Raw genomic sequence first — 57,671 nt, forward strand, 5'->3', positions numbered from 1 at the left:
GAATTACGCAACAAAGCCTAAAATCGGCTTTATTATTAGGGTTACCTAACAGTCAATCAAAGTTAACAATTAAGTAACAACAATCCTATTTAGAAAATATATATATTGACACTTATTTATAAAGAAATTAGGCGCAGTGAGAATAAGATCACGCAAATTGATATAAATAACACTAACAATAATAATGGTATTGAATCATTTTCACCAATTATATATAAAACTGGTTTTACACTTAATTCCTTTATTTTTGTACGTAATTATTTTTATAAAAAGACCTTAATTAGAGTAACCCTAAAATAAATAACAAGAATAAAGGACAAGAATAAACCCTTATTATATTCAGGTTAATTACTATATAGATCACCGTGTTGCAATACAGTCTCAGAAGTGAAACACACTGACAATTAAAATAAATTGTAATAAAAATGAAATATTAGAGTTTTCTTTATATCCAATTCAAACAAGGATTATAAAAAGCATTAAAAATGAGACAGACATAACGCTCCAGTTAAATTAACCCCGACAATCAAAAACACCAAAAAAACAATTAAATCTAAGGGGATTGTATTACGAAAAACACCTTGATTGGACAGAGTCTAGACAGGCAAGTGAAGCAGTTTAAACATCTGTGCTACGGATTAAACATCTGCGCTGCGGTTTAGACACAAGCACAGCAGATTAGCTACAGGTACAGCCGATTAGCCACCAGTCAAAAAACAACGAGATGTTTCTAATCACACAGCTTTAGAGTACAAGACAAACAAACTCATTCGCGGTAAACCTGAAACCCGACTCATCGCCTTACAACAGCTAAGGTGAAAAGATAGGTAAAAAAGAGGTACACAGGCAGAATTGTGACCATAGAAAAGCCACAATTGGATTCAAAACCTTCCCCACCGACTCGATTGAATAGTAAAGCACCGTTTTCCGGCAATTTATTTGTGATCTGGGTTGCACGCGTACCGCATACTATCAGATACTGAACAAAACTAACCTTCAGCCACAGTAAACGTTCCGCGCTTGCTGTTCAGGAAATTCAATGAGTTCAGATAATCAGCCGACCTACTTCTTTTTTGATTACGAAACGTGGGGCGTTAGCCCAGCAAAAGACCGTCCGAGTCAGTTTGCGGGTGTTCGTACCGACCAAGATTTCAATGTTATTGGAGAGCCTCTGGTTATCTATTGCCAACCTCCTGCTGATTACCTCCCTGCGCCTGAAGCTGCGTTGATCACCCGTATCACACCACAGAAAGCGGCTTCACAAGGTCTTCCTGAACCAGAGTTTATCGCTAAGATCCATGCTGAGTTAGCGAAACCAAACACCACAAGCCTTGGCTACAACAGTATTCGATTCGATGATGAGGTAACACGTTACACTTGTTACCGAAACTTCATCGACCCGTATGCGTGGAGCTGGCAGAACGGTAACTCACGTTGGGATCTACTCGATGTAATGCGCGCTGTTCACGCACTGCGCCCTGATGGTATCAACTGGCCACCAAATGAAGAAGGTTACCCAAGTTTCAAACTGGAACATCTATCGGTGGCAAACGGTATTGAACATGAGAACGCGCACGATGCGATGGCAGATGTTATTGCGACCATCGAACTGGCTAAGAAGTTAAAGGCCGCACAACCTAAGATGTTTGATTACCTCTACAACATGCGTCATAAGCGTAAGCTGAATGACCTGGTTGATATTGTAAACATGACACCATTGATGCACGTTTCGGGCATGTTTGGCCGTGACTGCAACTACACAAGTTGGATTGTGCCTATGGCTTGGCACCCAACCAATCAAAATGCCGTTATCGTGGTTGATTTAGCCAAAGATCCAAGCCCACTGTTAGAACTGGACGCTGATGAACTCAGAGACAGACTCTACACCAAACGCAGTGAACTGGGTGAAGACGAGCTACCCGTACCCATCAAATTGGTTCAACTGAACAAGTGCCCTATTCTTGCTCCAGCCAAAACGCTGACGGCTGAAAATGCCGAAACCATCGGTATTGATCGCCAACAATGCTTGAAGAACTTGGCACTGCTGCGCGAACACCCAGAGATCCGCGAAAAACTGATCGGCCTGTACTCACAAGAGCGAGAGTACGAAAAGAGTGATGATGTTGATACACACCTTTATGACGGTTTCTTCTCACCTGCTGATAAAACAGCGATGAACATCATTCGCGAAACTGACCCAAATAACTTGGCAGCTTTAGATATCACCTTCGGTGATGAACGTATTAAACCGTTACTGTTCCGTTACCGTGCTCGTCATTTCCCATGGACGCTCGACGAAGCTGAGCAATTGAAATGGGCGAACCATTGTCGTGAGTTTTATGAAAGCCGTTTAGAAGAGTACATGCTAAACCTTGAAAACCTCGCGCATGAACATGAAAGCGACGAGAAGAAAATGGCTATCTTGAAGGCGGTTTATCAATACGTAGAAAAGTTAGCTAGCTAATTCCATTATCAAGAGACGTAACACTTTGAAAGAAAGATTGATCCAACTGGTTTACTGCTTAATCTCCTTCACCTTAATCATAGGTGCACTTACAGCAGGTAACGCGTTACAGCACTTTTTGGATACCTCAATCCCTGGTAGTATTTTTGGCATGTTGATTCTGTTTGCCGCCATGGTGATTGGTATTGTTCCTTCGCACTGGGTACAACCCGGCGCAAGCTTGATTATCCGCCTAATGATCTTACTGTTTGTTCCGATCAGTGTTGGGTTGATGGATCACTTCGACATGCTCATCGCGAACGCATTGCCAATTATGGCGAGCGCTGTTGGTGGCACGTTGCTGGTGTTGGTGTCCTTATCATGGTTCTTAGACCGCTTGCTATCGAGAGGTAACTGATCATGTGGATTCTACTCACCATCGTGGTATTCCTGTTTGCTCGCTGGGTAAGTCAAAAAGTAAACTCACCGCTGTGTAATCCCCTGCTTATCAGCATTGGTATCATCATTCCGATACTCACGTTCTTCAAAGTACCGTTTGAGACTTACTATGCAGACAACACCTGGATTACCTACATGCTGCAGCCTGCGGTTGTTGCCCTTGCTTACCCGCTTTATGAACAGCTACCTCAAATCAGAGCCAACTGGCGCATCATCACCTTTGCTTGCACGCTAGGCAGTGTGATGTCGATGACAACGACAGCATTAATCGCAGTGGCTTTTAAAGCGGACTTAACTTTGATTGCGAGTTTATTAGGTAAGTCAGTCACCACACCAATTGCGATGGAAGTATCGAGCCATTTAGGTGGTGAAGCAGCAATTGCGGCAATACTGGTATTGATTGTTGGTCTATTTGGGGCAATTTTTGCTTATCCAATCTATAATCTCATTGGTATTAAGAGCCCTATCGCGCGTGGTTTAACCATGGGTACCGTGTCTCACGCTTTAGGTACTGCGACCTGTGCTGAAAAGAATCAGGAAGATGCTGCATTCAGTTCGTTGGCATTGGTTCTTTGTGGGGTTATCACCTCAATCATTGCACCGAGTATATTTTCGCTCGTGGTTTGGTTCTATTCTTAACCACTTTGATTACAGTTTATACGCGCTCTAATAGATGAGTTGGTAAATAGCTAAACTCACTGGTTCACGAATTTTAAGCGTTACAGATATCAATAAGCCCAAGCATAACCTGATTATTTCAGTGATAGCTTGGGCTTTTTTCTCGCAATTACTCGGCAATAGCAGTCAAATCGCGCCCTGTTTAGGCCAATAAGTGGGATATCAATGGTAGTTTTTACTCTTGCAATCGATTTCATCTGTGACCTCACTCTAATTATGCAAACCAATGTAACAACAACAACGCAGTAGTGATCAAAGTCACAGAAAATTCCTGAGCATTGCATAGAATTAAAGCCTAAGGTCAATTAAGGATTCAACATGAACAGTCGTATTACCCTGGCGCTGGAAAGTGCTCCAACAGCAATCAAAGCACTTTTGAGTGACATCGTATTAGCAGACAACTTTGACGCGACATTGTCTCCAGAACAATTTGCTAGCCTACTGCAAGCAAGTGGTTTAGCGGATGACGAGCTACGTATTGCGCTACTTCCTTTTGCCGCAGCCTATTCTTACGCTCCGTTATCTGACTTTTATGTTGGTGCAATCGTGCGTGGTTTATCTGGCACTCTGTATTTTGGTGCAAACCTTGAAATCGCTGGTGCTCAACTTGGCCAAACAGTACACGCTGAGCAATCTGCAATCAGCCACGCTTGGATGAAAGGCGAACAAGGTATCTCTGATATCACAATCAATTTCAGCCCTTGTGGTCACTGTCGTCAATTCATGAACGAACTGACCACAGCAAAAGAACTTAAAGTTCAGCTTCCACAACGTGATGAAATGTCTCTGCAAGAGTACCTACCAGACTCATTCGGCCCTGCTGATTTAGGTGTGACGACTGGCCTAATGACTAAGCTTGATCATAAACACACGACTGAAGAAACAACGCCTATTGTTGTAGAAGCGCTAGCAGCACTAAACCGCAGCCATGCTCCTTACACCAAAAACCTAAGTGGTGTTTCACTGCAATTGACGTCGGGTGAGATTTTCACCGGTGCTTACGCTGAAAACGCAGCGTTCAACCCGAGCTTACCTCCTCTACAAGTGGCGTTGATTCAACTTAAACTCGCTGGCTTCGATTTTGAACAGATTGAAAGTGCAGCGTTGGTTGAAATTGCCGAAGGTAGCATCAGTCACCTAGCGGATACGCAATCTACATTAGAAGCGATTAATCCCGACATTCCAGTGACTTACTTAGCAATCTAAGTACATCTAATTAACAAAATTTTAAATAAGCAGCCCTATTTAACGGGGCTGCTTTTTTTATGCCTGTAATTAACGCAATAACTTGCGCAAACGTTTGCTTTTATCATTGAAATAAGTATGATCACCCCGTTTTCAATCAATCGCTCAAAAGATCGGAAGGAATTTCTATGTTTGGTACTGCTACTCGTGAAAATGCTACTCGTGTACTTCTATTAGGTTCAGGTGAACTCGGCAAAGAAGTTGCTATCGAGTGCCAACGTTTAGGTTTGGAAGTTATTGCTTGTGATCGTTATGCAGATGCACCAGCAATGCAAGTTGCGCATCGTAGCCATGTATTAGACATGTTAGACGGCGATGCACTTCAAGCAGTCATTGAACTAGAAAAGCCAGATTATGTGGTTCCTGAAATTGAAGCTATTGCCACCAGCAAGTTGGTAGAGCTAGAAGCACAAGGCTTGAATGTCGTTCCCACTGCAAATGCGACCAAGCTAACGATGAACCGCGAAGGTATCCGTCGTCTAGCCGCAGAAGAACTAAAACTGAGCACTTCTCCTTACCGCTTCGCAGACACCTTTGAAGACTTCGCTGCCGCTGTTGAATTTGTCGGTATGCCTTGCGTTGTTAAGCCGGTAATGAGCTCTTCAGGTAAAGGTCAAAGCGTTATCAAAACAGAAGAAGACATTCAGAAGTCTTGGGACTACGCACAAGAAGGCGGTCGTACTGGCGCAGGTCGTGTGATCGTTGAAGGCTTCATCGACTTTGATTACGAGATCACCCTTCTAACCGTTCGCGCAGTCGACGGTGTTCACTTCTGTGCGCCTATCGGTCACCGCCAAGAAGACGGAGATTACCGTGAATCATGGCAGCCACAAGTGATGTCAGACAATGCACTTAAAGCCGCGCAATACACGGCTGAACAAGTGGTTAACGCACTAGGTGGTCACGGTATCTTTGGTGTCGAGCTGTTTGTTAAAGGCGATCACGTTATCTTCAATGAAGTATCCCCTCGCCCACACGATACTGGCTTAGTGACATTGATGTCTCAAGACTCATCTGAATTCGCACTGCACGTACGCGCCTTTACCGGTATGCCTATCAAATCCATCACGCAATACGGCCCATGTGCATCAGCGGTTATTCTTGGTCAAGGCACTTCAACCAACATTCGTTTTGAAGGTCTTACAGAGGCGCTAGACGCACCACAGACGCAAGTTCGCTTGTTTGGTAAACCTGATATCGATGGTCGCCGTCGTCTAGGTGTGGCGCTTACTCGTCGCAACAGCACTGAGACTGCGGTTGAAGATGCAATTGAGAGTGCTTCTAAAGTAAAAGTAATTTACTAACCTGCTATTCAATTCTGAACAATCACGATTTCAAACCTGAACAACAAAAAGACGGGCTATCGAGCCCGTCTTTTTGTTGGCGTTATCTTTTTTATTGAACCGGTCTTTTCGCTAGAGAGCTCACTGCGCTTAAGCGTCTGACTCAATCAAGTACACTTCTTCACTAAATCGAGACAAACCTTTTTTGGCAATCTTAGGATGTTCATCGTCTGCAATATCTTGATTCAACAATGTGATTTTGTATCCCGCGAACAACTGAGCAATCTCTAGTTTAGGTACGCTAAACGGAGGCCCTGCCATCTCGTTTTGGTCGTAATCTAGAGTCACCAGAAGGATCTTACCACCCGGTTTCAGCAGTTGTTTCAAACGCTCTACATACTGCACTCGCATCTCTTCAGGCAATGCGACTAAAGACGCGCGATCATAAATGGTATCGACAGGCTGGATTGGCGCTGAGAAGTAGTCGCCCGTGTAGATGTTCAGTTCATCGAATTGATACAGCTCGTGCTGACCACTGATTTGAGTCACAGTCGGGGTGTAAAGGTGCTCTGCAAAAAATGCGCGAACCGCAATCTGGCTGAGTTCGACACCTTGCACATCACTATGCTTTGTCGCCAACCAAATCAAATCTTCACTCTTACCACAAAGTGGAACAAACACGCTCTTCTCGTAGCTAGGCTCTGTCTTTTCCCAAAATTTAATCAGAAGTGGGTTTACATCTTCAAGGTGGAAACCAATTTGGTTGGCTGCCCATTTATTGTGCCAAAATTCAGGATTATTCATCTTTCGTTCATGTTAAACAGTCATAATGCAAGGGTACAGTATAGAGAGGTAAGAGCAACCTTAGCTTGGTTTAAAGTACCACATTGGTTTCGATAAAATCAGAAACTGGCTAAGTTCAAAGTTCTAATAATTGCGGAACTAACGGTTGGATTATTTGTCTATATCTTCACATTTTAAAGCAATATTAAACGTTAGAGTTGGTTTCTGTCTTAGCTAGCCCCATTTAATATGTAGTGAGTTTAGTTAAGCTGTTTTTACTCTTATGCGTTACTGGTTACCCCTTTTGACTACCCGTTTTTGTAACCTTGTATTTTGGAGTTTGAATGAGTGTATTTCTCCGTACGACGGCCCTAATGCTATTGGTATTGAGCCGAGCGCCTGCATTCGCAGCAGCACCTGTTTCAACAAGTTCGACTGATCAAACGCGCACTCCTGCGCAAAACCAAGTTTCATCAAACGTATTCCGTCATAGTTTGAGCGGCCTTTACGGCATCAAAGCCTTCGACTCACGCCCGACTCAGCCTTACACCGACTTCGATATTCTGTACAGCAAAGCGCATCAAGGCCAAGCTGAACTAGAAACTATCTGTAAAAGTACTGCCCTACTCACCAATTCTGAAGCGCTATTTGCTGGCGTTAAATCTCAAGCTCGTGCAGAAGAAAAAATCGCCCTTGAGCTTGATGGTGATGTGACAAAAATTACCGACTTAGCCCGTGCAACTATCATCGCGAATGATGTCGAGAGCTTGGTTGAAGTTTACGAAGCGCTAAGCCGTGAAGCAGACGTTGTTAAGCTGAAAAACAAGTTTAAATCACCAGCTGACTCTGGCTACCGTGACCTTAACTTGTTGGTTCGTTTGCCAAAGACCAACATCATTGCAGAAGTTCAACTTCACTTAAAAGCGATTGCTGATGTGAAAAGTGGCCCTGAGCACGAGCTTTACGAAATCATCCAAGGCATTGAGCGTCACGCAATTGCAGAACAACGCCCTATCAATGACATTGAAGCGGCACAAATTAATAGCCTAAGACGCCAATCTTTAGAGCTTTACCAACAAGCATGGCAACCTTACATTACCACGCACATCAAAGCGGCTTAACCACTGGCATAAACGCTTATCACAAACAAGAACGACAAAGGGCTGCATAATCTCAGCCCTTTGTTTTATTTACTGTTTTACCTATCTTTATCAACTATTTCACCTATCGAGCCTCGTAAAGATCAACTTAACCAACGTCCCAGAAAGCCTCACCTATTGGTGATAATACTCTTTAGTGCGATTGTATAAATCCAATGGCTTCAACGTGCTATAAAACGCCGCCGCGTCTTGTAAGTCTTCATCCGAAAGGTGTTTCACCACCGACTGCATGTACAAATCTTGGCGTTCATCACTTTTAAAATCACGAAGCTGCTTAAGAATATACCCAGCTTTCTGACCTTTGATGTTTGGATAAGATTGTACGAAGGGAATGATCTTGTCACCATGGCACTGACTACATAAGTTCTGTACCAACTTTTCACCTGACACTAAGCTAGGTATGTAATCTTTGGTGATTACCTTGCTATCGACAAGCTTTTCAACCTCGATTTTAGCTTCCGCTTTAAGCTTCGGTGCTGGTTCCGACTCTATCCCTAATGATTCGACTCGCGAGGCAACTTTATCTTCAGTGCTCGGCTGTTCATCAGTACACGCCGATAACGACAAAACTACTGCTGCAGCGGCTATCGCAATAGCTCTATTAGCAACAACTCTATTGGCAACAGCTCTATTAAAAACAGCTCTATTAACAACAGCTCCATTCGCAACAATTCCATTTACAAGAGAGGTTCGCTTTAATCGATTGATAATCATTGGCTCTCTCCCGGCATAGGTGGCATCAAGGCGCTATCAATAGGCTTACGACGATACTTGTTCATATCGATGCCTTTGTCTTGATAGTAGGTACTGAGGTAATCCAATACTGGATCCCAAGTATCCGACAGATCCCACAGCCCTTGAGTGTCGACCATCCATTGAATGGTTTCACGCCATTGCTCTCGGTTACCGCTATTCTGAGCAACGATTAAGCTGGTATGGCAGGCGTTACATTGCCCTTTCACTGTCTCCCAACCGGGTGCCATAATCAGACCCGACGTTTTGTCTACGCCGTAATACTCTTTCGGATTCTCCGGAACTTCATTAGCATGAACAAGCATCGACGTCAACAAGCTGCACGCCAATGCCGCTCTCATTATGCCTTTACGGTAACCGAGCTTGCTGACAGGAGTTGAGTCTGCATGAAATGAGAGGCCATCAATCAAATTGACTTGTTTCGAACGGCCATAATTAGGCTTATTGGAAATAGACAGCATCACGACACTCTTACAGCAATACGGTGACAACCATTGAACAGATAACCTTTAGGGTTCCATTGCGGTTGTACGACTGGCTGGCTATCGCCTTCACTGTCGGTTGCCTTTGCCCAGATCTCGTAATAACCAATCGTAGGAAGGTCTAAATCAGCTTCCCACTGTTGCCACGCGCCCTTATTTACTGGCTTGTTCAGCTTCGCATCATGCCAAGTAGTACCGTAATCGTAACTCACTTGCAGCTTCTCAACTGTTCTCAAGCCAGCCCAAGTATGACCACTGACTTTGACCTTCTTACCTAACGTAAACTCAGTGCCACTCTTTGGCGAAGTAATTAACGATTTAACGATCATCTCTTCAATGATTCGGAAATCTTTGTTATCCACTTTCTCACCCGGTGCGATTGGGTTCTTAGGAACTTGATAGGCAGGAGCTGCCATCTTGTGTCCATCATGGATCTTATTTCGAATACTGATACCGGTCGTGCATTTCTGAGAAACTGAAGCCGGTCGGCCGCCAAATACCGTTCGTAGCGGATAACCATGGAGATAAGGAATTGGCTCGCCATTCATTTCCCATGCAATCAGGGCGTTATCGTTCATCGCCGCTGCAATAGGAACACCACGTGAAATCGCCTCACCTTTACCACTCAAGTGCTTATCAAAGCCATGGTTACCAACGTAAACCGCATCATCTTTAATGCCACAGTCTTTAAGCACATCACTCAACAACACACCTGTCCACTGTGAACAATAGACGCCAGCATTGCTCCATTGATTGCCTTTAGTACTCGGATAAAAATTGTTACGGCTGTTACCACCACACTCCAACACAAGGCTTTGCGTGTGATGCTTAAACTTAGATTTGAGCTCAGCTATCGTGTAGGTTTTGCTCTGTTTTACCGATTCACCTTTCACTTCGAAGGTCCAAGCATCTGGGTCCATCTCCGAAAAATCTGGCATCAAGCCATTCCAACGAACAAAGGGAACATCTGCAGGAGTCACAGCAGGCGCAAGCATACTTTCTGGCGGATACGCATTCAAAGGGTTGGTATTTAAAACGGTGTAGTAATCCGGTAGATCTTCTGCGTTTGCCCACGTTAATGCATTGATGTCCAGTGCAGCTAAACCTTCAGGTCGATTCGCGGCAAATACCCACGACACCGGCAATGCAGATACTGCGGTTGCTGAAAGCGCGGCTTTAAGGAACTGTCTTCTATCTAAACTCATTGCGGTGACCCTGTGTTATTCAGTTGGTAAAAGTAATTGGCTAACTTCTTGATGTCTTCTTCTGACAATAGTTGCGCGACTTTAGACATCGTTTTGTCCTCACGCTTACCACTTTTAAAGTCAGTCAGTTGCTCAGTAAGGTAGACTTGGTTTTGCCATTTAAGGTTGGGGATAGAGGGAAATGAGGTGTCGTTGTTACTGCCATGACAAGCAATGCACATATTGGCGAGTTGCTGGTACTCCGCTGCCGAAGCGACAGTCGATAGAAAGAGTAACATCAAAGCTAAAGCGGACTTACGCAAAGCTTCTCCTTAGATTTAGATCAACGAAATAGATTAACTTGCTGTTTATTGAGCGCATTACAGCAAATTACTCGAGTAATTTAAATTCAATTAGATTTAACCTCTGTTCAGTTTCACTGAACGGATTTCAAAAACAAATAAGGCGCGTTGAATACATACTGCCTAGCTGTCCATTTTAAATGTACGGGTAATAAATGAAGACGGGCGTCGATGTATGGAGACAAGATAAGGTGCTGGGAACAAAGTTGTATGACTGAGCTGAAGTGGTAGGTATTGATCGACTGTGGAGAGTCACTAGAACAAAAGAGCTCTGCTTGACGGGCGTAAACAGAGCTCATGCGATGGTAATTGGTAAACTATAGATATAGATATAGATATACAGACTTACTGGAACCGCTTAGCAAACAAATAGCGCTTCTAGTAAAAGCAACCCCTACTTCGATACTGCTCCGCCAAGGGTTTTGCTTAATCGAAAGTTAATGATCTTTTGAGATATTGCGTTATCGCCGTAATGCAGTTCCGACATATCGACAATGTCGTTATAGAGCACAATCGCCTTGCCCTCTTGCTCGATAACAAGAACCTTTTGACCAAAAGCATCTAAACCAATACTAGGAAAATCAGTCATTGCGGTCGCGCCAGGCGCTGGCCCTCCAAACACCAACAAAGTTGCTTTAGGAAGCGATTCTCCAATCGATTCGGCCCGAGCTTTGTAGTCCCAATTCATAAACCAAACCGTGTCATCTTGTTCAAGAACATCTCGCTTAATGTTCTTTAACGTCGTCTCAAAGTCATAATCAGATTCAAGCGCTTCAATGCCATACCCTTGCTCTAAGGTGTCACTATTAACCGCAGAAGCGTTATCTAGCCCACGAACAAGCTGTTCAATCTGCAATTGGTATTGTGTAAGCGTGGCATCATCTGTGATCCCATGTCTTTTTCGAATAAACTCTGCGTCTGTGTAGACCGTTTTTTGAATCCCGCCTTCCATGTAGTTTAAAACTCGAAAAGGCAGATCGAGTCCTACTTCCGGGTTGAGTTTTAATAATGCGGTATTAAGAGCGTCATTGGTGTAGAAATCCACACGACTTGGAGCCAAATACTCTCCTGCTTGTTCCGCTAAACGAGAATGGTCGATAGTCAGCACATGATCCAAACTTTGCCCTTGCGCATTAGCTTCGACGGTCAAAGCATTCTGATCGACGGCTTGTAGGTCAGAGACATAAGCAATGGGATCGACTGTTGACTCACACCCCATCAAAGGTAACGCCAGCAACATCATTAAAGAACGATTTTTCATTGATAACCTCTTAATTTTTAACCACATGCCCAACAAAGCTATGCCTATACCTATACCTATACCTATACCTATACAGTATCAGTATCAGTATCAGTATCAGTATCAGTATCAGTATCAGTAGAGTGAACGCAGATTCACGCTAAGAAATGAGCTGATTCATCGCAACCGAGTTCAATCTTTCAACCTGATTGGAATGAGGCATCATCGATATCGTCAAAATGCTTTGAGCAATAACAGACGACTCAATCGGGACATATTTACTTAGATTGCCGATCATTAGCGGCTTAACAATTTTCAATAAACCTTGCAGAAATTTTTCATCCGTTCTTTTCTCATCACGGTCGCCCGCTAAAGGCCCGGGATGTAAAAAAGTCGTTTGTTCGAAACCCAGAGATTCGACCTTTGCTTCCATTTCACCTTTGCAACGAAGGTAATGGGAACGAGCGTTAATATCCGCTCCAAGGCATGACACAACAATGATGTGACCTACGCCAAGCTGCTGCATTTTCTCAGCGGTCGCTGTGACTAAATTGACATCAATTTCGCGCAGTTTTTCTTTCGTGCCAGCTTTCTTAATCGTGCTACCCAAAGCAATGATGCCAATCTCAGGCGGTTGATCCATTGTGATGTCTGGAGAGACTGATAGCGCTTCGTCAATCACTTGAGTCAACTTAGAACCTTCAACAGCCAATCGATGTCGAGACAATGCATAAACGCGATTTACCTCATCACTTTTAAGCAGTGCAGCAAGCGTTTCTTTACCGACTAGGCCACTAGCACCAGCAATAATTATTGATTTGTTCATATTGGTCTCACCATTTAGTCGATTAACACTTACTGTGTACTATTTAATTTCTTCAAGCTTTGCGTTAGGTATGATGCTTTCGATGGAAATGTACTGCTCAACATCGAGTAACAAGAAACAGCCATAAGCCAAACCACTCCAACCTAAGATCGACAACGTCAGCATGGCGAACGTCTTTCTCCAATCTTGATTCAGCCGCTTCGAAACAAAGGTGTAGCTTGGAATTCCCACCAGAACAGGGGCTAAAACAGCCATCGTGAGTTGACCGTATTTATTCCATCGCTTCATAAAGCGTCTCAGCTTGGGCTTAAAAGCAACGGTTTTGTGCCGATTAAAAATGCTCGAATAAACTGGCGCGACCTTCCACCCAACGTAAGCTGCCAGCAATGCGGGAAGTAGATTAAATAATAGCATTTCAGGGTATGAATATGACATGAGCGCTGCCAGAGCAGGCCCTGAATACGTTTTCCAAAGACTCAATAGCGCCATTGAAAACCCAATGAATAGATAACTTTCCAATGCTAGTGTCATAGATGCGATTCTCTCTTTGAACTGCCTGTTTGAAAGGCTCTGTGCAGAAATGCGCTGATTTTCAGTCACCCTTTCATTCTGTACTGCTGACACAATAAACAAAACAAACCGATCGGTCTAGTGTTTTTTTGAATCTGTTTACATTGAGCTCCTAGTACAAGCATAAGAAGCAAACTAGACAATTGGGTGAACTTTAAAAGTATATGGTGCAAATTAAGTTATGACAGAAGCAGAAATACATCAGTCGTAAGCAGTGGGATTGAGAGAACCAACCGTGAAATCAACGAATCTTAAGAGATGGGCATAATGATGGTGAATGGTGAATCTAGGATTGGGTTTGGAATTTGGAATTTGGAATTTGGAAGCTTAAGGCCGTTAGAAATTGAATGGGTGTTTTCCTTGGGATAGATACAAAAAGACCACGCTAGGCGTGGTCTATTGCTTGGCTACTTCTCGATTTTAATATTCTCGACTCGGGCCTTTAGTTTTTGTCCCGGTCTAAAAGTAACAACACGTCGAGCAGAAATTGGAATGTCTTCACCAGTTTTCGGATTACGACCAGGTCGCTCGTTTTTCTCACGAAGATCAAAGTTACCAAAACCAGACAGTTTTACCTGTTCGCCATTTTCAAGTGCCTTACGAACTTCTTCGAAAAACACTTCAACCGTTTCCTTGGCATCCCGCTTGCTGTATCCGAGTGTTTCAAACAGGTTCTCAGCCAAATCGGCTTTAGTGAGTGCCATAAAACTTTCCTCAAAGCTATGTTATACATTGCTACCATCGCCAGTAGCGCCAAAGCATTTACCCTATTCAATCAATGAGATAAGGTCGTTTACAAGGAAAGTGTATGCCAAGCTTCTGATTTTCGCCAACTTTTTTATCTCAACTATTTAATTATTCTTTCAAATCAGAAAGATAAGTCGCTTGTAAAGTCACATATATGGCTAAAAAACATCTACCTAACCACCATCAAATAGAACAACACTCCTATTAATTGACTAAAAATAGAATTTAATACTTTAGAGACCTAAATGATAATTTTTGAGACTTTTCTCCGATACCCAATAAAATCAGCCACTTGATTTGATATCGAACTCAACAGAGGTTATTAAATAAGCGTTATTAAATATGAGATTTGTATCATTTCAGCATTTAATTCGAATTAGCCTGGATAAAACCTTACTGAGTTACGCTTCCCACGGAGTTACTTGTTTAGAAGTTAACATAATAAAGCTCACCTCTGCATAAACAACCTAGCCGATACAGCTAGTATTGAACATGGCTGGTCGATGCTCCATCTACGTACCAGTTTGCCCCAGAAACAAAACTCGCAGCAGGACTAGAAATAAAGGTCACCACGTTGGCAACTTCATCAGGGTTTGCTAATCAACCCATTGGGTTTCTTTCGAGGACTTTCTGGAAGGTCTCAGGCTCTTCACGCTTACACTTACCCCAAAGGCCGTCAGCAATATAAGTATCTCCAGGTGAAACGGTATTAACCCGTACCTTACGGACGTAGGTCAAAGCCAGAGATTTCATGTAATGGGCTAGTGCGGCCTTCCCTGCCCCATAAGCATTCGCGTGACAAGCGGTATATCCGCTCGCTTTCGATCCAATATAGGTTATTGCTGCGTAATCCGATTCAAGCAATTTGGGTAAAACCAACGTAATGGCATGCTGCGTTGCACTAATGTCCTTTTGCAGTACATCTTCCCACTCATCAGAAAGTGCACTCACGTTAGGAACAAAAACATCTATGCGAGGAATAGACGCAATCCAAGCTTTCATTTGAGCCGGATCATGGGCGTCAACGACCTTGCCAACAACTCGCTCCGCCGTGTTTCCGAGCAGCTCATACAACCTGTCGATTCGATGTTGAGAACGACCACAAAACCAAATGTTCGCTCCTTCGTTGGCAAACCCTTCCACTATTTTCGCCCCAATTCCGCTCGAGCCCCCTGTAACAACAACATTGATATTATCTAATCCCAAATCCATCGTAATCTCTCAAAGTAGTATTAACCATCTAAATTAGTATCGTTAATAGCCCCTTCCTATTCAAAAAAAATAACAAAAGCGACACTATGTGATACCCTGAGGATATAAATAAGTAACAGGATAAAGTGATGGATACGCTCAACCGAGAAATTTGTAGCGCTATAAAACGGCATTTAAAAAAGACAGGCATCTCTTATAAAGAGGTTTCAGAGTTCACTGAAATGTCTGAAGTGAGTATCAAACGGCTTCTTAATGGCCACCAATCGCTTTCCATTCTAAAGTTACAAAAGATATGCGAATTAATTCAACGCCCTCTATCCGCAATTCTCTCTGAGGCAGAAGAATCATTGGCCTCAACCTCACTATTTACTGATGAACAAGATGCGGCCTTTTGTGAAGAGCCTGCGTTGTTTACTATTTTTCAAGAGATCGTTAATGAAGGGACAAATGCTCAACAGTTAATGGCTCGTTTTGACTTAAACAAACCTTCACTGCATATCTACCTAAGAAAGCTTGAACAGCTAAAACTGATTGCGATGTTATTCGACTTAAAGTTCCATGTCATTGTGCCTTCAAATACGGCTTTCTCTGAACACGCTCGATTTAGCGCGACGTTCAAGAATCAAGTCATCGATGCACTGAAACAAGCGGTGCAATATATTAGTGCTGACAACAAACAAGCGTACTTTATTACGACCAAATTTAGGCTGACCGAAGAAGAATTTAAAGACTACAACCTTAAACTTGAAAAATTAATGTTAAAGACCGTAAAACTCAGCCAATCACGCAGTCGAATGACCGAAGGGTTAAACGACTATGCCATTGTCGATATGGGTGCCAAGGGTATTTTCCACCCAACACTCAAAAAGCCAGTAAACTTGGTTTAGGAACAGCTCAACACGCTTATTATCCCGCAGTAATCTCTTCCCTATTACTGCTTGGTGAACCTCCCCACCGCGTACCTAAGCCAGAATATATCGAACACCCTGAGTAGTACCCCTAAACAACGACAAAGCAAAAAGTTTTTTTCCGTAACTAGTTTGTTTTCCACAATCAATTGTTATGTTATAACATCTCTATATTATCACTAATTTTGTGGATTGAATGAGAGACATCGAAGCGATCATCGAGCACGTAAAACAAGGCTGTAAAACTAACGGAAAACAGTTTACCGCTAAAAGACTGTTGATACTGCGTGCACTGGTTCATGCCGACAGAGCGCTGTCTGCGTATGAACTCGTTGAATATTGTAAGGAACACTTTGATCAACACGTTCAAGCGATGTCGGTTTATCGAGTGTTGGAGTTTCTTGAAGAGCAGCACTTAGCGCACAAACTGCAAGTCTCTAATAAGTACATACTTTGCGACCATATCCTTTGCGAGCATGAGCACGGCATTCCGCAGTTTTTGATTTGCTCTAAGTGCGAAAAAATCAGCGAGCAAACCATCGCCCCTTCCATCATTCGCGATCTTCAATCTCACGCAAAACAAGAAGGCTTTACTGTAACAAGCCCGCAGTTAGAGATTAGCTGCGTATGCGATGAATGCGTCGATACATAAATATTCCGCTCCATCAATGGTGGTAGGCCCAGCGGACTAAAAAAATAAAAGAGCTCAATATGTTAAGAAGAAACCCTAGCGGCCATATGCCGAACGTATCGGAAACCGCCTTCATTGACCCGACCGCTATCATCTGCGGTAAAGTCATCATTGAAGATAACGTGTTTATCGGCCCCTACGCCGTCATTCGTGCCGACGAGGTTAACGAACAAGGTGACATGGAAGCGATTGTGATTAAGCGCGACACCAATATTCAAGATGGTGTGGTTATTCACTCTAAAGCAGGAGCAGCGGTTACCATCGGAGAACGCTCTTCTATCGCTCACCGCTCCATCATTCATGGTCCTTGTGAAGTCTGTGACGATGTCTTTATTGGCTTCAACTCGGTGGTATTTAATGCTGTGATTGGTAAAGGTTGCGTGATTCGCCACAACTGTGTGGTAGATGGGCTCGATTTACCGGAAAGCTTCCATGTGCCACCAATGACCAGTATAGGCTCAGGGTTTGATTTAAATAGCATCTCCAAAGTACCGCCTGAATACTCTGCATTTTCAGAGTCTGTAGTTTCAGCCAACCACACCCTAGTTCAAGGCTATAGGAGAATTGCCAATGAGCTCTGATAAGTCACCAATGTTAGGCATTCCTACCAACATTATTACCGGGTTCCTGGGAGTAGGAAAAACCTCTGCGATTCTCAACTTAATGAAGAACAAGCCAGTAAATGAACGCTGGGCTGTGTTAGTGAATGAGTTTGGAGAAATCGGCGTTGATGGCAGCTTGATTCAAAGTAACCAGACCACACAACAAGTGTTCATTCGTGAAGTACCCGGTGGTTGCATGTGTTGTGCGGCAGGTTTACCGATGCAAATCGCACTCAATCAACTGCTTACCGAAGCCAAACCCGATCGCTTGTTAATCGAACCAACAGGGCTTGGGCACCCTAAAGAAGTGCTGCAAGTTTTGTCTTCTGAGCACTACCGTAACGTCCTGTCACTACAGAAGAACGTCACCTTAGTCGATGCGCGTAAGCTCTCTGATTTTCGCTACTCAAATCACGATACCTTCAATCAGCAAATCTCTATTGCCGATACGGTGGTTGGTAACAAGGTCGACTTATATCAAGATGGCGACGCCGAAGCACTGGCTGATTACGTCACCGAGATTTGTCACCCGAATACCAAATTGGTCTTCGCTCGCCATGGAAAGATCCCTTTTGAAGAGTTCGAAGGAGACACTAGTTTCTTCAGTCAACAAGCGCACCACCATCATCAACACCACGCCCACAAACAAGAAAAGCCGCTCGCTTCAGAATTACCGATGCCAGAAAGCGGCATGATCAAAGCGACCAACCAAGGTGAAGGTTTTGAAAGCGTTGGTTGGCGATTCTCAGCAGAGAAATTGTTTGACCACCAGCGTTTGAGACACTTTTTAGTTGGATTAAAAGCAGAGCGAATGAAAGCGGTATTCATTACCCCAAGTGGTATCTTCGGCTACAACTTAACAGAAGATGGTTTGACGGAATCAGAGCTCGATGAGTGTGCCGAAACCAGAATTGAAGTGATCGGGCACCAAATAGATGAAGACCTAGAGTGCCAATTACTCAAGTGTATGGTTACTTGATCGCTTAGTTACCTGATCGCTTAGTGACTTGATCGCTTAGTTAATAGAGTTCTTAATTAAGAGCTAGTTAATTGAGAGCAAGTGAATAGAGTGCTGTTAATTGATTCTTTAAGTAATTTCACTTCTTCGACATAGAGTAAGACCTCGCAAGTGCGAGGCCTTATTTTTATTCAAAGCATTTGAACTCTATCCGTTTCATTGAATGCTGCCCGCTCATCAATCACTTTTGCTCGGCAAGTGTTTGTGTCGCTTTGGTATTCGATGCCTTAGCAGGCTTCACAATCAAACCGATACCGACGAGAAACAATATAGATGCAACAACTTGAGCGACTGACAGCACCTCGTCATACATAAAGTAACCACTGATCAATGCGAATATTGGCACTAGCAAGGTTAACGGCGCTGTCGTGCTTAACGGGTATTGGATTAATAACTTATTCCACACCCAATAACCAAATAGCGTGGTTGGATAAGCCTGAAACAGCACCGCAATCGTCGTGTTCCAATCCCATTGTTCAATACCCTGCCAGATAATTTGGTCACCGTGTAACATCACGGCAAACAACACCAATGGCACCGGAGCAAACAGCATCCCCCACACATTAAATGCAAAAGCCTGAGTGGTTTTAGATGCTTTAACAATCACGCCCATCAAGGTCCAGCTGCATGCCGCTATCATAATCAAGATAACACCTTTGAGTGTCACGTTACCCGTTGCTGCGGAAACCAACACCGCTAACGCACACATGGCTAGCATCGCACCCATTAATTTACGAACGGAAGCACTCTCCTTGAACACCCACACGCCAACCGCCATGCCGATTAATACGTTGGTTGAAAGCAAGACCGATGAAAGCCCCGAAGACAAACCCGCAGTAATCGACCATGAAGCCATACCCCAAATTCCCACACCGAACACAAAGCCATAACTGACTAAGTAGCGCCAAGCGACATTAGGTCTCGCCACAAAAAATATCACCGGAATCACCGCTAGCGAAAAACGCGCAGCAGTGGCCAATAATGGATGAACGTTGGTCACACCCATCTTGATCATCGAGAAATTGAACCCCCAAATTGCCATAACGAATACCGCTAACAACAAATCATTTCTTTTCATACTCACCCCTCCTTTGTTTTGAATGAGTATCCCTTGAACAACAAAACCAGTACAGATACAATTTTCATAATAAAAACCAGTACAGTCCATAACGGTCGTGACAATGAGCATCTACAGAAAGCTAGCCAATCAATTTATCGATGAAATAGAAACAGGCAAAAGACCGGAAGGCGGACGCATGCCTTCGCTGCGTCAATTGGCCAAGCAACAGGCGATCAGCATGTCGACCGTGGTGAGCTGCTACCAAGAACTGGAATCACAAGGTTGGATCCATTCTCGACCGCAAGCGGGATATTTTGTTTCTCCTCATAAACCTGCTCACTCAACCCCAGAGTGGGCACAGTTTGAGAGTAAGGTGTCGAGCGTCAAGCAAAACTCATCGACTCACAACTCAATCAATGGATCTTTAGGGGTCTCAAGCACCACCAATGACCAACAGTCGGTCGTTGAACTGGAACGTAGTTTTCGCCGCGCTATTAGGCGTATGAGCAGCAGGCTAAACCATTACCCAGATACACAAGGTGAGCCAATGTTACGTCAGGCATTATCCACTCACTTTGCCAAGCTCGATGTACACTTTTCACCTGAAGAGATGGTGATTACGGCAGGCTGTATGTCAGCGATTAAGGCTGCGCTTGAATCGTGTACCAAACAAGGCGATACCATCGCTATTAGCTCGCCATGTTTCAACGGTATTCTGGAATTGCTCGGACAAATGTCGCGAAAAATCATCGAGATCCCGTCTCTAGATGATGGTGTCGACTTGCAACAACTGGAAGCGCATTTGAAGAATAAACGAGTGGATGCCGCGATCTTTTGTACCTCTCATATGAACCCTCAAGGGATCAATATGTCAGCCACTCAAAAGCAGAAACTGGCTGAACTAGCGAATCACTATCGAGTGCCGATCATTGAAGATGATGTGTATCTGGAACTGTCCTACTCCTCACACACGCCGCTGCCAGCAAAATACTATGACAAAGGCGGCTATGTATTATGGTGTGGATCGGTATCGAAGAGCCTGTCACCGAGCTACCGATTAGGATGGTGCTTACCGGGTAGGTTTATCAACGAATACAAGGCTCAGTTTTCTGCAGCAAGCTATGGCGTTGCCCTGCCGACTCAGCTTGCGGTTGCTGACTTTATCGAATCTGGTCAATACGCAAAACACGTTCGAAGAAGGTGTGCTCAAATCCTTTCATTACGCCAGCAATACCTAAGCTATTTAGCTCAGCATATTCCTCAAGATGTGAAGATAAGTAACCCACAAGGTGGCATGGTGCTTTGGCTGCAAATACCCAACTTGAACCAATCAACCTTTGCTCAGGCAGTTGCTGACCAGAACATTGATATCAGGCTTGGGCACCTGTTCAGCACTCTCGACCTTTACAGCAATTGCTTACGCATCAATATTGGTTACTCGTTAGAGGGGAAAGCCAAGCAGCAATTGGACGACTTAATAGAACTGATTCACATTCATAGGTAATACGTGCTAGTTCATAGCTAATACGTGCTGGTTAATAAACAAAGCTAGCACACCGTAGCTTTTCATAATCGACAAACAAAAAAAGAGCCCCTAAATAGGCGCTCTTTTCGTTTTTTGATACTTCCTGTATCCATAGACAAGTCCAATCTGTAGTACTTTCACTGAAAGCCAGATCATCGATATCTCCAGTTGTGTATCAACTTAAATCTAGCACACAATCTTCAAGCTTTTCTGAGACACAACCGAGATAATGAACTTAGTGCCACTCCATCTCACCACTTAGCACTTTGGCACCCAGTTCTAGATCGCCTTCTGTTGCCTTGAGTTGTGGGTATGCTTTCTTCATGTAATCACTGATATCAACAGACGTTGGATTGCTTGTACTTACCAGTGCGTTTTCAATATCTGCAAGATGCGCGCAAGCTCGACATTAGCAATACTGATGTGGAATAAGTATTATTAATTTTACTTATGCAGAGCTAAATTCTATCTTGGCTGCATTATCCAACTCCATAAACAAACGCTATTACACAGGGAAAAACACGATGACTGCCATTACCGATTTAGACATTTTGTTAAAGTCCATGTCACCAGAGCTCATTGAAGGTGATTATGTTTTTTGTACTGTAGACGGGGGATTGGCAGATTATGTTCAACTCCACCCAATAGCGACCTTTCGTGAAAAAGAAGGCTTAACACTGGTTCTGAAAGAAGAAGTTGCGGCCAAAGCTCAGCTAGACTTCGACGGTGTATTTGGCCTGATAACTTTATCGGTACATTCGAGCCTCGAGGCGGTTGGATTAACAGCGGCCTTTGCCACCAAGCTTGGTTCTTACGGCATTAGCGCCAACGTGATTGCTGGCTTTTATCACGACCATATCTTCGTTCAGAAAGACAAAGCTGAAGCCGCAATGAGTGCGCTTAGAGAATTTTCAGAAGCGGATTAGTAAAGAATTCTATTGTTCACAGACACAAAAAAAGCGACGTAATCTACGTCGCTTTGGCTTATTGCTTACTGTTCATTCACTGATCAGGCATCAGTTAATGAAACAGTTAAGCAAGCTTAAAAGTCGCCACTTTATCACTTAAACCCGCGGCTTGGCTCTTAAGTTCGTTCGACTCAGTTAAGCTGTCCTGTGCGCCCACAACTAGGTGGTCGGTAACATCTTTAATGGTCGTAATGTTCTGGGTAATTTCACCCGTCACATGTGTTTGCTCTTCAGCAGCCGTCGCGATTTGAGTCGCCATATCGCTGATCAAAGCAACGGCAGTATTGATCTCTTCAAGTGCATGCGAAGCTCTGTCTGCATCTTCTACTGAGTGTATCGCCAGTTTAGAACTGCTCTCCATCAGCTCAACCGCTTGCGCCGTTGTACGCTGCAGGATATCAATTGTTGATTTGATCTCTTCCGTTGAAGAGTGGGTACGCTGTGAAAGCACACGTACTTCATCCGCGACCACAGCAAAGCCACGACCTTGTTCGCCAGCACGAGCCGCTTCAATCGCCGCATTCAAAGCAAGCAAGTTGGTTTGCTCAGCAATACCTTGAATCGTTGCGAGTACGGTCGAGATCTCTTGAGCGTGCTTGTTAAGTTCGCTGATCACGTTACCCGCTTCGTTCACTTCATTGGCTAGGTTATTGATAGAACCTTTAGTATCGACGACCAGAGCGTGACCACTGTTAGTGCTTGTCGCTGAGTCTTGTGCCGCTTTTGCTGTTTGCTCGGCATGCGATGCAATCTCTTGAGTTGCACAGGCCATTTCCGTTACAGCCGTTGCCACCATTGTGATCTCTTGCTGTTGATGGTTAAGCTCATCCACAGAACGGTTCGCACGTTGAGTACTTTGCTCTGACTGGCTATTTAGCTGTTCTGACTGCCCACGGATATGGCCAATCAACTGCTGTAAGCTTCCAACAAAGGTATTGAAGTTATGAGCCAACTCGCCCACTTCATCTTGGTTTTCTACATGAATACGTTGAGTCAAATCACCGCTACCATTCGCGATTTGCGCCAAGGCTTGAGATACGTGGTTCAACGGACGGAATAGAATAGTACACAAAAGGTTAAACAGTATGGTACATACAATAACGACCAGCAGTGTCGCCAAAACTTGACCAATGACTGCATCAAATAACGGTGCAACCAGAGAGTCATGATTAACAACACTCACTGTAATCAGGCTCGTTCCGTCAATAGCACGTGCGTACAGAACATAGTCGCTGCCATTCAGCTCGATAGAAGTGTTTTTACCGCTAGTCAGAGCCTTTTGTACATCGGAGAAATTTAACCCAAGTGAACTGATATTCTTGTTCAGTAACTTAGTGTCAGGGTGCGTATAAACCGTGCCTTTGTTGGTCGCGATGAACATGTAACCTTCACCTGGAAGAATCACCTGCTCTAGACTGTTTAAGATGTCTGTAATTTCTACATCAGCACCCAACACAACCTGTTGCCCATGCAGTTGCATTGCTGTTCCTAATGAAACAACGTTCGCCCCAGTTGCTGCAGCAACCGTTGGGTTATCCATGAACACCTTGCTTGGGTTCGCAACCGCATTGGTGTACCAACCCCATAAACGGGGATCATCATTGCCCGGCGGCAGTACTACTCCGTTCGCGTTCTTTTGCGAACCATCAGGAAATGCCAAGAAGACATTATCAAAAGAGGCTGAGTCACGAACCTGTTTTAGATGAGTCACCAAGCTTTCTTGTTTGGACTCTTTCGACAGAGAAGTGAGCGCACGCTCTTTGGATAAGATCCAATCTGACACGTATTGGTTGTAAGAAGCGGACGCCCCTTCCAAACGCTGTTCAACTTCTGTATCCAATCGTTGCAATGATGCACGAAATGAAAGTGCTTCAACCAAAATCCCCCCCAGGATGATGGCCATACTGGCAGAGATCGCCAGCTTATTCTTAAGCGAGAGTTTCTTTAACATAGAAAACCTATAATTTTTGTATAAATAACCGTGGGTAACAGAACCGTTCCCATGCGGTAGCAAGATAATATATTTTACACATTAAAATAAATAATAGAACGGGCTAACTTATTGTATTATCGATATATGTGAACCAATAGCAGATCCAGATCAATTCACAATCGAAAGAATGATATACGTTAAGTTACGCCATCAAAGTCCAAACAAAAATGCCGAGCCTTTTGCTTCATTTGTAACAATCCAAATAGCGTCCACATCACCAATGCATTAACCTTACAACTCGTTATGTCATTGGAGTTTTTCTATGTCCCGAAGCCAACGCCTCTTTGACCTGCTCCAACAATTACGTTGCCATAAATACCCAGTTACTGCCGACTACTTGGCTAGCGAGCTCAATGTAAGTACTCGCACCATTTATCGCGATATCGTGACGCTGCAAGCTCAAGGTGCTGAAATTGATGGTGAAGCAGGAGTTGGCTATCAGTTAAAACCGACCTTCACTCTCCCTCCGATGATGTTTTCAATGGGAGAATTGGAAGCATTAAGGCTTGGTGCTGAATGGATAGCCAAGCAAGCCAATGGTGAATTCAGTGAATCGGCTAGAAATGCCATTGCCAAGATTTCTGCGGTGTTACCTGCCAACCATCAAGCCAAACGCAGTGAAGATATTGTGCGTGTTCCTTCAATCATTGAAGTCGAAGAGTTATCCATCGAACTGTCAGATATCAAGTTAGCGATTAAGCAACAGAACAAAGCCGAGATTCATTACACAGACGCAAAAGCTAATGTGAGTTCAAGAATCGTTTGGCCAATGTTGATTGGCTTATTCGAACAGCACTATGTTTTGGTTGCTTGGTGTGAAGTACGAAGTGCGTATCGTAACTTCAGGCTCGACAGGATTACCGAATGGACAATACTTGAGGGAAAGTACCAGCGTACGCGTCATGACTTGATCAAAGATTGGCAGAACATGGAAGGCATTGCGGATAAAGTGATTCGCTACTGACAAAAACTGTCACAGGGTTTCGATACATTGCTGTGGTCCCAAATCGGGCTCAACGCAAAAGCCGAGTTAACTGAAACCAACACGGCAAATCCAATTGAACAGTTCAGGAGCTATTATGTTTACCATTGATTCATTTGTTCTTTATGTTGCAGACATTCATCGCAGCATGGACTTTTATGCCAAAGCATTTGATTGTGAGCCAAAGCTCCTATCGCCAACCTTTGCTGCCCTAGACTTTGCAGACAACGTTAAAATCACACTCAAGCAGGCTGACGTTCTAACACCAGCAAGTAACATCAAGGGTGGCGGCACTGAGCTCTCCATGCCTGTTGCTGATAAAGAGACACTGGAAAACCTCTATAAAGCGTGGAAAGAGAAAGGCATTCAGGTTGAACAAGAACCAGAAAAGTCGGTTTATGGCATCAACTTCCTTGCTGTTGATCCAGACGGACACCGTATCCGCGTCTTCGCTTAAACCAATAAGAGAAAGCTGCACTTAACCGCTTGCTCATCTGATCTCATCTCATCTCATCTCATCTCATCTCATCTCATAAAAAAGCTTATTAGCCGAAATCTAACGTCAGCAATAATCGTGTCTCGTCAGATGAAGTAACGGGAGAACGATGCACAAGGCCCGCATTTTCATTGCCACTCCAACTCTCACCTTTCAATAGCGCTACGTCACCACTCACCATTTGCTGGATATCAGATTCATGAGTGTATAAGCCTGAAGCAGAATCTGGTTGTCCGTTCGCTCCTCGCCCTAGCTTCGATCGGTCGACCGCATAGTTAGGTAACCACTGCGTCGCGACACCATGATAAGTCGTCACCAAACGGCAAGGTACTTGATCAAAATGAAAACGAGGACACATTGCCTTATTTAAAACCGCTAGACGAAGCCCTACTTCTTCAAGCTCAAATAAACAACAGAACATATCCACCAACTCTGCCATATTTTCTAATAGCGCTTTAGAAGCCGTTCCGTCTGTCGAGAATTCTAACTTATCGTAGGCATTGTCGGGTGACACGCTAACAGACTTACTAAAATTTGGATTCGACGCGATAAACTCATCAATGTCACCTATTAAATCAGTATCAAACTTACGCTGCCAAATCGCGATGTTGATGTCACTTTGATAGATGTCGGCTAATACCGTGGGCTGCTCCGAAGCACTAACGCATGCCTTGTGACTCGCCTGATCTTTGATACTAACAGCCGAACTAATATTAAGTGGCTGGTTGCTATTGGTTGTCAAACGCTTGGTTAACACGGCATTCATTACGTCATCTCCTTGATACATGCTTATCGTCCCCCTTTCACCAATACGCTCGTTATTGGCAGTAAGAGTGATTTTTAGTTATGTTATAACATAACTAAAAATACACAAGTAACTTAGCCGATCATGGTTCCAATAATATGGCGATGTTCTACCTTCCTCAGGTAATTTGGTGAATGCTAGACTAAGCTTTTATCTATCTTTATTTTCCCAAAGATGTGATCCAAAAGATGTGCCAAAGAAGTTCTTTAAGCAAACGGCTCCATAACGTTAAACCTGTAAATTCATCAATCTGGTGACCACTTATGAAAAAACTAATACCTACGCTCGGTCTGTTTTGTACCCTCATTTCTGCGCCATCTTTTGCAGAAACGGGCTACACGTTAGATCCCAAGTTATCGAACATTACGTTCGCAACCATCAAGAAGCAGTTTGTTGTTGAGCCCGCATCCATCAAGCCTTTATCTGGTGGTCTTACCGAAGAGGGTCAATTTGCCATATTGTTGGACGTAAAAAGTGTGAGTACTGGCGTGGATATTCGCGATCAGAGGCTCAATGAGCTCTACTTTGAATCGATGACTTTCCCTGAAGTGAAAATCTCTGGAAAAGTTGAACCGTCAATGTTGTCTGGTGACCCAAAAAGAACAACCATTGCAGCGGAGGTTACCTTGCACGGCGTAACAAAAACGATTGATTTTCCCGTTTTAATCGTTCCATCAGAAGAGTTAGTGATGGTTAGTTCAGCCTCGACAATCATCGTCAATGGCGCTGATTTTGGAATATCGACAGACAACTTGAACAAGCTATCAGCTACCGTTGGTGGGTTAGCGATTTCCGACAAAATCCCTTTAAGCTTCAATCTGCTCTTCGATAAATAATGGGTTCACACCTACCCAGTTAGATCTTTCTTAATTCACATTCATCTATCGTTTAAGGTGGGTGAATGTCAGTTAAAACCGGCAAGTCAGCAAACAGTCCTAGATAAACAAGTCACTCATGTTCAATTAAAGCGGTCGGTCGTCCAACTTTAGTCTAACAATTAATCACTCAAATCTGCGGTGATTAAAACAATCGCTTATTGCCTTATCCTCGGCAGAACAACACATCCACCTAAGTGTTTAAACACACTCGCTATTTACCTATCTCAAACCGGTTTTAAATGAGCAAATTATATGACTAACCGCCTAGTGATATTGATGGTGAATGATGTCAATATGCAAAACTAAACAAAGATCTTGTCCTAGTGCTAGAACATCTAGCTAAACCTAAAAAGAGCCCTTTTCATGCTGAATAAACACATCGTTAATCGAGACAGCTTGGCTGGAATGGGGGCCACTCTAATAGGCAACGGGATCGGTAGGTTTGCCTATATAGCATTAATGCCGGCTCTCATTCAAAGTGGTTGGTTTAGCGAAAGTGATGCATCTTACCTTGGTGTCGCGACCCTTCTTGGGTACATATTGGGTGCACCTGCTGCCAACATACTGCTGCGTTACTTTAGTGCTGGGCAGTTAATTCGATTCGCTATGTTGATAAGCAGTTTTAGTTACTTAGGCTGTGCGCTACAAGAGGCGCCCTTAACATGGTTCTATGTTTGGCGAACGTTGGCTGGAATTGCGGGTGCCTTATTAATGGTTGTCGCCCCACCAGTGATTGTCCGAAAGTTTAATCCCGATGTGAAGGCGCGTGTCAGCGGTGTCATATTTTCAGGCATTGGACTTGGTGCGATGTTATCAGGCACATTAATCCCAGTACTGATCTATTTTAGTGTGGTGTCGGCTTGGATTGGCATGGGAGTCATCGCATTAGTCACAACGATACTGACTTGGAATACATGGCAAACCCAACCTAACACGTCTAAAGCGCCTTATATAAAATCCTCCTTCTCTCAGCTCTCAAAGCCAAAACTAATCAGCGTTGCGCTTATTCTAGCGGCGTATACCTTCGATGCTATTGGCTACTTACCCCATACCTTGTTTTGGGTTGATTACATCGTGCGAGAACTGGGTATGTCGTTCAGCAGCGGTGGTTTGTTCTGGGCAACCTTTGGTATTGGCGCCGCCATTGGACCATTGATTACAGGCATCTTAGGAGACAAGTTAGGGCTTAAAAAATCCCTCTGCATTGCATTTAGCCTCAAGGCTTTAGGCGTCGCATTACCGCTTGTTAGTACACACCCTATCGCGCTGTTAATTTCTTCATTACTGGTTGGTATTTTCACGCCGGGAACGGTAACTCTAGTGTCGACTTACACGTTGGAGATTGTAGGCTATGAACTGCATACCAAAGCGTGGGCAGGAATGACACTCTCTTTTGCTGTATCACAAGGTGTGGTTGGGCTTTTGATGGCGTACTACTTAAATCATATGGCTTCATACGACGTGTTATTCACCGTTAGTACTGCTGCTTTGATGCTGTCTGCGGTGTGTACCTTAATGACTGTAACTCACTCTAAGCCTGAATACTTGACCTAGATCTAAGCTAACTTCCTCAGTTCATCTGACGAATATAATAAAGGATTATCATGCAACTCTACTTAAATGAAACCTCCCCGTTTTCACGCGTGGTCGCAGCAACTGCGCTTCTATCACGCTGCTCTCCTTTGTCTTTTGTTTGGGTTGATCCATGGAGCTCCCCGGCCAATTTAAAAAGCGTCAATCCATTTTGTTTAATTCCAGCACTCAAACTTGAAGACGGAACAGCACTGACGGAAAGCTTATGCATTTGCCAATACCTAATTGAAACGTACCAGCCTCAAACGCTACGTCAGGTAACGTTTAGTCGTGCCAATGAAATGCAAACTTTAGGAACAGCAAAGACCTTAATGGAGATCGCGTTTAGAACCGCGGCATTGATTCGCTATGCAGACAGTGACAATGCGCTTATCCATAGAGGGCAAGAAGGTATGGTTTCCGCCCTAGAGCAACTTGACCAAGAGATAAAAGAACAAGGACTAGAATCCCTTCTGAGCGACAACTTGGCCACCTTGTATCTCCATGTCGCTTTAGATTACGTCCAGTTTCGACATACTGAATTGTTTGATGCAGTGAACAACCGTAACATCATCGATTTTTTACACCTTTCCCCCTTTGCAGACGTACTGACATTTATAAGCATTGAGAGTTTGGCAAACAAGCCTGATTATGAAACGTTGCTTGATTCGTTCGGTCGGGATACCTAAAATCATCCAGAACTAGAATGCGTAAAGTCTTGAATTCAACGTGAGATAGGCTCAGAGATGTCGTTGATGTCACATGTCGTTACACAGCATGACGTGTTAAGGCTTTACATCTTGGGCGAGGTAAACAACAATCCCTGAGAATAAATCCATAACATAATGTATTTAGAAATTATGAGTAGTACAGAAAACAAAAAATCGAGTCCTCTTTTCGAAGTCGTATTTAACGTCCTTCTTCCTTCATTCATCTTAATGAAGTTCAGTGGAGAGGAGCATCTCGGAACAGGCTTAGCATTACTTGTCGCCCTTGCCTTCCCTATTGCTTACGGTGGCATGGAGTTAATCCGCAACAAGAAGTTCAACTTCATCGCGGCGCTTGGCTTCGTCAGCGTGTTATTAACGGGTGGCATTGGTTTCTTCGAACTAGACACTCGTTGGTTAGCGCTAAAAGAAGCATTAATTCCTGGCTTAATTGGTTTAGCGGTTCTTGGATCCACCTTCACTCGCTACCCGTTTATCCAAAAAGTTATCTTTACGCCAGCTCTGTTAAACATCTCTCTTATTGAAGAGCGTTTAAGACAGTTCGGTAACGAAGCAAAGTTTGATCGTTGTCTAATGACATCGAACTACCTATTCGCAAGTACCTTCGCTTTCTCTTCTGCGATGAACTATTTCCTAGCGACTTGGATTGTGACAAGCCCTGCCGGCACTGCAGCCTTTAATGAAGAGTTGGGTAAGCTCACGCTATACAGCTACCCAGCCATAGCTATCCCTAGCATGCTGATGATGTTAGGTATTTTCTATTACATTTGGCGCCAAGTTCGCGCTATGACGTCACTAGAAACAGAGAAAATCTTTATTACTAAGTAGATCTTACCGAACTAACTTAGTGTCTCGTCCTAAAATAGAAACACACACCAAAAGCTCAGCACATTCGCTGGGCTTTTTTGTTTCTGCTCTCTCATTTATCCGACAAGTGATACGCTGAATTATGATTAGCTTTCTCAAAAATGAGAGATAACGTTCACCTTTCCCATACTAGCTTGATAGCTAGCATTTAAATTACCGATAGCTAAAGAACTGCATTCGGTTATACTGAAAGATGATTTAACGCTCAATCTTGTTGATTACTTTACAAAACCCTGCCTAGGTGTTAACACTATTTCAGCCCTTATTGCTAAGATAGAACAAGCTTGGCCTTAAAGTTAAGCGCCAGCCGTACTCAATAAGGAATATAGAATATGAACAAATCTCAGTTGGTTGAACACATCGCAACTTCAGCAGACATCTCAAAAGATCAAGCAGGTTCAGCGTTAAACGCACTTGTTGAAGGTATCTCTAACACATTGGCTAAGGGTGATGATGTTGCCATCCTTGGTTTCGGTAGTTTCAAAGTTAATTCTCGTGCTGCTCGCACTGGTCGTAACCCAAGAACCGGAGAAGAGATTCAAATCTCAGCATCAAAAACGCCTGCGTTTAAAGCAGGTAAAGCACTAAAAGAGTCATGTAACGCTTAGAGTAAATACGATCTCAAAGCAGAATCCAAGGAAGATTACTATGTCTATAACCAAAGAAAAAGTTAAAGCTAGCCGCAGTAAAAAAGCAGGCAAGTCAACCAAAGCACAAGCCGAAACGCCCAAGACTCGTCAGCGCATTGAAGAGCTTATGGAAGAGCGTGAATTGGCAAAACTGTTAGAGTTATAGTTTGTTATTCTTCTAATGCCACTGCAGCCTTGCAGTGGCATTTTTGATTTAAGAAACAGCGCTTCACTAATACAAGTGCTTATACCGATTAACCCTTTCAAACGACCTCTTTCTGCAATTCAGTCACTCCATTAATACGTTGATGCAATTTGGTATCGATAGTCAACGAGATTAGAAAACTCAGCAATGCAATAATAGCCCCTGCAACAAACACCCATTGATAGCCAGACATCCACACCACTCCCAATAAGAATGGCAGAAAGACTGCCGCGATATGATTGATAGTAAACGAAAGACTCGCCGTGGACGCCACTTCGTTTGACCGGACGGTTTTCTTAAAGTAAGTAGTCAACGCTATCGCAAAACTGAAAATGATGCTGTCGGCAACGTATAGCCCACCTGCCAGATAATGATTCTCAACAAAAGCATACGATAAGAACACCAACATCAACGCCACATACTCAATCAGTAGAGCTCTCTTTTCTCCTACTCGGTCAATAAAACGACCCACCACAGGTAATGCAACAGTAGCGGACAAGCTGGATAACATAAATAGAGCGGCCATCATTGCGATCGTGTAATGGAATTTGGTGACCATAAGTAAGCCTGAAAACACGACAAAGATCTGTCTTCTTGCCCCGCTTAGAAAGGTCAATATGTAATATGTGGTGTATTCACGACGTACAATAAGCTTGGTGTGCTGTCGTTCACCGCAGCTAGCATTTTTGAATGTGAGTAGATAAAAAGCTAACCAGAAGCACGCCGTACCACTAGCAAAAAATATAGCCTTATCTGATACACCAAAGACATAATTGGCGACAATAATACATATGAAAGTCACCATAGAGAAAAAGGATGCCGCGGCTCGAATCCTCCCCATGGATTCACTAAAGTTTTCCGTACCTAGAAGTTGTGTAGACAGTGATTTATTCACTGCTTCTAGATAATGAAAACCAACAGACATCAGGGTTGTGCTGAAATAGAAGCCATAGATTGAGGGTAAGTAACCCGTTATGGCAACGCCTAATCCCAGCGCGGCGACAGAGAGCACCGCAACTTGTTGTTCAGAAATAATAAGTAATAGAAACAGCACTGTAAATGAGAGTAAACCAGGGATCTCCCTTACACTCTGAAGCAGACCAACGTCCGCTCCTGTCATGCCCACGGTATCGACAGCGAAATTGTTCATGACAACTCGCCACCCCGTATTCGCTATTACAGAGGCAATAGCGATGATCACTAACATCGAAAATGAACTTCTCGATGTTAACAAGCGTACCCAGCCAATCATTTATACCACCGACTTCATCGGCTTCTGTCTTAAACAACCGTAACTGCGCGGTGATATGCTTCCTGCCATGTTTAATTCCTCAAAAGTATCTTTACTCCGAAAAAATCAGTCATATGAAACTCAGCTTCGGAATTGGGAAGAATACTACTCGCCAGACAATTGTTACACGATCGTTTTGTAAATGTTACTTTTTGCATTTATCAATCTGCGTTAAGCGTAAAGGCCGCCCAAAATTTGAACGTTAAGTAACTGACTTAATTACATTGTCATACATACCCATACATACCCAAATCGCATTTTTCACTATCATCATTTTCATTGTTAGTTATGAGAGTCAGGGAAATGTTCGCAACACTAATGTGTTGGTGCAGCGTTTCTTTTTTGAGGTGATTATGAATGTCGTTCGCATGGGAATAGAAGCCAATACCCATAAAAATAAGGGTAAGTACAAGGCGATAATTAAGTTTACTATTCGAGCCCTGTTTTACTATTCAGCCACTAGAAAAATGAGTGAAAATTTCAACTCTGAAGAGAGAAAGCTGTTATTTATCAAACAGCCTAACTTCTTATCTAAATTTGTAACTCCCTACTTATGTACTGGCTTTAGCAATAAAGAAAAGATAGAAATCTTATCCAAGCACTACGACTGGTTTGAAGAAACCTTCGCAACAGAAGCTAGACACCAAATCTATAATGAAAGACTCAATCTTTTAAAACTAGAGATAGATGACAACGTTTATCTGGTTAATCTCAGCTTTGAAAGAAACGCGAGAAAAGAGGGTGAACTGACAATTTCATTGACCAATTCTCTACTCGAAAAAATGTATAGCATCTCGTTCACTGTTTTCGACAACAGCATCTACATTGGTGGTATTCAGGGTGGAGCCAATGACAATGGATTTAGCCGTACATTCACAAAAGCTTTCTACGGTTTAAGACCTAAATCCTTCATGGTAGAAACACTACGACTGTTAGCCATTAGCTTAGGTATCGAAAATATCTATGCAGTAAAAGAGTCTGGTCATGTGTCGAACTCATTACGCTACGGCAAGAAAAACAAAGACATCAGCCTTAAGTACGATAGTTTATGGGAAGAGCACGATGGACAGGTACACGATGACTATTTTTATCGTCTACCGATCAACCCAAACAGGAAAGACCTTGAGGCTCTAAAACGCCAAAAACGTAAATTATATCGTGAGCGGTATGCGTGGCTAGATCAGTATGAAGAAGAGCTAAAAAACAAAATGAGCCACAACATTCAAGTTCAGTTTAACTAACAACTGCCTTCTAAATAGGTGCTAACTTGCTGGACTTTCTGGCGCTCCCTCTTTCTTTTGTGACAAACACAAGGCCTCGTAACACGGGGCCTTAGAATCGAGAAGCAGCTCTGTACTTATCTTTCTGATTTCACTCAAACTTCCTTTTCAACTTGAGTCATTCTTTTTCTTACTCATACGAATCAATAAAGGCTCGGAGTACTTGCTGGTCGACAATTTCCAACCCTTGGTCTCCTTTTCTGATGAAACCTTTGTCTAATAGGTCTTTAACCGCTCTTCGATACACTCTGCTCGATGTGCCAAAACGTTCCGCTTCTTGATTCACTTTATCGAAACCGCCTAACACGGTATTTGTCTGGCTTTGAACCAATAAGTCGTAGGCAATGTTGTAGGTAATTGAGTGTAAAAGACGGTTAGTGTAAATGCCCATAGAGTCTTGATAATCTTCCGCTAATGCAGAGGCAAAGAAGAACATCATCTCCGGGTTTTCATGTAGTGCTTCTGCTAGTTTCTGAATGCAAATGACATCAACTTGCATGTGTTCGTCAGCCACTACGTTCCACTGACAAGGTGTCTGAGTGAAAAACTCCATCTCACCGAAGATATGGTAATCGCAATTCACCTCACCCAATTGAAAGCGTCGCCCATTAGCCGCAGAAATACTCATAGAGACTCTCCCTGCGGGCACTACATAAAGATACTGAAGCTGCTCACCTTGACGTAGGATTTCATCGTTTTGATTGAAGTAACGAGAGTTAACTTGGTGTTGGTAGAGGAGATCTCTAAATTCAGAGCTTTTTTGTTCTAAGTAGTTTTTAAAGCGTCCGCTTGAGTATGGTGCAATCTTCATACTTACTCTCTCATTACATTACTGCTGTTTATATACAAACGATTGTAACCACTTAAACCACAGGAGAGAACCCAATAAAAAAGCGACGGTCTCCCATCGCTTTCGTCTTGCATTTATTCAGGTTCTTATTGAGTAATTAATGCTTCCAGTGCCGCTAATGATGCTAGCCGCTCTCCTTGCATCATTGCCTCTGCCTCATCGACATATTGCCCAACGCCCTCCTTTACATCTTGTTCGTACAAGACAACATTGTTCAAGATAGAAGCTACATTAAGCCCTCTCAAGCGTCCCACGGTAAACAGCGCGGATGTTTCCATGTCTGCACCTAAAATGCCTTTGCCATTCCAGTACTGACAAAGCACCTGCTCGTCATCGGTATAAAAACTGTCGTGTGAGCGTACCGTGCCCAAATAGTAAGGTGTTGTTTGCTGCTGCAAGAACTTGTCTAGCTCTTTAAGCAGAGAGAAGCTTGCATAGGCGGGATACGACGACTTAACGTAAGCGGTAGAACCACCCTCATCGCGAACCGCGCCCTCTGCAATAATTAGCTCACCAAGCCCGATATGTGACTGCATCGCACCTGCAGACCCCACTCTGACGATATGAGTCACACCACAAAACTTAAGTTCTTCTACCGCAATTATCATTGAAGGTGCGCCAATACCAGTGCTGCAAACTGATATCGCTTTCCCTTGATGAGCTCCAGTGAAGATTCGATACTCTCGGTTCTCAGAAACCATCTCGACATCTTCAAGCAAGCTCGCGATTCGATTCGCTCTATCAGGCTCGCCACAAACAATGACTAACGGAGCAATTTGCGTTTCATCAACGCCGATATGAGGTTGCTTTGCCATCTTCACTCCTAAGAAGCCGTTGCTTGAGTTAACGATTTATCACTGTTTCGTTTAGCTGTGCGTGCCCACTCACGAGTACCGTTTGCCGCAATAAACATTAAGATTGCGTATTGAACAGACATTGCGTACACACCCTGCGTCGCATAAATACCAACACTGATAATGTTAATCACAATCCACAGTATCCAGTTTTCAACATACTTACGTGTCATAAGAACTTGAGCAACAATAGATAGAATGGTCATCGTGGCATCCCAGAATGGGAACGCATCAGGTTCAAGTACTGGTTCCGTTAAATCAGCACCAAATAGATTCAAGCTATCAACCGCGATGTTTGCCAACGCAAAGAAGAATGGGTCGATATACATTGTGAGCAGTGCAATCGAAATCGCACACGCTGCAGCTGTTGCTACTAGTTTGTTTTGGCTCAACCAGCGAACTTCTAGCGTTTCACCTTGCTCATTAGGACGTGTCCATGCGTACCAGCCGTAAATGTTGGCGCAGAAGAAAAAGAGTTGAAGCAGTAACAGTCCGTATAACTGAATTTGGAAAAAGATAACCGCAAATAAGGTGACATTCAGTAACCCGAACAGGTAATTAATGGTTTTTTCTTGGCTTGCAAACCAAATACACAGCAAACCAAATACGGTGCCGAATGCTTCAATCCAGCTCATCGCGTAGCCATCCCCTATTGGGATATTGACTAAGGTATTATTGATATCAAGTAGGGCGAATAGGTCCATCGGGGTGTCCTTTATTATTTGATTTTTGTAGCACCTATCTTATTGCGCCGATAGAAACAAAGAGGAGGACATTTGTCCCCCCTAGATTGCATGCGATCATAAATCAGAATAATAATTCCGGAAAATCAAATTCACAGAAAGGTGTCATCGCCCTCCCAACAGTCTTGAACTCGAAACTCCAACAGCAGAACAAATCACTGCCAAAAACGAAACTTTAGCTTACTTGCTTTAAGCTGATATCGCGTTGACGGGCGCTCTTGAGAAGCGCATTCTTTTATTTCGAGTAGAATCGTTTTTGGCCGTGTAATCGACCCATCACACGTTCTGTACAACTTACCCAATTGAATGGCAGGTCACATGAATAAGATTGTTATGTTAGTAATGGGGCTGTTTTTTACCAGTCGATTGTTTGCCAGTATTGTGCCGCATGTTGGTCAACTTGAGCATGATGCGCCTATTCTCCTTCGCTCTGCATTGATTGTGGGCGTTGCGGCTTATGTCGTTTGGACAGCGTTCAAATATTTCAAAAAGAACAAAGCCTCAGGTTCAGATCAACTCTAGGGATAGGCATTAGAAATGCCTGATAGTCAGCAGTTAAACTCGGTTACTTATCTGCAAAATAGTCGACCAAGATTTTACGCCACTTTCGCGACTCACGAATTTTCAGAAGAGCGCGGTTAATTTCTTCTTCATACGAGTTGTTTTCAGTGATGATAAAGCCATAATTCTGCTTTTCGAGTTGATACGGCAACACCTCTAGATCATCGAACTGCCCGCTTATTCTGCCATTACCGATCATATATTTGAGCACCACATCATCAGCGACAATCGCCTCTACTTCGCCTTCCTCTAAAGCCGCCAACAGTCTTGGCATATCGATATAACTCTTGTGTCGAATACCAAAGCTTGTGAGCATCAAAGAAGACGTCGTCGCGACTTTTGCCCCTACTTCAACATCCGCAAGATCATTCACGCCTTTAATATGGGAAGAGCCTTGGCTGAGCGTAAGCTTGCTGGCTAATACCGCAGTAATACTGGCGATAAACAGCATACTCAGCACACCAATGAACACCGTAGCAATTCGTCCGGTTAAGCTCTTAAACTCAAAATAATTGAATGGGCCTCGAGTGATAAAAAGCAAACCCAGTATGAAACTTTCTAACCAACGGCCCGTTCGGCCTTTCATCGAATAGAGCTTTTCATTTTCACCGTGCTCCAATACATAGAAAAAGGCACCAATCACACCAGAGATAAAGACGATAACGCCAATGATCAGCCACAATGCAGGGTTTAAGAAAATGGCGTGTAAGGTATGAAGGTAACCTTGCTTCTTCACTGCGATAGCGAGGTGAGTTTCATAAAAGGAATGGGAAAAGTCAGCAAACAACTCACGCTCTGGGGTGATTGAAATACAAGAGACACCGATGTCGATTTGCTCTGTTTCAATCGCATTGAGTAATTCATCCAAACGGTGATTCTCTATCGTGTACTCAACGTCCATTTCTTTAGCGATCTGTTCCCAAAGCTCGACACTCAGGCCATTCCATTGACTTTCCATCGAACTGATCACAAAAGGAGGACACGGGTAAACACCGACTTTAAGTGGAGAAGAAGAGGCAAAAGTACTGAAGAATAGAAAAAGAGAAACGATTGAAGTGACACCGTATCGGAGTGTCGATTTGAAGTATTTGAGCATCAGCAGCCCTCCAGAAGAAGGCAGCAATGAATTGAATCGAGTACGAAGGCTCGACTAATGAACACACATCAGCGCGATCAGAAGTGAAGAAAGATTATGATAAATTCAATACTGCCCTAGCTTTATTCGTTATTACCTTAACTATAGAAAACCTCTATTTATTGTGCAAAACAATGGGCGTAACAAACTAACGGCATAGGGAACATCGGATCGATAACTAGTGGGATGACATAAACTGGCTTTGTGCCGACGAACATAACTTTCCGCACTGCGTAATTTGGCTTTCAAGGAAGTAGATATTACGTCTGCTTTTGACCCATTGGGCACGAACTTCCAGTTCTTGACCAATGGAAATAGGATGATGAAAGCGAGACGTTAAACTCACCGTCATTGCAGTGATGTTATTTTGGAACAAACAATGCAGCATCGCACTGTCGTGTAACGCGGTGACAATGCCACCCTGCATGATGCCATCGTAGCCCTCAGCTTTATCTGTTGGTACAATCTTGGCCCTGGTTTTATATTTAGCTAAAGCTTCACTCTTAATTGAAGCTTTATGATTGACTAAAGTCTCGCGCTCGCCAACGGCTTCAAAACAAATGGCGCTGTCTGCGAAAAAACCTTGGCTGCACACTTGGCAACGCCGATGGTTGTGTGGAATGAAAACCTTCATACTTACCTTTTAACCTTAAATACCTAGAGATTGATATGGCTCGACCAAAAAAACATCGCCAGTTATGCACCCGAGCGGCTTACTCTTGCTTTAAGCCTAATGGCGTTCCTATGGACGAGCTTCATAAAGAAGAATTGCTATTAGAAGAGTTAGAAGCCTTACGCTTGGCTGATCAAGAAGGATTGAGCCAACTTGAAGCCGCTGAACAAATGCAGGTGTCTCGCCAAACGTTCGGCAACATCATCAAGCGTGCAAGAGCCAAAGTCGCCAAGTGCATCGTCAACGGTCACGCGTTGGTGATTCAAAGCGCTTAACTCACGCACTAGCCCTACGTTAGCTAGCTCAACGACAGTGAATTCTCGATACTTAGCTTGATGGCTCAGAGATCTGATACAGCTTTCGACTCTGCCCTTCACACACATCTTTGCAATTGCATTCACGCTCAATATCTAACTGCGCAAGCCCTCCGCAGCTGCCTTTGATTGGCTTGCGCGAAAAAATCACGCCTATCGCCATCAGTGTAACGACTCCGACAAACCCCAATAGCGTCAATAAAAAGGTCATTTTCGGAACCCTCGAATACCCCCTAAGTGATTCGGCTGTGCCATAAGAATCGCGGCGCCTTTCTTGCGCCCTTCCTCACCGCACCCTCTCTTACTACTCCCTTTATTACTGCACCCTCTCTGACTGTGCCCTTTTTTACTGTGACAAACGTTGCGCGGCTCCCGACCGTAATCTAAATCGGTCACTTGTTGCAGATTACTAAAATCCAAAGCACCTATTTCTGCCTTTCCTGTTGATGCCAAGACTCTAATATCGTGGTTGAACAAGTGCGCTAACATCTTCTTCCCTATGTGACGGACGACTACAGATTTCACATCGTAAGAACGGAGGACAGAGATCCATTGCTTCTTTTTATTGCAAGCGGTGTCGGAATCAACCAAAGGAACAATCTGCTTTATTTGTCGTTGCTCATCGACAATCGCGATCTGTGGGGAACGAGCAAAATGGTTACCGACATGAAGGTCGCGACAAGGTACTGCGTATAACATAGTAACTTCCTGTTATTGATGATCAGAAGTTCAGCATACGCTCCATTATTGGCATATGCCAATAACTATCATGTGAAAAATAAGATTTACTGGATCGATAACTAAGATCAAAAGCTACAAGCTACAAGCTACAAGCTACAAGCAGCCAATAGGGTTGGCGCAGGTTACTCTACCTCCCACACCTGTTCATGGAGAGCCTCCCTTACCCAAAAACAAGAATGCCCCACTAGTGCGGGGCATTCTTTGTACGTACGAGCTGAAATTTCAAAGGCAGAAGTGACGATATAAATCGTTGTTACAACGAAAGAGTAAAAGTACTTCCCACACCCAATTCAGATTCAACGACTAGCGTTCCTTCTAGATTCTCGACCATGGCAAGCGCTAAAGATAACCCAAGACCATACCCCTCGATATTGCTGCGGCTGCTGTCGACTCGGTAAAGTCGTTCAAAAATCAAATCCTGATATTTCTGTTCAATGCCAACACCAGTATCTTGGATGGTTATCTCAACCTTACCTTCTGAGCTTTGCTCGACTTTGACCGTCACTCTTCCTTCGGGCTCGGTGTACTTAATCGCGTTATCAACAAGGTTAACCAACACCTGAGTCAACTTGTCAGGGTCGGACTGAATCACAAGAGCATCAGCGCTCTCAACCTCAAGTTCAACTTGTTTATCTTCTGCGACATCTTCATACCAGCTCACCACATTAGCAATCACATCAGAGACCTGAGTCGGCACTTTCTGTGGTATGCGCTTTCCGGTCAGCTCGTCGTTCAGCTTCATCAAGGCGGTTAACATATTACTGGCCTGCATGGCGTGTTCAGAGCAGTCCGCCAATGCGTCTTTCATCGCTTGTTGGTCGGCGTTATTGAGCAATGCCGTTTGGGAAGCTAACGTAATACGCGACAAAGGAGTTCGAATATCATGAGCGATCGCATCGACGGTCGTATTCAAGGTTGTCGTCACGTGCTGTAACTTGGCAACCGCAGTATGGACACTAGAGCTGATCACGTTGAGCCCTTGCGGTAAATCAGATTCGGCTTCATTTTTAGTGCTAGGAAATTCTAACTGCCCTTTTTTCAGCTTATCGAGCAGATCGCCAAAGGTCACTAACGGAGACATCGCACTCTGGATGATGTTACGAGTGAATACTGCGGTCACAGCCACGAGAGCAAGCAACGCATATAAGGTCATTAGCCATTGATTATAGGCGATAAAGTCTCTTGCTCGGTTATCCAAAACCAACCAGAAATCATACTGCTCCCCTTCAATAGGCAACGACATATAGGGACTCAAGATGAAGCTCTCTAACCATGAACGATTCTCATCAATTTGGTAGTTAGAAAAAGGCTGTGCTGTTGATAAATGTTGAACACCAGCGATAAACACGCCATCAGATGAAGCGCTCTTCTCAAGCTTATACGCCGCAATGTTGTTTTCGAGTAGCCGGTGAGGATTCGCCTCTAAAACATGAATCAATCGCTCACTCGAATCGTAAGTCAAAATACGCTGATACTCGGTCGACATAGACGTAAGGATCTTCTTTTCCGTTTGGTAAAGGTCGAAAAAGAAGATAGCCCCAACAATCAGTTCCACCAGCAGCAAGCAGAGCAGTAAGGTCGACATAAAGCGAACCAACAAATGTCTCTGCGTTTTAGCAAGTGCCTGTTCAATACTACGACTTGAGGACATAGCCAACACCTCGAAGTGTGTGAATTAATGGCTTAGAAAAACCCTTATCAACTTTGCTGCGAAGTCTACAAACCAAAACATCGACCACGTTGGTTTGCGGATCAAACTGATGCCCCCAAACATGCTCAAGAATCGCCGTTTTAGACATCACAGCCTCTCGGTTTTCGAGCAGTAATTTCATCAACATAAACTCGCGCTGATTAATGGTGATCGTTTGTTGATCTCTTTGTAGCGTGTGTTTAAGTAGGTCTAGGCTAAGTGGGCCATAATGCAGTTCTAACGGCTGAGGTGTCGGTTGCTTGCCTCGACGCACCAAGGTTTGGCAACGAGCCAATAACTCAGGAAACGCAAAAGGTTTTACCAAATAATCATCAGCACCTGACTGTAGCCCTTGCACTCGTTCTTCCACTGAGTGTTTGGCACTTAATATGATGACGGGCGTCGCGTAGCCTTGCCCTCTGAGTTCAGCCAACACTTCAAACCCATCTTTCTTTGGCAACATGATATCGAGAATGATCACGTCATACTCTTCGGTTACGGCCTCGTGTAATCCATCAACACCATCTGTTGCGTGCGTCACCGTTATCCCTTCTTGCTGAAAACCATTCACCAAAAATCTCGCGATATGAATGTCATCTTCAATCAATAGTATTTTCATTAACGTCCGTTTATTTATTTGCCGTGGTCTGAATACACTCTATCAATATCCTTTCTCGAATATAACCAACATTGCAACTTTGTAATGTTCAAGAAAGCCAGTCGTAATCATGCATTCGTTAGTATGAACCTGTTGATTAAAAACACCCTTTCCAAACAAACAAAAAATAGAATTCGGAATTTGAAAACGAATATTTTTTGAAAACAGATTCTTTTTGAAAACAGATGCTTTAACGGAGTAAACATGAAAACGACAAAACTAACAGTACTAGCAGCAACCCTTGGTTTCCTTAGCCTTTCTCACAATGCAATGGCAGCAGAAACACAAACGGTCTCTTTCACTCAAATCTCATCAGAAGCGGCCTTCAAGCTTGCCCATGAAGCCGTTAATCAATGCGAAGCCGATGGCTACAAGGTTTCTGCGACTGTTGTTGATTTGTCGGGCAATGTGATTGCTCAACTACGTTCTGACGGCGCAGGCATCCACACTCTTGATAGCTCACGCAAAAAAGCGTTCACAGTGGCAAGCATGAAGCAGCCGTCAGGTAACCTGATGAAACTCATCGCCGACAAACCTATCATGCAACCCTTGCAGAATATGGACGACAACTTGTTGTTCCTAGCGGGTGGTGTTCCGGTACAACTGAACAATGCCATGATTGGCGCGATTGGTGTAGGTGGCGCTCCGGGTGGCCACTTAGATGTCGCTTGTGCTGAAAAAGCGATTAAGAAGTTCTTCTAAGCAAGTCCATTCACTCGCCTAATTTGGTTATACCTTTGCCCACCCCAACAATAAATGCCTCACGCTTGCGGGGCATTGCTGCAAATTAAAGCAGTTGCGAATAAAAGCAACTCCGAATTGAAACCGATAATAGAAACGTAAACAGGCAAAACATGACACAAATTTGATGTGAACAACCCACTCAATTGTTATATTATAACATTACACTTAATAACTATTCGTTCTCATGAAACAGCTATTTATTCTAATCGATGTCATCAATCGCTTCTCCACACGCTATGTAAGCCGTTTCTCGACATGCTGTCGTTCTCTAAAGGGTTTGCCTTTTGGCCTAGTATTACTGTGTTTTGCGCCAAATCTATATGCCCACCCTCACTCTTGGATAGAGATGAAAACCCATATTGAGGGAGAGAATGGCATGATCACCAGTCTCTCTATGGAGTGGTCTTTTGATGCTATGACATCCATGTACATGTTGGATGGCGAAAATGTCTCTGCCGATACAGAAGCTGAAACATTCAAAAAGCTCGCTGCGTCTGTTATTGAAAACATGAAGTATGAGCACTACTTCACGTACTTTTATGATGGTGAAGAGCCCATCAAATATCAGGTTGCTGAACACGCTAAGTTTGAGCGTGACAAAGCCAAAATGGTTCTAACATTTGACCTACCACTTTCTAAGCCTAAACCTGTGACACGAGACTCGCTTCGCGTACTCATTTTTGACCCTAGTTACTTCGTCGACATGTCGTGGTTATCGAATAGCGACGTGACCTTGTCACCTGAACTAGCGAGACAATGTCAGTTGGAATTAATCGAGCCCAACCCGACGCCAGAACAGATGAGTTACGCGATGTCTTTACCAGCCGATGCTGACCCAGATAACACGTTAGGCCAACTGTTTACACAATCGGTTGAGCTTCATTGTGCAGCAGTTCCTGCATCCTAATAAAGTGACTCTTTACCGCCCTTACGTAAGCTTCTCAATTCATTTAGAGAAAAATATCTGATATAGGTTCTTGTGAAATGCAGAAAAATCAACTTAAAACAAACTATTACCTTATTGGCGCCGGAGCTTTATTGCTTGTTGCTGTCGGTGCATATCAAGTGTGGTCCATGTGGCCATCGTTAGTTATCTCTAGCATCCAATGGCAAAGAGAAGTCAATTCAGAGCTTGCAGACCTACTTTATGAAGCTAAATCTAATCCTTGGGGCGCAGGCAGTTACCTTATTGGATTCAGCTTTATCTACGGCATGCTCCACTCCCTGGGGCCTGGGCACGGCAAGGTTATTGTCTCTACGTACTTAGCCACTCACCCAACCAAAGCAAAAGCGAGTTTAGTACTTACGGTCGTCTCCGCTTTTTTACAAGCACTGGTCGCAATCTTATTGGTAAGCGTGTTGATCTGGGGCTTTAGTGCTTCAATGCGAGTGGTGAATGACAAAGCGAATATGTTTGTTTCATTAAGCTTTGCATTAGTGGCCGTTGTAGGTGTGTTGATTTGCTGGAAAGCTCTGAAAAACATCTACTCAACGATGCGTAAACCGCAACCAACTCTGAGAGTGAAAGCCATCACTCCATTAGCAACAGGCGCAGCTTCGTCAGTGTCAGTTCGTTCGTCAGTGCCAGTTCGTACGCCAATGGCACTTCGTTCATCTGGTTCAATGGTTATGGGCGCTACCAATGCATTACAAGCCGCTGACCACACTCATGCAGATCATTCTCATGCCGACTGTGGATGCGGCCACCAACACGTCGCTGATCCAGAAGCCATCAATAAAGCTTCAACATTTCGAGAGTACGCGGGAATAATCGTGACGATTGGTATCAGGCCATGTACCGGAGCCATCATGGTTCTGCTTTTCGCAAACATGGTTGGCCTATATTGGATGGGCGTTCTGAGTGCCTTTTCGATGGCAGTAGGCACAGCATTAACAACCTCATTAATTGCAATGATGACGCTAACGGGCAAACATCTAGTGAAGCGCTATTTGGCAGCAGGCAATAAGAACAGTAACGCCTCATTGAAAGCCGCAGGTCACTACTTGCAACTCTTTGGCGGAATTTTACTTGTGTTGATTGGCTTGTTATTAATGAACGGCCAAGACAGCGGCATGTCGCCTGTTTTCACCATGTAGATCGCAAGAACGTAGCAATATATCTGAGGTTCTTTCCAACCGCTCTGCACATATCAAGGCCTCGCAAACGTAAGGCCTTAGTTTTAGTCATTATTTAATATCAATTCAGGTAAACAAGTAAGCTATGCCAAGAGCAAACCCCATCAGTATTATTGATTTACAAAAGAGCATCAAAACCGCTAAGGAAAAGTGCCGACAAGCGATACAATGCTGGAGTTACTAGATTGCAGCGTAGTAGCCCCTTTATAGAAAGCTCATTCACAGAAAACATTAAAGTAGCCAGACATGTCTAAAGATTCCGGTTTCACCACAGAATACATCCTCGACAAGACGTTTTTCACAGAGTGTTATGATCAAACTAGCCTTCCGACTCAATTTCCAAAAGCCTATTTAAAAGGAATACTGTTTCTTATTTTTGGTGTGGTTTTATTAGAGTTTGAGCTACTACCTAACGGTTACGTTGGCTGGTTCTTTATTGTATTAAGTGTGATTGAAGCGTTCAGCGTTTACTGCAAGAGAACCTGGTGGATATGGCGACAAAAAATCAGCTCAGGTGCTGGCAGCAAAGTAGTCTTTCAGGGGGATGTTAACGGCGTAAGTTATAAAAACGCTAAAAACACCAATACTATCGCTTGGACTGACATCTCCCAGCTGCAACAAACCGATTTAGGTTTTATCCTTCATATTGGAAAGCAGCGCCAATACGTCAGTAAGTCTTGTTTAAACGATGAAGCCATTGCGTTCATGGTTGAGCAACACGAAGCGTCCAAAGCACCCAAAGCACCCAAAGCAAATTAGCATCAATAAATGCCTGCCAAATTGGCAGGCATTTTTTTATCATCTTTAATAATTCGTATGGCATAACCGGACAACAACAATGAACACCGTTTACCAAATCAGTGATTGTCACCTTTCCGATAAATCCAGCTATGAAAACCTGCGTAGAGCCCTGGAATACGTCAGCAAAGACACAGCATGCAAGACCATTTTTCTAACTGGTGATATTTGTTGTAATCCAAAGTCTGGCGACTACATTCGATTAGAGGCGTTCATTAGGCAACACATTAGCGACCAATCCATTTACGCGGTTGCGGGCAATCATGATGACTCTCGCTTAATGCGTACCGAGTTAAAAGGATCGTCGATTTTCGTCACCGATAAAGCAATGATCAATGAACGAGAATTTGTGTTTTTGGACTCCAGTTTCAAGCCGCTGGATAAACGTCATCCACTCGGTTCTGGGCGCATTGATAACCTTGGCATGGCTCGGCTAAAACAACAGCTTAGAAATACGAATAACCCAATCGTTGTAATCCACCACCCTGTCATTCCAGTCGGTGCTGATTGGATGAAAGCCATCCGTCTAGAGAACGATGCTGATGTGATGAGCGTACTTCGAAAATATCGCGTTCGTGATGTGATCTGCGGTCATGGCCACGATGGAATAACGGCGACAAAACAAGGCATAACTCAATACATGGCCCCTTCGACAGCCTATGGCTTTGACCACTCGATCAATGAATACAATCGCAGCGAGAAGGTAGGATTAAGTCGAATTTCGTTCTCTGTTGATTCCATCGACTACCAAGCTGTCTATTTTTGAACCCTCGATCTTGAATCTTGCTGTCTTAAACCTTGTGGATTCGCTTTCGAATAAACCAAGCTATATCGCGTTCTACGCCAATAGAAGAAGCTTGCAGCGATTCAATTTATCAATCTGTGATTGAAGACAGCACGCGAAGAAGTTTGGCGTTACACTCAATAAGGTCAAACAAATAACGAGGGTCTATGACGTTTTCTCCTGCCATTTTGCGTAAAGTCTGGTACTCCCCTTCTATTAACCTTGGGCTTCGCGCCACCAGTGCCATTGTGCTGTTTCTCGGTTTAGGGGTTTTGTCGAATCAAACCACTATCGCCATGACCGCGCTCATGACTATGCCAGCCGCCCTGATTAGTGGCCTCGATGCAGCAGGGCCAAGGCGGTGGACACGTTTTGCGATCACCGCAACCGCTTGGGGCATGACTCTGGCCATCAGTTACGCTCTGCTGAAAAGCGGACTGCCTTTATGGGTGACTTATGGTGCTATGGGTGCTTTGCTTGCCAGTGCGGCGGTCAATGGTCCTTTTTGGGCACGGCTCGGTATGTCGAGCCTATTGATAGCAGTCGTCACTCTCTCACTTCACAATTCCAACACAGCGCTAAGCTTGTACCCTATGTTGGTACTCGGGCCTCTTACTTTTGCACTATTTAGCTGGCTTTGGTTTGCGTTGTGGAAGCACTATGCATTGCGTGTGTGTCTGTCCGCGATTTACGAAACGTTGGCAGACTACATCCAATATCGCCAAGCATTCCTGCTAGGTAGCGAAAGTGATGCACCGAAAAGACGCATCAAATACCAACTCATCGAGTTGTTCCAACAGTCTCTTCAATCTGAATCTTTTCGATCTAAACAAGAAGATGCTAACTCGCTTCGACAAGCCTTGTTCCTCGCTCTTGATACGTTTGAAGTGATACTCAGCAGCCACACAACGAATCCCGATCTATTGAACCAATTTCAGTCCAGCAAACACAAACGAGACTTGCTATTGGTTTGGAGCCAACATTGTCAGCAAAGACTAAGACACAAAGCCAAACAGCTTCTACACAACACAAACGAAGAGGTGAAGCACTTAAGCTCATTAGAGCAAGAAGCTAATGACTTGATTGAAGCGGTCAAGCTCGAAGACCAACCCCGCTTTCGTTATTGGGCATACGCAGTGAAGCACATTTCCCGTCGTATTGAGCTTAATGAACCCGCTTACGAACGTTCTTTTGAAGTGCAGCCGTTCGAGTTGTCTTTTCGCCTACCAAGCCGAGGCAATCCGATTTGGCGTCATGTTACCCGTGTCGGTTTGATGTTCGCACTTGGTGCTGGAATTGCGGAATACTTTGAATTGATTCGCCCTGATTGGGTTCTGATTTCGATGCTAATGGTGATTCAACCAAGCTTCTTGGCGACACGCAGTAAAACGTGGCAACGCTGTTTAGGTACGGCGCTTGGTGTGCTGTTCGCGACGTCTTTAATTCACATTGGCGTACCAACGACCGCGATGTATACACTTATCGTCATCCTCTTGCCTGTCGCGATGCTTAATATTATGCGCCATTACTCGCTAGCCATTGGTTGTATTACCGCGCTATTGATTTTGGTGTATCAGACCATGGCGCACCAAGGGCTCGACTTTGCAGCACCACGTTTGATCGACAACATAGTCGGGGGCGCGATTGTCCTGCTCGGATACAGCTTGTTATGGCCGCAATGGCGAGGCAAAGAGATCCACACTCAAGCGTTAAAAGCGCTTAATAGTTCAAAAAGCTTGTTTGTGTATTGCTACGAACAGCTGCAAATTGGTACCGAACAACATGACCATATTGCGCTAACCAAGCAACGTGCCGCTATGCTAACCGCCGAAAGCGACCTTGAGCTGATTTACAATGAGATGCAGCAAGAGCCAAAACACACTCGTGCCGATCCTCACTATTATGAAGATATGCTGAGTCACTATCGATTATTAAGCCATTATCTCTGCTTGCTGATTCCGCTGGTCAGAAAAGGCACGCAATACCAAGGTTCACAACAAGTCGAACGCTTAATTCATGATGCGATGGATGCATTGATCAATACCATTCGTGATAACCGCGTCCATGAGCTGCCCGCGCTAACCAATCAAACCGATACCGGTCACCCAACTTCCACAACGGGTCAACGTTCGGTAGAAGAAATCATCTGGTTAGCACTGATGACAGTAAAACAAATGCACGATTTAGTTCGGCGTAATCTAGAAGGCTAAATCAGGGCTTAACGATCAAAGGACTTAACGATCAAAGGACTTAAATACCAAAGATCTTAAACACCAATGGCCACTCAGATTTTGATCTGTATTTTTAGAGCTAAGCGTTTGGCACACTTTTAGGAAAAAGAAGAGTATCTAAAACTTGTTATTTAACTCATTCCAATACTTACGTTCTTTTTCAGTTATTGAATATATATGGTCATAACGGCCACATCGACCTAATTGCCTTAAGTGACCGTGCAAAACCAATTCGTTTAGAGAATTTATAACGTTTACAACATCATTATTTGTAGATGGCATCCATTCCAAATCAGGACCTACTTCGTTTTTGATCTTGGAATCTTAAAAATAAAAACCCCACCATAAGCAACTGATTTAAAAGCCATTATTAAATTCACCACATACATCGTGATAACTTTCTTTAGTATCGAACATTCTATTCTACTGGTGGTCCATCACTGTCAGAAAACTTGTAGTGACATGGTGAATTTTTCCAATATTTTAAAGGTACTAATACCTTAGAAAAGGCGGAAACAAAATGACCAGAGTACAATATTCATACGAGAAATTCAAACCTTGAGTGTTTAATTTAAATTGCTCTCATCATGAGATTCAAGTCACGTTCATCAGTGTTTTTTCTAGGTATCGTCTACTCCTCTCAACTGTTTAATTAGAAGCTGATATGACAAAGAAAATCATCCTAGATACAGATCCGGGCATCGATGATGCAATGGCAATCCTATTTGCAGAAGCACATCCAGATATTGAGCTGATGGGGATCACGACCGTTTATGGAAATGCGACGATAGACAATGGCACTCAAAATGCTCTCTATCTGAAGCAAAAATTCGGTATGACGGCACTTGTTGCTAAAGGTTCGGATAAGCCCTTGTTAAGAGATCCTGTTGGAGCAACGGTTGTTGTGCATGGTGAAACGGGGTTGGGTGATGTGACGGCACCAAGTTCGCTAGATTATGAAGCGATTAAAAAGCCAGCTTATCAGTTCATTATCGACAGTGTTCGAGCTGAACCTAGAGAGATCACTCTTGTGGCTGTCGGTCCTCTGACTAATCTTGCACTTGCACTGGAAGCTGCTCCTGACATCGTCGACTTGGTAAAAGAAGTGGTCGTTATGGGTGGTGCATTCGGTGAAAACGGCCACAGAGGGAATGTAACACCATTTGCCGAAGCGAATATTCATGATGACCCTCATGCTGCCGATAAGGTGTTTACGGCATCATGGCCAGTAGTCATTATCGGGCTCGATGTTACAGAGGAGAGTTTTTTTACCAGTCAATACCTTGATGAGTTGCGAGATGACGCTGGAGAAGTTGGGCAGTTCATCTGGGACATTAGTCGTTACTACTTAAAGTTTTATTCTGACAAAGTAGGAATGGATGGTTGTCATGTTCATGACCCATCAGCCATTGCTTATGTTATCCAACCGTCTCTTTTTACAAGTCGTAATGGCCCGGTCAGGGTTGTCACAGATGGGCCAGCGGAAGGGATGACCATTCAGAAAGCTGATCAACGTAACTATATGAATGATGAATGGGGTTTATTTCCTGCACAACAAGTCGGCGTTCAAGTAGATAGCGATACTTTACTCTCACTCTACAGAGAGACATTGATAAACTATTCACAGCAGTAAAGTGGGCCTGTCGTAAATATTGAGAAATGCGCGACAGGCTAATGCTCTAGATACAATAGTCCTACAATTGCGTAGAAACGCTCAAAGGCACTGTCAGTTTAATCTGATTCAGATGAAACTGCTCTTCAATATCAATACAAGCCACGAGCTAAGTGTCTTTCCATATCAAAAAGTAATTTTCATTGACTAAGTTCGAGAATTGACTAGCTCACTTATGCCCCAAGACGTGTTTAGAGCACATGAAACCAACATGAGATTTATTTGTGCAACAAGCTGTTGCACAATTAGGAAATTGCCTGCTTCATCGAATGTCCAACAGGCTGTTGGACAAACTCCAACCCCAACTTTGCAACAGCCTGTTGCAAAAATCACTATTAAGCACTTCTACCCCAAACTGCTCAGAGTCACTAACCTCAACCGTTGAGCCTAAAGGTTTAGATCAAATTAAACTAATGTTACTGGGTAGACGGTCGACATAATGTATATATCAATGATGAATGCATACGCCTTGTATGATTGCTTTTTTTGTTATGAGGTGAGCGTATCGGAGATACGTAAATCATTCATCTAAAGCAAAGAAGCATGATTTTGGTTCTAGCTAATTTAATATCATAGGATTTTTTATGGATAAACTCAGTTTTAGAGGGGCTTTATTAGCTTCTATTTCCGTTTTGGTTGCGCTTTCCGTAGGAACAGCAAATTACCTAGCTTTTATTAGTAAACGTGATGCGCTGCAATCTACTATTTATAAAGCGACCGAGGAGCGTGTAGAAGTTGAAGCTAAGCGCGTCCATGACTTTATGACTAGCAAAGCAACCGCTGTGAGTAATCTAGCTAGTGATTATAAGAGCTATAACTATTCAAGCTCTCATGCTGAGCGAATGCGTGTGAGTGGATTTTCTGCCAACGTTGAAAATATGATGATTGGTTTTGAAAATGGTGATGCTTATGCTTCGGTTTCTTACGATGGATGGATTAATCACAAGAGTCCTTCATCTTATGACCCACGACAAAAGCCTTGGTATAGCCAAGCACAAAACACAGGACAACTAATATATACAGATGCTTATAATGACGCCTCTACAGGCGAACAAATGGTGAGTATAGGTAAATCGTTCGGGTCAGGTGTTGTGCTAGCCGATGTTTCCTTGGAAGTGCTAAATAAAGCGGTAAAAGATATTAATATTTCAGGTGCAATGGCATTGATTATGTCTGACGACACCACTACCTTAGCTAGTACATCGGCTACTGTTAAAAATGGCGATAAATTGACTAATTTTACTGCTTTTAAAGGAGTGACTAATTCAGTTATTGGTCAGCCTTCAGCAATATTTGAGTACGAATTGAATGGTGCCGATAAGGTACTATTTTCTAGGCGTATTGAACTTGGTGAAAAGAACTGGTACTTGCTCATATCATTAGATAAAACGATTGTTTTTGCCACGATTGAAGAAGCAAAACAAGCGGCGTTCATTTCTACATTTATATACTTAATAGTAAGTATTGTTTTGGCACTACTTGTGTTGAACTATTTGTACCGTCCTATCCTCGCCCTCAAAAACACAATTCAAAGCTTATCCAGTGGTGATGGTGATTTAACACAGCGTCTTGCGGTCAATTCTAATGATGACCTTGGACAGATTGCACTGGGGGTCAATACCTTCATTGAAAGCTTACAATCTATGATGTTAGAAATTGAATCATCCACAGTAAAACTTCAGGGTGATGTCAAAGCACTGACGTCTCAGACTCAAAACAACGGACAAATACTCGCCCAACATGTAGTGGAAACGGAACAAGTCGTCACGGCCATAGAAGAAATGAATTCAACGGCTGAATCCGTCGCTCACCATGCAGCAGAAACGGCGCAATTTACTTCTGAAGCAACCACCATGAGCGGAGAGTCCTTAGAGGTAGTTCATGACGCACAGTCGAGTGTCTCTTCTTTAGTAGAAGAGGTAGAAGAGACCGCTCATAACATTCAAGCAATGAGTGAAGAAACTAAAGGCATTAGTTCCATTTTGAATGTCATTGGTGATATTGCTGACCAAACCAATTTACTTGCATTGAATGCAGCTATCGAAGCCGCAAGAGCAGGAGAGCAGGGGCGAGGCTTTGCTGTGGTAGCGGATGAGGTTCGAGCTTTGGCTAGTCGTACACAAACTAGTACAGGAGAAATAGAGAAAGCTCTAAGTAGCTTGGTTAATGGCAGTCAATCGGTTACAAGCTCAATGGATGCGACAAAGGATACCTGTAATAAGACGGCTGAAAGTACAGAGCTGGTTGGGCAACGTATTAATGGGTTAAGCAACCATATTGCTGAAATTAATGATTTAAGCACTCAGATTGCTACAGCGGCAGAAGAACAAAGTAGTGTGACACAAGAGGTAAGCCGTAATATGGCGTCCATCAACGACATGGTCAGCCAACTCAATGCTAATGGACAAGAAACAGCGCAACAAACGGAAAGTATTGCCGATACAAACGCACAAATTACTCAAATAGTAAATAAATTTAAACTTAGGTAACGGCATGAAATAGTTTTTCAAAAACGTTTTAAGGTGACGACCATAATATGGGGCGTCATTTTCGTTTTTTGATATTAAAAATTATCTTATGGAGAATTTGTTTTTAACTATCTAATGTGGTGGATAAGTGAATTTGGCTACCTGATTAGAGTGTTTGCAATACAATAAGTAATTTGTGGAATACTAATTTAGTAAAACCACTAAAACGCTTTTGTCCAAGAGTTTGTTATCACTACCCGAAAAACTAAGACCTCGCAAACGCGAGGTCTTAGTTTTATCCATAAATAGTGAGTACATCTCTAACCTAGCGAAGAGCCCCTAGCCTCCGAATTTTCTGTTATTTTTGCGCATCTAGATTCGCTTGATGTTTTAAGTGCTCAATGAACATCGGAACCTTTTTTGCTATGTGCTTTCTAGAAGCGTAGAAGGCGTACAGCACCAAATCTTCAGGTTTATATTCAAGTGTTATAACTTCCAAAGAGCCAGTATCTATTTCATCGCGACAAAATTCAGCAGGGAGTATCGCAAACCCCAAACCAGCCAATGCACCTGCTTTAGCGAGTTGTCCACTATTCACTTTAAATGTAGATTTTACTCTTTGAGTAATTACCTGACCTGTTTCGTTCTTAAATACCCATGGCGTACCATTTAACGCGGTAAAGCTGCTAATACAAGGTACATGTTTCAAATCCGTAATCTTAAAAGGCTTAGAAGATGTATGAAGAAGTTTGGGTGAAGCCACAACAACACTAGGCCAACGCTTAATCTCTTTCGCTATCCAATTGTTATCCTCTAGCTTCCCTCGATGAAAACTCAAAATAACGTCAAACCCGTCAAGCGGATCCTCTTTAGGGCTGATACTCGTATCACAACATAATGAAATAGATGGATATTGAGTACAAAATGAAACGACGGCTTGGGCCAATTCAGGTGAGTCTGGCATTAAAACATTGAGTTGCCCTATGACTTCACGAGAGTGTTGTGTCACCTCCTCAAGAGCGTCGTTGAGTTTATCCAACAATGGCTGAGTTCGTAGATAGAGGTGGTCCCCTGCTTCTGTCGAAGAAATTCGGCGAGTCGTTCTATCAAAAAGTCGAGCATCTAGCTGCTCTTCTAGCAACGCGATATGACGACTGACGTTTGATGTCGGTAAACACAGAAACTCTGCAGCTCTCTTAAAGCTATTGTTCTCATAGACACAGTGAAAACTTTTTAGCCATTGTTGATCAATCTTCTCAAGCATTCCCATTAATCCCACCCATTCTAATAATCCCACCTAATTGGATTATAAAGCCAATATTAGCCACTTTATTACCAGAAACAGGCTTATACAATACTCATCATTAAAAGTGAACTGGATAAGGTTTCCAATGAGTTGGATAGAAAAACTATTAGATAAGAAAAATATAATCAGTACGCGTAAAGCGAATATTCCAGAAGGCGTATGGACAAAATGCCCCTCTTGCGACCAGATCCTGTACAGCATAGCCCTTAATGAAAATCTGGAGGTATGTCCAAAATGCGATCACCACATGAGGATGTCGGCACGCTGTCGCTTAGACAGTTTTTTAGATAAAGGTATGAAAACTGAGTTAGGCAAACAACACGAGCCGAAAGATTTGCTCAGTTTCAAAGACAATAAACGCTACACAGAGCGCCTTGCCCTAGCCCAAAAAAGTACAGGTGAGAAAGATGCAATAGTCGCGATGCAGGGAGAGTTGTTAGGGATGCCTGTTGTGGCGTGCGCTTTCGAATTTTCTTTTATGGCTGGCTCAATGGGTGCCGTTGTGGGCGCTCGCTTTGTTGATGCTGTTAATGCAGCCATCGAGGCTAACTGTGGATTGGTATGCTTTTCGGCTTGTGGTGGAGCGCGTATGCAAGAGTCACTGATGGCTTTAATGCAAATGGCAAAAACGAGTGCTGCTTTAAAACGGCTATCAGATGCAAAGCTCCCTTATATCTCCGTATTGACCGATCAAACTTTTGGCGGTGTATCGGCAAGTATTGCGATGTTAGGTGATATCAATATCGGTGAACCTAAAGCGAGAATTGGTTTTGCCGGACGAAGAGTGATTGAACAAACGGTACGAGAAAAATTACCTGAAGATTTTCAGCAGAGTGAGTTCCTATTAGAGCATGGCGCATTAGACATGATTATTGATAGACGTGACATGCGTAAACGAGTAGCTAAACTGATCGCGATGATGACCAATACTCAGATTCAAGTCGAGCATTAAACCACTACACCTCGCCCTATAGCTCCCCCCAAAATGAAGTTCAGCGATCTATTTAGATTAACGACCACGGGGGAGAACATTCTTTGCCGCTAAACTGAAGCCGCACTTGTCTCGTACTCATCACGATCGGTATTCAGTTCCTTTTCTTCATACGATCAATAAGAGATTGAGAATACGAACCGCACCCAGCACATTCCATTGGATTACTGTATTTTCACTAGCTTCTTATAGTTAAAATACCGTATGGTACAAACGATAAAATTATTAAGACTTGTGGCCTTTGCCACAGAGACTCTCCATTTAAAACGAAAAGACTTACTATGAATTTTGATATCAATGCACTGAAACACCACCAACTGGTCGAAGATGGTCAATTAGAAGGGTGTTATATTCATCAGCCTGTGCAAGGCAGTCAGCCAGATGACAAAGCGGTTTTAGTGGAGCGCCAAGCGCTAGAAAGCCTGGGATATAAGGTGGTTCAGGTTAAAGCGAAAGGTGGGACAACAACGTTTGCCGAGGCTATGCAAAAGTTTGCGAAGAAGACGGGTCACCAGCCCAAAGAGTAAGCGGATGAGTAGAGGGCGTGACCAAGTTCGCTAACAACAGTCTTTCGACTACCCTGTCGAGCGACCTTAATAAGCACTATTTCATGCTGACAGCATGGGCTGTAGCGAAAGCTTTTTCCTCCGTTAGCGCTTGCTGTCACAGTTTGCCCCAGAGCAATCTATCTAGGATTTGAACGAGTCGCTTCCATTCTCCTCTTTTGATTCTTCCCCCTCTTTCCATGTTTTTCATTGTTTTCATTGTTTTCATCATCGATACAAATTTGGGGATTTATAGATTCTCTAGATTCAGGTCTTTGACATCTCCCATCCAAAAAACTCTATCTTTATGATCTAACAAATCATTTCCACTGATGGGGTGAAAAAGTATCGTTAAACCTTTTCGGTTGAACGTCAACCAAGTAACTACGTCACTTAATAAATGTGGTTTAAAGTAAAGCTGACAGCTCCAACAAGGATGAGGGCCAACCAATTTTCGATGCAGTTGGCCTTGTCTTAGATCTGTAATTTCTAATGCTATATCGTTAATTACCCTTTGAGCCGTTTGCTCGGTAAGGTCATTAAAATAAATGTGTGCATGCCAACCTTTTAACCTTGGAGAGGATATTGCTTCTTGGTGATTACCATACGCCATTGGTATTTGGGGAGTGAAACTGGGCATAAAAGACCTCTATAAACTGGAATTTTTTATTTACGATTAACTCGAAAATATCGTTCATTCCGGTGAGTCAATCTTTGGTTCTGTTTTATCGAGAAAGAGTATGTTACAACCTATATCATTAATACACTGCATAAGTTGAATGTTACCTATGAACACTTTCGATTACTCTACGTTGGATGGACGACTACTTCGCATGTTTATTAGCGTTTATGAACACCAATCAGTAACAAAAGCAGCGGATAGTATGGGGGTTACTCAATCAACAGTTAGCCATGGGCTTAACCAACTGCGCAAAATAGTAAAAGATGAATTGTTTGTCACTTCAGGAAGAGGCATCGCGCCTACGCCAAAGGCGGGAGAACTTATTGAAAGGGCCAGAGAAATCGTAATAGCGATGCAAGCCTTCGCAAGCTCACAACAATACAACCCACTAATAGATGATAAAGTTTTTTCCATCGCGGCTAACGACTATGAAATAGAAACCGTTATAAAACCTATGTTTCATGATTTCCAGAAAGCAGCGCCGATGAGCTCGTTGCACATAGCTCCAGCCAGAACTCAACTTCAGTGGGCTTCATTACTTAGGTCTGGCGATGTAGATTTTGTTTTGTCACCAGAACTAACGAGTAACGAGTCGGATTTAATTCAAACTAAGTTGTTTTCTGACCAAGAGGTCTGTTTTTACAATCCTCAAAAGCAAACACCGCCAACAACGATAGAGCAATATTGCTCCAAACCTCACGCCATCATGTCTTTTGAGCATTCTCACCAAACCGAGATCGACACAATACTTAAAAAACGAGGAGTGAAGAGAAAAATCGTAGCTAGTGCGCCGAGTTTCGGGGCGATAGCGTCTTTAATTAAAGATACAAATATCATAGTGACAATGCCTTCTCGCTTGTCAGAAACGTTATTTAGAGACTTTAAGCAGGTCCCCTTACCTTTTGAGCTTCCTCACTTCAATATTGTTAAAGTCTGGCACAATAGAAATAAGCAGTCAGAGCGTCATTCTTGGCTTAAAAATCGATTACAGTGAGTATTATTTGGGATTGATACTCTTAGTTTTTTGGCTGTATGTTAAAAAAGACCGACCATGGTATGAGGTTTCTGTTTTTTTAAACCAAGTAAACGCCTGTGTATTGAACCCATCTATTCATCTATTCATCTATTCATCTATTCATCTATTCATCTATTCATCTATTCATCTATTCA

The 57,671-nt window shown here is 43.3% G+C and carries 58 protein-coding genes and 1 pseudogene; 34 read left to right on the forward strand and 25 right to left on the reverse strand.

The window, feature by feature from the left end; all coding sequences use genetic code 11:
* The first annotated feature begins 1,039 nt into the window (after positions 1-1,039).
* The 5 genes from sbcB to purT all read left to right on the forward strand — a co-directional run bounded on the left by sbcB (position 1,040) and on the right by purT (position 6,129).
* Positions 1,040-2,464 (forward strand): exodeoxyribonuclease I, encoded by a 1,425-nt coding sequence (gene sbcB / locus AACT19_RS12880; protein WP_017077981.1) that lies wholly within the window; start codon positions 1,040-1,042, stop codon positions 2,462-2,464.
* Between the two features lie 25 nt (positions 2,465-2,489).
* Positions 2,490-2,861 carry a CidA/LrgA family protein gene (locus AACT19_RS12885; RefSeq protein ID WP_004734867.1) on the forward strand — a complete coding sequence of 124 codons (372 nt, stop codon included), beginning with the start codon at positions 2,490-2,492 and terminating at the stop codon, positions 2,859-2,861.
* Positions 2,862-2,863: 2 nt separating this feature from the next.
* Positions 2,864-3,541, forward strand: a complete 678-nt coding sequence (locus AACT19_RS12890) for an LrgB family protein (RefSeq protein ID WP_004734865.1) — start codon at positions 2,864-2,866, stop codon at positions 3,539-3,541.
* Between the two features lie 357 nt (positions 3,542-3,898).
* The gene (gene cdd, locus AACT19_RS12895) at positions 3,899-4,786 is read left to right on the forward strand and encodes a cytidine deaminase (protein WP_004734864.1); all 888 of its coding nucleotides are present in this window, start codon (positions 3,899-3,901) and stop codon (positions 4,784-4,786) included.
* Between the two features lie 167 nt (positions 4,787-4,953).
* Complete coding sequence (gene purT, locus AACT19_RS12900; protein ID WP_076646558.1) at positions 4,954-6,129, forward strand: formate-dependent phosphoribosylglycinamide formyltransferase; 1,176 nt, start codon at positions 4,954-4,956, stop codon at positions 6,127-6,129.
* Positions 6,130-6,258: 129 nt separating this feature from the next.
* Here purT and AACT19_RS12905 read toward each other — a convergent pair whose 3' ends face one another.
* Positions 6,259-6,912: a thiopurine S-methyltransferase gene (locus tag AACT19_RS12905; RefSeq protein WP_076646560.1), complete on the reverse strand. Its 654-nt coding sequence runs from the start codon at positions 6,910-6,912 to the stop codon at positions 6,259-6,261.
* 323 nt (positions 6,913-7,235) lie between these two features.
* On the opposite strand from AACT19_RS12905, the gene AACT19_RS12910 reads away from it, so the two are divergent.
* Entirely contained in the window at positions 7,236-8,012 is a 777-nt protein-coding gene (locus tag AACT19_RS12910; protein ID WP_017077978.1) for a RelA/SpoT domain-containing protein, read from the forward strand.
* Between the two features lie 153 nt (positions 8,013-8,165).
* On the opposite strand, the gene AACT19_RS12915 is transcribed toward AACT19_RS12910, so the two are convergent.
* The 9 genes and pseudogenes from AACT19_RS12915 to AACT19_RS12955 form a co-directional block, all read right to left on the reverse strand.
* Positions 8,166-8,765 carry a c-type cytochrome gene (locus AACT19_RS12915; protein ID WP_076646562.1) on the reverse strand — a complete coding sequence of 200 codons (600 nt, stop codon included), beginning with the start codon at positions 8,763-8,765 and terminating at the stop codon, positions 8,166-8,168.
* Positions 8,762-9,265, reverse strand: coding sequence for a cytochrome C (locus tag AACT19_RS12920; protein ID WP_076646564.1), 504 nt, complete (start codon positions 9,263-9,265; stop codon positions 8,762-8,764). Before AACT19_RS12920 ends, AACT19_RS12915 begins: the two co-directional genes overlap by 4 nt.
* The gene (locus AACT19_RS12925) at positions 9,265-10,491 is read right to left on the reverse strand and encodes a molybdopterin-dependent oxidoreductase (RefSeq protein WP_076646566.1); all 1,227 of its coding nucleotides are present in this window, start codon (positions 10,489-10,491) and stop codon (positions 9,265-9,267) included. Before AACT19_RS12925 ends, AACT19_RS12920 begins: the two co-directional genes overlap by 1 nt.
* Entirely contained in the window at positions 10,488-10,793 is a 306-nt protein-coding gene (locus AACT19_RS12930) for a c-type cytochrome (protein ID WP_004734857.1), read from the reverse strand. Before AACT19_RS12930 ends, AACT19_RS12925 begins: the two co-directional genes overlap by 4 nt.
* Positions 10,794-11,226: 433 nt before the next feature.
* On the reverse strand, positions 11,227-12,093 hold the full coding sequence (locus AACT19_RS12935; protein WP_076646568.1) for a DUF302 domain-containing protein: 867 nt from the start codon (positions 12,091-12,093) through the stop codon (positions 11,227-11,229).
* 139 nt (positions 12,094-12,232) lie between these two features.
* On the reverse strand, positions 12,233-12,898 hold the full coding sequence (locus tag AACT19_RS12940; RefSeq protein WP_076646570.1) for an NAD(P)H-binding protein: 666 nt from the start codon (positions 12,896-12,898) through the stop codon (positions 12,233-12,235).
* Between the two features lie 39 nt (positions 12,899-12,937).
* Positions 12,938-13,429: a hypothetical protein gene (locus tag AACT19_RS12945; RefSeq protein ID WP_076646572.1), complete on the reverse strand. Its 492-nt coding sequence runs from the start codon at positions 13,427-13,429 to the stop codon at positions 12,938-12,940.
* Positions 13,430-13,875: 446 nt separating this feature from the next.
* Positions 13,876-14,172, reverse strand: coding sequence for an integration host factor subunit alpha (ihfA, locus tag AACT19_RS12950; RefSeq protein ID WP_004734853.1), 297 nt, complete (start codon positions 14,170-14,172; stop codon positions 13,876-13,878).
* 523 nt (positions 14,173-14,695) lie between these two features.
* Positions 14,696-15,427, reverse strand: a pseudogene (locus AACT19_RS12955) (SDR family NAD(P)-dependent oxidoreductase).
* Positions 15,428-15,555: 128 nt separating this feature from the next.
* Here AACT19_RS12955 and AACT19_RS12960 point away from each other — a divergent pair.
* From AACT19_RS12960 to AACT19_RS12975, 4 genes are all read left to right on the forward strand, one after another.
* On the forward strand, positions 15,556-16,314 hold the full coding sequence (locus AACT19_RS12960) for a helix-turn-helix domain-containing protein (protein WP_076646574.1): 759 nt from the start codon (positions 15,556-15,558) through the stop codon (positions 16,312-16,314).
* 217 nt (positions 16,315-16,531) lie between these two features.
* Positions 16,532-16,987 carry a Fur family transcriptional regulator gene (locus AACT19_RS12965; protein ID WP_076646576.1) on the forward strand — a complete coding sequence of 152 codons (456 nt, stop codon included), beginning with the start codon at positions 16,532-16,534 and terminating at the stop codon, positions 16,985-16,987.
* Positions 16,988-17,046: 59 nt separating this feature from the next.
* Positions 17,047-17,607: a carbonate dehydratase gene (locus AACT19_RS12970; protein WP_076646578.1), complete on the forward strand. Its 561-nt coding sequence runs from the start codon at positions 17,047-17,049 to the stop codon at positions 17,605-17,607.
* A complete protein-coding gene (locus AACT19_RS12975; RefSeq protein WP_076646580.1) occupies positions 17,597-18,607 on the forward strand; it encodes a CobW family GTP-binding protein in 1,011 nt (336 codons plus the stop codon). The genes AACT19_RS12970 and AACT19_RS12975 overlap by 11 nt, the downstream gene beginning before the upstream one ends.
* Positions 18,608-18,827: 220 nt before the next feature.
* On the opposite strand, the gene AACT19_RS12980 is transcribed toward AACT19_RS12975, so the two are convergent.
* The gene (locus AACT19_RS12980) at positions 18,828-19,724 is read right to left on the reverse strand and encodes an EamA family transporter (RefSeq protein WP_017094917.1); all 897 of its coding nucleotides are present in this window, start codon (positions 19,722-19,724) and stop codon (positions 18,828-18,830) included.
* Positions 19,725-19,827: 103 nt separating this feature from the next.
* Here AACT19_RS12980 and AACT19_RS12985 point away from each other — a divergent pair, with 103 nt between their 5' ends.
* Positions 19,828-21,210 carry an aminotransferase-like domain-containing protein gene (locus tag AACT19_RS12985; protein WP_076646582.1) on the forward strand — a complete coding sequence of 461 codons (1,383 nt, stop codon included), beginning with the start codon at positions 19,828-19,830 and terminating at the stop codon, positions 21,208-21,210.
* A gap of 545 nt (positions 21,211-21,755) precedes the next feature.
* A complete protein-coding gene (locus AACT19_RS12990) occupies positions 21,756-22,157 on the forward strand; it encodes an ACT domain-containing protein (RefSeq protein ID WP_076646584.1) in 402 nt (133 codons plus the stop codon).
* Positions 22,158-22,263: 106 nt separating this feature from the next.
* Here AACT19_RS12990 and AACT19_RS12995 read toward each other — a convergent pair whose 3' ends face one another.
* Positions 22,264-24,150 carry a methyl-accepting chemotaxis protein gene (locus AACT19_RS12995; protein WP_076646586.1) on the reverse strand — a complete coding sequence of 629 codons (1,887 nt, stop codon included), beginning with the start codon at positions 24,148-24,150 and terminating at the stop codon, positions 22,264-22,266.
* 304 nt (positions 24,151-24,454) lie between these two features.
* Here AACT19_RS12995 and AACT19_RS13000 point away from each other — a divergent pair, with 304 nt between their 5' ends.
* Complete coding sequence (locus AACT19_RS13000) at positions 24,455-25,156, forward strand: helix-turn-helix transcriptional regulator (protein ID WP_076646588.1); 702 nt, start codon at positions 24,455-24,457, stop codon at positions 25,154-25,156.
* Positions 25,157-25,271: 115 nt separating this feature from the next.
* On the forward strand, positions 25,272-25,631 hold the full coding sequence (locus AACT19_RS13005; protein ID WP_076646590.1) for a VOC family protein: 360 nt from the start codon (positions 25,272-25,274) through the stop codon (positions 25,629-25,631).
* A gap of 88 nt (positions 25,632-25,719) precedes the next feature.
* On the opposite strand, the gene AACT19_RS13010 is transcribed toward AACT19_RS13005, so the two are convergent.
* Positions 25,720-26,436, reverse strand: a complete 717-nt coding sequence (locus tag AACT19_RS13010; protein ID WP_061025303.1) for a DUF1826 domain-containing protein — start codon at positions 26,434-26,436, stop codon at positions 25,720-25,722.
* A gap of 302 nt (positions 26,437-26,738) precedes the next feature.
* Between AACT19_RS13010 and AACT19_RS13015 the strand changes: the two genes are divergently transcribed.
* The 6 genes from AACT19_RS13015 to AACT19_RS13040 all read left to right on the forward strand — a co-directional run bounded on the left by AACT19_RS13015 (position 26,739) and on the right by AACT19_RS13040 (position 31,315).
* The gene (locus AACT19_RS13015) at positions 26,739-27,311 is read left to right on the forward strand and encodes a YceI family protein (RefSeq protein ID WP_076646592.1); all 573 of its coding nucleotides are present in this window, start codon (positions 26,739-26,741) and stop codon (positions 27,309-27,311) included.
* Between the two features lie 405 nt (positions 27,312-27,716).
* Entirely contained in the window at positions 27,717-28,907 is a 1,191-nt protein-coding gene (locus AACT19_RS13020) for a YbfB/YjiJ family MFS transporter (protein WP_076646594.1), read from the forward strand.
* A 50-nt stretch (positions 28,908-28,957) separates the two neighbouring features.
* Positions 28,958-29,614, forward strand: coding sequence for a glutathione S-transferase family protein (locus AACT19_RS13025; RefSeq protein WP_076646595.1), 657 nt, complete (start codon positions 28,958-28,960; stop codon positions 29,612-29,614).
* A 171-nt stretch (positions 29,615-29,785) separates the two neighbouring features.
* Entirely contained in the window at positions 29,786-30,481 is a 696-nt protein-coding gene (locus AACT19_RS13030) for a VC0807 family protein (protein WP_076646597.1), read from the forward strand.
* A gap of 371 nt (positions 30,482-30,852) precedes the next feature.
* Positions 30,853-31,128, forward strand: coding sequence for an HU family DNA-binding protein (locus tag AACT19_RS13035; RefSeq protein ID WP_004734824.1), 276 nt, complete (start codon positions 30,853-30,855; stop codon positions 31,126-31,128).
* Positions 31,129-31,168: 40 nt separating this feature from the next.
* Positions 31,169-31,315 carry a hypothetical protein gene (locus tag AACT19_RS13040; RefSeq protein ID WP_004734823.1) on the forward strand — a complete coding sequence of 49 codons (147 nt, stop codon included), beginning with the start codon at positions 31,169-31,171 and terminating at the stop codon, positions 31,313-31,315.
* 97 nt (positions 31,316-31,412) lie between these two features.
* Here AACT19_RS13040 and AACT19_RS13045 read toward each other — a convergent pair whose 3' ends face one another.
* The gene (locus AACT19_RS13045) at positions 31,413-32,561 is read right to left on the reverse strand and encodes an MFS transporter (protein ID WP_076646599.1); all 1,149 of its coding nucleotides are present in this window, start codon (positions 32,559-32,561) and stop codon (positions 31,413-31,415) included.
* A gap of 437 nt (positions 32,562-32,998) precedes the next feature.
* On the opposite strand from AACT19_RS13045, the gene AACT19_RS13050 reads away from it, so the two are divergent.
* Complete coding sequence (locus tag AACT19_RS13050) at positions 32,999-33,886, forward strand: VirK/YbjX family protein (RefSeq protein WP_081090020.1); 888 nt, start codon at positions 32,999-33,001, stop codon at positions 33,884-33,886.
* 169 nt (positions 33,887-34,055) lie between these two features.
* On the opposite strand, the gene AACT19_RS13055 is transcribed toward AACT19_RS13050, so the two are convergent.
* The 3 genes from AACT19_RS13055 to pnuC all read right to left on the reverse strand — a co-directional run bounded on the left by AACT19_RS13055 (position 34,056) and on the right by pnuC (position 36,333).
* Entirely contained in the window at positions 34,056-34,736 is a 681-nt protein-coding gene (locus tag AACT19_RS13055) for a Crp/Fnr family transcriptional regulator (RefSeq protein WP_076646601.1), read from the reverse strand.
* A gap of 125 nt (positions 34,737-34,861) precedes the next feature.
* Positions 34,862-35,590: a nucleoside phosphorylase gene (locus AACT19_RS13060; protein ID WP_076646603.1), complete on the reverse strand. Its 729-nt coding sequence runs from the start codon at positions 35,588-35,590 to the stop codon at positions 34,862-34,864.
* Positions 35,591-35,598: 8 nt separating this feature from the next.
* A complete protein-coding gene (gene pnuC, locus AACT19_RS13065; protein WP_004734818.1) occupies positions 35,599-36,333 on the reverse strand; it encodes a nicotinamide riboside transporter PnuC in 735 nt (244 codons plus the stop codon).
* 357 nt (positions 36,334-36,690) lie between these two features.
* Between pnuC and AACT19_RS13070 the strand changes: the two genes are divergently transcribed.
* A complete protein-coding gene (locus AACT19_RS13070; RefSeq protein WP_076646605.1) occupies positions 36,691-36,894 on the forward strand; it encodes a hypothetical protein in 204 nt (67 codons plus the stop codon).
* Between the two features lie 43 nt (positions 36,895-36,937).
* On the opposite strand, the gene AACT19_RS13075 is transcribed toward AACT19_RS13070, so the two are convergent.
* Both AACT19_RS13075 and AACT19_RS13080 read right to left on the reverse strand, forming a co-directional pair.
* A complete protein-coding gene (locus AACT19_RS13075; RefSeq protein WP_076646607.1) occupies positions 36,938-38,029 on the reverse strand; it encodes a transporter substrate-binding domain-containing protein in 1,092 nt (363 codons plus the stop codon).
* 217 nt (positions 38,030-38,246) lie between these two features.
* Entirely contained in the window at positions 38,247-38,702 is a 456-nt protein-coding gene (locus AACT19_RS13080) for a PaaI family thioesterase (RefSeq protein WP_076646609.1), read from the reverse strand.
* Between the two features lie 35 nt (positions 38,703-38,737).
* Between AACT19_RS13080 and AACT19_RS13085 the strand changes: the two genes are divergently transcribed.
* Positions 38,738-39,016 carry a DUF134 domain-containing protein gene (locus tag AACT19_RS13085; RefSeq protein ID WP_004734814.1) on the forward strand — a complete coding sequence of 93 codons (279 nt, stop codon included), beginning with the start codon at positions 38,738-38,740 and terminating at the stop codon, positions 39,014-39,016.
* 52 nt (positions 39,017-39,068) lie between these two features.
* Here AACT19_RS13085 and nqrM read toward each other — a convergent pair whose 3' ends face one another.
* The 4 genes from nqrM to AACT19_RS13105 all read right to left on the reverse strand — a co-directional run bounded on the left by nqrM (position 39,069) and on the right by AACT19_RS13105 (position 42,105).
* Positions 39,069-39,266, reverse strand: a complete 198-nt coding sequence (nqrM, locus tag AACT19_RS13090; protein WP_012604162.1) for a (Na+)-NQR maturation NqrM — start codon at positions 39,264-39,266, stop codon at positions 39,069-39,071.
* Entirely contained in the window at positions 39,263-39,754 is a 492-nt protein-coding gene (locus AACT19_RS13095; RefSeq protein WP_076646611.1) for a NifB/NifX family molybdenum-iron cluster-binding protein, read from the reverse strand. Before AACT19_RS13095 ends, nqrM begins: the two co-directional genes overlap by 4 nt.
* Before the next feature lie 295 nt (positions 39,755-40,049).
* Positions 40,050-41,447 (reverse strand): sensor histidine kinase, encoded by a 1,398-nt coding sequence (locus AACT19_RS13100; RefSeq protein ID WP_076646613.1) that lies wholly within the window; start codon positions 41,445-41,447, stop codon positions 40,050-40,052.
* The gene (locus tag AACT19_RS13105; RefSeq protein WP_004734810.1) at positions 41,431-42,105 is read right to left on the reverse strand and encodes a response regulator transcription factor; all 675 of its coding nucleotides are present in this window, start codon (positions 42,103-42,105) and stop codon (positions 41,431-41,433) included. The genes AACT19_RS13100 and AACT19_RS13105 overlap by 17 nt, the downstream gene beginning before the upstream one ends.
* Before the next feature lie 243 nt (positions 42,106-42,348).
* Here AACT19_RS13105 and AACT19_RS13110 point away from each other — a divergent pair, with 243 nt between their 5' ends.
* From AACT19_RS13110 to AACT19_RS13145, 8 genes are all read left to right on the forward strand, one after another.
* Positions 42,349-42,846 carry a GlcG/HbpS family heme-binding protein gene (locus AACT19_RS13110; protein WP_009846975.1) on the forward strand — a complete coding sequence of 166 codons (498 nt, stop codon included), beginning with the start codon at positions 42,349-42,351 and terminating at the stop codon, positions 42,844-42,846.
* Positions 42,847-43,072: 226 nt separating this feature from the next.
* A complete protein-coding gene (locus AACT19_RS13115) occupies positions 43,073-43,795 on the forward strand; it encodes a DUF1007 family protein (RefSeq protein WP_076646615.1) in 723 nt (240 codons plus the stop codon).
* Positions 43,796-43,872: 77 nt separating this feature from the next.
* The gene (locus tag AACT19_RS13120; protein ID WP_076646618.1) at positions 43,873-44,985 is read left to right on the forward strand and encodes a nickel/cobalt transporter; all 1,113 of its coding nucleotides are present in this window, start codon (positions 43,873-43,875) and stop codon (positions 44,983-44,985) included.
* Positions 44,986-45,270: 285 nt separating this feature from the next.
* On the forward strand, positions 45,271-45,783 hold the full coding sequence (locus tag AACT19_RS13125; RefSeq protein WP_076646620.1) for a YcxB family protein: 513 nt from the start codon (positions 45,271-45,273) through the stop codon (positions 45,781-45,783).
* Positions 45,784-45,862: 79 nt separating this feature from the next.
* Positions 45,863-46,588 (forward strand): metallophosphoesterase family protein, encoded by a 726-nt coding sequence (locus tag AACT19_RS13130; RefSeq protein WP_076646622.1) that lies wholly within the window; start codon positions 45,863-45,865, stop codon positions 46,586-46,588.
* 185 nt (positions 46,589-46,773) lie between these two features.
* A complete protein-coding gene (locus tag AACT19_RS13135; protein WP_076646624.1) occupies positions 46,774-48,816 on the forward strand; it encodes an FUSC family protein in 2,043 nt (680 codons plus the stop codon).
* A gap of 685 nt (positions 48,817-49,501) precedes the next feature.
* Positions 49,502-50,470 (forward strand): nucleoside hydrolase, encoded by a 969-nt coding sequence (locus AACT19_RS13140; RefSeq protein ID WP_017094318.1) that lies wholly within the window; start codon positions 49,502-49,504, stop codon positions 50,468-50,470.
* A 623-nt stretch (positions 50,471-51,093) separates the two neighbouring features.
* A complete protein-coding gene (locus AACT19_RS13145) occupies positions 51,094-52,998 on the forward strand; it encodes a methyl-accepting chemotaxis protein (RefSeq protein ID WP_076646626.1) in 1,905 nt (634 codons plus the stop codon).
* A gap of 337 nt (positions 52,999-53,335) precedes the next feature.
* Here AACT19_RS13145 and AACT19_RS13150 read toward each other — a convergent pair whose 3' ends face one another.
* A complete protein-coding gene (locus AACT19_RS13150) occupies positions 53,336-54,247 on the reverse strand; it encodes a LysR family transcriptional regulator (protein WP_083717883.1) in 912 nt (303 codons plus the stop codon).
* Between the two features lie 121 nt (positions 54,248-54,368).
* On the opposite strand from AACT19_RS13150, the gene accD reads away from it, so the two are divergent.
* On the forward strand, positions 54,369-55,235 hold the full coding sequence (gene accD / locus AACT19_RS13155) for an acetyl-CoA carboxylase, carboxyltransferase subunit beta (RefSeq protein WP_054543120.1): 867 nt from the start codon (positions 54,369-54,371) through the stop codon (positions 55,233-55,235).
* A 320-nt stretch (positions 55,236-55,555) separates the two neighbouring features.
* Positions 55,556-55,801, forward strand: a complete 246-nt coding sequence (locus AACT19_RS13160; RefSeq protein ID WP_017083405.1) for a hypothetical protein — start codon at positions 55,556-55,558, stop codon at positions 55,799-55,801.
* Positions 55,802-56,069: 268 nt separating this feature from the next.
* Here the strand turns inward: AACT19_RS13160 and AACT19_RS13165 are convergent, their stop codons facing one another.
* Positions 56,070-56,459: a DOPA 4,5-dioxygenase family protein gene (locus tag AACT19_RS13165; RefSeq protein ID WP_083717884.1), complete on the reverse strand. Its 390-nt coding sequence runs from the start codon at positions 56,457-56,459 to the stop codon at positions 56,070-56,072.
* Positions 56,460-56,652: 193 nt separating this feature from the next.
* Between AACT19_RS13165 and AACT19_RS13170 the strand changes: the two genes are divergently transcribed.
* A complete protein-coding gene (locus AACT19_RS13170) occupies positions 56,653-57,495 on the forward strand; it encodes a LysR family transcriptional regulator (RefSeq protein WP_017083403.1) in 843 nt (280 codons plus the stop codon).
* The last annotated feature ends 176 nt before the right edge of the window (positions 57,496-57,671 follow it).

It is taken from the genome of Vibrio sp. 10N.222.47.A9 (genome assembly GCF_963872585.1).
GTDB classification, from domain to species: domain Bacteria; phylum Pseudomonadota; class Gammaproteobacteria; order Enterobacterales; family Vibrionaceae; genus Vibrio; species Vibrio splendidus.

Bases quoted from the DNA above. Each gene is read 5' to 3' on its own strand.
- pnuC (WP_004734818.1), bottom strand. From the start codon at position 36,333: ATGGACCTATTCGCCCTACTTGATATCAATAATACCTTAGTCAATATC.
- AACT19_RS13030 (WP_076646597.1), top strand. From the start codon at position 29,786: ATGAGTAGTACAGAAAACAAAAAATCGAGTCCTCTTTTCGAAGTCGTA.
- AACT19_RS13120 (WP_076646618.1), top strand. From the start codon at position 43,873: ATGCAGAAAAATCAACTTAAAACAAACTATTACCTTATTGGCGCCGGA.
- AACT19_RS12915 (WP_076646562.1), bottom strand. From the start codon at position 8,765: ATGATTATCAATCGATTAAAGCGAACCTCTCTTGTAAATGGAATTGTT.
- AACT19_RS13025 (WP_076646595.1), top strand. From the start codon at position 28,958: ATGCAACTCTACTTAAATGAAACCTCCCCGTTTTCACGCGTGGTCGCA.
- purT (WP_076646558.1), top strand. From the start codon at position 4,954: ATGTTTGGTACTGCTACTCGTGAAAATGCTACTCGTGTACTTCTATTA.
- cdd (WP_004734864.1), top strand. From the start codon at position 3,899: ATGAACAGTCGTATTACCCTGGCGCTGGAAAGTGCTCCAACAGCAATC.
- AACT19_RS13115 (WP_076646615.1), top strand. From the start codon at position 43,073: ATGAAACAGCTATTTATTCTAATCGATGTCATCAATCGCTTCTCCACA.
- AACT19_RS12975 (WP_076646580.1), top strand. From the start codon at position 17,597: ATGAGCTCTGATAAGTCACCAATGTTAGGCATTCCTACCAACATTATT.
- AACT19_RS13125 (WP_076646620.1), top strand. From the start codon at position 45,271: ATGTCTAAAGATTCCGGTTTCACCACAGAATACATCCTCGACAAGACG.
- AACT19_RS12925 (WP_076646566.1), bottom strand. From the start codon at position 10,491: ATGAGTTTAGATAGAAGACAGTTCCTTAAAGCCGCGCTTTCAGCAACC.
- AACT19_RS13170 (WP_017083403.1), top strand. From the start codon at position 56,653: ATGTTTATTAGCGTTTATGAACACCAATCAGTAACAAAAGCAGCGGAT.
- AACT19_RS13135 (WP_076646624.1), top strand. From the start codon at position 46,774: ATGACGTTTTCTCCTGCCATTTTGCGTAAAGTCTGGTACTCCCCTTCT.
- AACT19_RS12940 (WP_076646570.1), bottom strand. From the start codon at position 12,898: ATGAACAAATCAATAATTATTGCTGGTGCTAGTGGCCTAGTCGGTAAA.
- AACT19_RS13080 (WP_076646609.1), bottom strand. From the start codon at position 38,702: ATGAAGGTTTTCATTCCACACAACCATCGGCGTTGCCAAGTGTGCAGC.
- AACT19_RS13110 (WP_009846975.1), top strand. From the start codon at position 42,349: ATGAAAACGACAAAACTAACAGTACTAGCAGCAACCCTTGGTTTCCTT.
- AACT19_RS13040 (WP_004734823.1), top strand. From the start codon at position 31,169: ATGTCTATAACCAAAGAAAAAGTTAAAGCTAGCCGCAGTAAAAAAGCA.
- AACT19_RS13035 (WP_004734824.1), top strand. From the start codon at position 30,853: ATGAACAAATCTCAGTTGGTTGAACACATCGCAACTTCAGCAGACATC.
- AACT19_RS12960 (WP_076646574.1), top strand. From the start codon at position 15,556: ATGGATACGCTCAACCGAGAAATTTGTAGCGCTATAAAACGGCATTTA.
- AACT19_RS13095 (WP_076646611.1), bottom strand. From the start codon at position 39,754: ATGTTATACGCAGTACCTTGTCGCGACCTTCATGTCGGTAACCATTTT.
- AACT19_RS12980 (WP_017094917.1), bottom strand. From the start codon at position 19,724: ATGAAAAGAAATGATTTGTTGTTAGCGGTATTCGTTATGGCAATTTGG.
- AACT19_RS12905 (WP_076646560.1), bottom strand. From the start codon at position 6,912: ATGAATAATCCTGAATTTTGGCACAATAAATGGGCAGCCAACCAAATT.
- AACT19_RS12890 (WP_004734865.1), top strand. From the start codon at position 2,864: ATGTGGATTCTACTCACCATCGTGGTATTCCTGTTTGCTCGCTGGGTA.
- AACT19_RS13055 (WP_076646601.1), bottom strand. From the start codon at position 34,736: ATGAAGATTGCACCATACTCAAGCGGACGCTTTAAAAACTACTTAGAA.
- AACT19_RS12965 (WP_076646576.1), top strand. From the start codon at position 16,532: ATGAGAGACATCGAAGCGATCATCGAGCACGTAAAACAAGGCTGTAAA.
- AACT19_RS13020 (WP_076646594.1), top strand. From the start codon at position 27,717: ATGCTGAATAAACACATCGTTAATCGAGACAGCTTGGCTGGAATGGGG.
- AACT19_RS13100 (WP_076646613.1), bottom strand. From the start codon at position 41,447: ATGTCCTCAAGTCGTAGTATTGAACAGGCACTTGCTAAAACGCAGAGA.
- AACT19_RS13140 (WP_017094318.1), top strand. From the start codon at position 49,502: ATGACAAAGAAAATCATCCTAGATACAGATCCGGGCATCGATGATGCA.
- AACT19_RS12935 (WP_076646568.1), bottom strand. From the start codon at position 12,093: ATGAAAAATCGTTCTTTAATGATGTTGCTGGCGTTACCTTTGATGGGG.
- sbcB (WP_017077981.1), top strand. From the start codon at position 1,040: ATGAGTTCAGATAATCAGCCGACCTACTTCTTTTTTGATTACGAAACG.
- accD (WP_054543120.1), top strand. From the start codon at position 54,369: ATGAGTTGGATAGAAAAACTATTAGATAAGAAAAATATAATCAGTACG.
- AACT19_RS13050 (WP_081090020.1), top strand. From the start codon at position 32,999: ATGAATGTCGTTCGCATGGGAATAGAAGCCAATACCCATAAAAATAAG.
- AACT19_RS13000 (WP_076646588.1), top strand. From the start codon at position 24,455: ATGTCCCGAAGCCAACGCCTCTTTGACCTGCTCCAACAATTACGTTGC.
- AACT19_RS12985 (WP_076646582.1), top strand. From the start codon at position 19,828: ATGAGCATCTACAGAAAGCTAGCCAATCAATTTATCGATGAAATAGAA.
- AACT19_RS13010 (WP_061025303.1), bottom strand. From the start codon at position 26,436: ATGAATGCCGTGTTAACCAAGCGTTTGACAACCAATAGCAACCAGCCA.
- AACT19_RS13130 (WP_076646622.1), top strand. From the start codon at position 45,863: ATGAACACCGTTTACCAAATCAGTGATTGTCACCTTTCCGATAAATCC.
- AACT19_RS13085 (WP_004734814.1), top strand. From the start codon at position 38,738: ATGGCTCGACCAAAAAAACATCGCCAGTTATGCACCCGAGCGGCTTAC.
- AACT19_RS12945 (WP_076646572.1), bottom strand. From the start codon at position 13,429: ATGACACTAGCATTGGAAAGTTATCTATTCATTGGGTTTTCAATGGCG.
- AACT19_RS13105 (WP_004734810.1), bottom strand. From the start codon at position 42,105: ATGAAAATACTATTGATTGAAGATGACATTCATATCGCGAGATTTTTG.
- AACT19_RS13145 (WP_076646626.1), top strand. From the start codon at position 51,094: ATGGATAAACTCAGTTTTAGAGGGGCTTTATTAGCTTCTATTTCCGTT.
- AACT19_RS13005 (WP_076646590.1), top strand. From the start codon at position 25,272: ATGTTTACCATTGATTCATTTGTTCTTTATGTTGCAGACATTCATCGC.
- AACT19_RS12995 (WP_076646586.1), bottom strand. From the start codon at position 24,150: ATGTTAAAGAAACTCTCGCTTAAGAATAAGCTGGCGATCTCTGCCAGT.
- AACT19_RS13165 (WP_083717884.1), bottom strand. From the start codon at position 56,459: ATGCCCAGTTTCACTCCCCAAATACCAATGGCGTATGGTAATCACCAA.
- AACT19_RS13060 (WP_076646603.1), bottom strand. From the start codon at position 35,590: ATGGCAAAGCAACCTCATATCGGCGTTGATGAAACGCAAATTGCTCCG.
- AACT19_RS13015 (WP_076646592.1), top strand. From the start codon at position 26,739: ATGAAAAAACTAATACCTACGCTCGGTCTGTTTTGTACCCTCATTTCT.
- AACT19_RS13160 (WP_017083405.1), top strand. From the start codon at position 55,556: ATGAATTTTGATATCAATGCACTGAAACACCACCAACTGGTCGAAGAT.
- AACT19_RS13075 (WP_076646607.1), bottom strand. From the start codon at position 38,029: ATGCTCAAATACTTCAAATCGACACTCCGATACGGTGTCACTTCAATC.
- ihfA (WP_004734853.1), bottom strand. From the start codon at position 14,172: ATGGCACTCACTAAAGCCGATTTGGCTGAGAACCTGTTTGAAACACTC.
- AACT19_RS12990 (WP_076646584.1), top strand. From the start codon at position 21,756: ATGACTGCCATTACCGATTTAGACATTTTGTTAAAGTCCATGTCACCA.
- nqrM (WP_012604162.1), bottom strand. From the start codon at position 39,266: ATGACCTTTTTATTGACGCTATTGGGGTTTGTCGGAGTCGTTACACTG.
- AACT19_RS13045 (WP_076646599.1), bottom strand. From the start codon at position 32,561: ATGTTAGTGATCATCGCTATTGCCTCTGTAATAGCGAATACGGGGTGG.
- AACT19_RS13070 (WP_076646605.1), top strand. From the start codon at position 36,691: ATGAATAAGATTGTTATGTTAGTAATGGGGCTGTTTTTTACCAGTCGA.
- AACT19_RS13150 (WP_083717883.1), bottom strand. From the start codon at position 54,247: ATGGGAATGCTTGAGAAGATTGATCAACAATGGCTAAAAAGTTTTCAC.
- AACT19_RS12910 (WP_017077978.1), top strand. From the start codon at position 7,236: ATGAGTGTATTTCTCCGTACGACGGCCCTAATGCTATTGGTATTGAGC.
- AACT19_RS12970 (WP_076646578.1), top strand. From the start codon at position 17,047: ATGTTAAGAAGAAACCCTAGCGGCCATATGCCGAACGTATCGGAAACC.
- AACT19_RS12920 (WP_076646564.1), bottom strand. From the start codon at position 9,265: ATGCTGTCTATTTCCAATAAGCCTAATTATGGCCGTTCGAAACAAGTC.